Consider the following 42,231-nt stretch of genomic DNA (forward strand, 5'->3'; position numbering starts at 1 on the left):
TGATTCAATTTGTTAAAGAGCGTTTGGTTAAGAGCGTTTCGTCTCAACCGAGGCGCGCATTCTACGCTTTCCTCATTTGCTGTCAAGCGTTTATTTTGAAGTTTTTCAGAAGCCGCTTTTTGCAAAACACCTTCTACCTCAACAACTTACCGCTTGCCTCGTGGCGTTCAACGCTGCGAGGAGGCGAATAATACGCGGTTTGATTTCAGAGTCAACACCTTGATCTGAAAAACTTTCGATCACCATCCGACGGCACGTCGGCAACTATTCGCCACGGTTGCCGCTCTGTAGAGAAACACGCAAGCGGAGCGGCTTTGCCATGAGCGATGCACAGAATGAGAAGACCCCGGGGCTATCGGCGGACGAAGAGCAGGAAGTCAGCCACAACCAGCCGCCGCGGGCGGCTGTCTTGCACGAGATCATCCGCTACCAGGGCGACCAGGAACTGGAGCGCACCCTCGCCGCCTTGTGGTGGTCCGCGCTGGCGGCCGGTCTGACCATGGGCCTGTCGTTGATGGCCATGGGGCTGTTCTATGCCCGCCTGCCCGAAGGCGACAGCGCCCAGGTAGTCGCCAGCCTGGGCTACAGCGCAGGCTTCCTGGCGGTGATCCTCGCCCGCCAGCAACTGTTCACCGAGAACACCCTGACCGCCGTGCTCCCGGTGATGACCGCGCCCACCCTGAGCAATCTCGGCCGGCTGCTGCGCCTGTGGAGCGTCGTCCTGCTCGGCAACCTGGCCGGCACGCTGCTGGTGGCCTGGGTGATGCTCGAACTGCCGATCTTCGACAGCAAGACCGACATCGCCTTCCTTGAGGTGGGCCGCAAGGTGATGACCAACGACATCAGCCAGATGTTCGCCAAGGGCATCGTCTCCGGGTGGATGATCGCCACCATGGTCTGGATGATCCCGTCCATGGAGCACGCCAAGATCTGGATCATCCTGGTGATCACCTACCTGATGGCCCTCGGCGACTTCACCCACATTGTCGTGGGCTCGGTGGAAGTGTCGTACCTGGTCTGGGCCGGCGATGAAACCTGGCAAGCGTTCTGGCTCGACTTCGCATTGCCCACCCTGGCGGGCAACATCATCGGCGGCAGCTTCATCTTCGCCCTGATCAGCCACGCCCAGGTACGCAGCGACAGCGGCAAGCCTCCCTCGAAGCTATTGAAGGACGACAAACAGACCAAGGACTAGCGCGCCGCAACCGCCCGTTCGGCTCCCCTGCCCCGCTGCGGCAATGGCCGTGGCCGCCACCAGTTCTGCCCGGGGTGCGGCGAGTCGAGGCTGACCCGCTCGCCCATCTGCGGCGTGCTCAGTTGCACCTGGGCGGTATTGGCCAGGGCCAGGATACGCTCGAAGGGCTCCTGCCAACCGTGGATGGACAGGTCGAAGGTGCCGTTATGAATCGGCAACAGCCAGCGACCTCGCAAGTCCAGGTGCGCCTGCAGGGTCTGTTCCGGCTGCATGTGCACATTGGGCCAGGCAACGTTATAGGCGCCAGTCTCCATCAGGGTCAGATCGAACGGCCCATACTGCTCGCCGACTTCACGGAAACCGTCGAAATAGCCGCTATCGCCACTGAAGAACAGCCGCAGCCCTTCGTCGATCATCACCCAGGACGCCCAGAGTCTGCGGTTGCTGTCGAACAGCCCGCGCCCGGAAAAATGCTGGGCAGGCGTGGCGACGAAGCGCACCCCTTCGACTTCGGTTTCCTGCCACCAGTCCAGTTGTCGCACCTTGGCCGGCGGCACGCCCCACTCGATGAGCAGGTCCCCCACGCCCAACGGTGCTAGGAAATGCTCGGTGCGCGGTGCCAGTTGGCGGATGGCCTGCTCATCCAGATGGTCGTAATGGTCGTGGGAGAGAATCACCGCAGTCAGTGGCGGCAGGTCGCTCAGCGCCAGCGGCGGCGCATGGAAGCGTAACGGCCCGGCCCATTGCACCGGCGAGGCGCGCTCGGCGAACACCGGGTCGGTAATGAAGAAGCGCCCGCGCAACTTGAGCAGCACGGTGGAATGGCCGAGGCGCCACAGGCTGTGATCCGGTGCGTCAGCCACCTGCTGGCGGGTCATCGGCTGGAGGGTCAGCGCCGCATCCGGTCGTGTTTGCGGTGGCTTGCGCAGCAACAGGTACTTGACGCCGATGCGCAGCTTCTTGAGCACGCCATCCTTGGGCAGTTCGACCTGGTTGAGAAAGCGTCCGTCACGCTGCGGTGCCGGCTCGCCAGCGGGGATAGCCATGGGGACCATGAGCAGCAGCACTCCGCAAAAGAGGAAAGCCTTCATATTACTCCACAGGGTCGGATCAACCGTGAAATGGCTTGCAAGGTCATTTTTCGCCGATGAAGGATTGTTCAACAATATTCACATTACTTATGCGATAAACGGCGCTCCACAGAAGAACGATAACCATGATCGACAACCGCAGCGGCAAGGGGCTCTCTTTCGTCAGGCGCATCTACCTGCCGCGCATCATCGGCCTGGGGATCGGCCTGTTCGCCGTGATGGCCGCCATCGCCCCGCTGAACCCACCGACCTGGGCCTGGGCCTTGCTGTTGCTCAATGGCCTGGTCTGGCCACATGTGGCCTACCTGTGGGCCCTGCGCTCGGCCACTCCCTACCAGGCCGAGCAGCGCAACATCCTGCTGGATTCGCTGATGGGCGGTTTCTGGACCGCGGCTATCCACTTCAACCCGCTACCCAGCGTCACCATCCTGTCGATGATGACCATGAACAACGTCGCCGCCGGTGGCAAACGCGTGCTGCTACGCGGCCTGTTTGCGCAGCTGTGCGGCATGCTCCTGGCCACCGCGCTGCTCGGCACCGGCCTGCAGACACAGGCCACGCAGTTGCAGGTCCTCGCCTGCCTGCCGATGCTGACCCTCTACCCCCTGGCCCTGGGCTGGGTGTGCTATCAGCTGGCGATCAAGCTGACCGAACACAAGCGCCGCCTCAGCGCCCTGAGCCGTACCGACAGCCTGACCGGCCTGCTCAACCATGGCTCGTGGAAAGACCTGCTGCTGCTCAAGTTCCAGATCTGCCAGCAGCAAAGGCTGCCGGCGGTCATCGCGCTGATCGACATCGACCACTTCAAGACCATCAACGATACCTACGGCCATGTGGTCGGCGACTGCGTGCTGCGCCAACTCAGCCAGGAGCTCAAGCGCAGCTTGCGCGAAGACGACCTGGCCGGGCGCTATGGCGGCGACGAGTTCTGCGTAATCCTCCCCGGCACCCACGAAGCCCAGGCCTGCCAGGCCATGGAGCGCCTGCGCGAACACGTGGCCGCCTACCGCAACCCGCACTTGCCGGGCTTGCGCATCAGCCTGAGCATCGGCCTGGCCGACTTCCGTCCGGGCCTCGCCTCACCGGAGCACTGGCTGGAACAGGCCGACAAGGCCCTGTATGCCGCCAAGCACCAGGGGCGCGACCAGGTCAATTTCGCTCGCGGCGAGGCCGCCACGCTCAGGCTGGCCTATCCTGACTGAACCTTCGCCCAGGCCTCGGGCGCAAGACAGCAGTTGAAGGAGTCGCCCGTACATGGACAGGAACGTCGACCTTTCATCCTCCAGACCCACCTCGCGCCTGCAGGTGCGCCGCCTGGTGGGCGGTTTCTGCGCGCTGTTCGGGCTCGCCTGCGTGTTCACCCTGGTGGCATTGTTCAACATCGCCACCACGCTGGACCGCCAGGCGCTGCAGCAAAGCACCTTCCAGGCCTCTCAGGCACTGGAACAACGGCTGGTTGCCTCGCGCCAGTTCCTCTCCAGCTACGCAGTCTGGGACGCCGCCTACGCACATCTGGTAGGCAAGGTCGACTGGCAGTGGGCATATGACGAAAAGAACGTCGGTGAGTCGCTGTACAGCGCCAGCGGCTACGAAGGTGTGTTCGTGGTCGAGGATGAGCGCACCACCTACGCCCTGTTCAAGGGCAAACCCACCGACTCGCCGGCTAGCGCCCATATCGACAGCCCCCTGGCGGCAATCATCGACGCGGCGCGCAGGGCAGCACCGGCCCGCGAGCAGGTAACCCACTTCGTACGCTTCAACGGCTGGCCCGCAGTGCTCAGCGCCGCGGCAGTACGCCCGGACAAGGAAGTGACCGAGGCTGATGTAAAACAGGCGCCGGTGATGGTGTTCGTCGACCAGCTGACCGAAACCAAGCTCGCAGTTCTGGGCAAAGGCGCGGGTTTGACCGGCATGCGCCTGGAGAAAAGCACCGTCGCTGAGGCCGGACAACCGCATATCGCCCTCGGCGAAACCGGTTATCACCTGGTATGGAACACGCCGTTGCCGGGCCGTCAACTGCTCCATGCCTTCCTGCCGCCGCTGTTGGCGGTATTCCTGATGCTTGGCCTGGTGCTGCTCTACCTGTTCCGCCACGCCCTGCGCAGTTCCCGGGCAATAGATGAAAGCCTGCTGCGATTGCAGCAGAGCAACCGCGCCCTGGAGGCCAGCGAGCAGCGCTTTCGCGCAGTGGCCGAAGCCGCCTCCGACTGGATCTGGGAAACCGACCGCCATCACCGCCTGACCTACCTGTCGCAGCGCTTCGTCAGCGTCACCGGCTACCGCATCGAGGACTGGCTAGGCCAGCCGCTCAACCAGTTGCTGGCCTGCGACACCACGCCCCTGCTGCCCTGGCTCGACAACGAGGCCGACAGCGACACGCAGCAACTGGCCAACCTGCGTTGCAACTACGATGACGCCACCGGGCAGAACCGTTACTGCCGTGTGTCGGCGCGCTCGATCATCTATGAAGGCAAGCTCGCCGGGTTTCGCGGCACCGCCAGCGACATCACCGACGAGGTTGCCGCCCATGCCCGCATCCAGCACCTGTCGATGCACGACGCCCTGACGGGCCTGGCAAATCGCAACAAACTCTCGCGCCATCTCGAACAAGCCCTGCTGCGCGGCAGCGACTCGCCGCCGCTGACGCTGTTGCTGCTCGACCTGGACAGCTTCAAGCCGATCAACGACTCCCTCGGCCACCCCGCCGGCGATGCGGTGTTGCAGGAAGTGGCCAGCCGCCTGCGCGATACTACCCGCGACGATGACCTGGTTGCCCGCCTGGGTGGCGATGAGTTCGTCCTGGCCCTGCATGGCCTGGACAACCGCAGCGAGATCGACCGCTTCTGCGCACGCCTGCTCGACCTGCTGCAACAACCCATCGGTTTCGAGGAGCACCAGTTGCACATCGGCGCCAGCATCGGCATCGCCCAGACCCGGGCACAGGGCTACGATGCCGGCGAACTGATCCGTTGCGCCGACATTGCCCTGTACCAGGCCAAGGCCGACGGCAAGAACACCTGGCGCTACTTCTCGCCGGAAATGAACCAGCAGATCCAGTACCGCCGCCAGCTGGAAAACGACCTGCGCCGGGCGATCAAGCAGCACGAGTTCGTGCTGCACTACCAGCCACGCTACCGCCTGGACGATCTGCGCATTGTTTCGGTGGAAGCTCTTTTGCGCTGGGAGCATCCCCAGGAAGGGCTTATCGGGCCAGACACCTTCATTCCCTTGGCCGAACAGAGCGACCTGATCGTCCCGCTGGGCCGCTGGGTGCTCGAAGAAGCCTGCCGCAATGCCCGTGACTGGCCCGAAGAGCTGCTGGTCTCGGTCAACCTGTCGCCCGCGCAGTTCTCCCGTAGCGATGTGGTCGCCGATGTGCGCCAGGTGTTGTTGGACACCGGATTCCCCGCCCAGCGCCTGGAGCTGGAAATCACCGAGAACGTGATGCTCAACGACATCGAAGGCGCCCTGGGCACCATGCTCGCGCTCAAGGAACTGGGCGTGCGCCTGAACATGGACGACTTCGGCACCGGCTACTCGTCACTGGGCTACCTGCGCACCTACCCCTTCGACAGCATCAAGATAGACAAGCGCTTCATCGCCGGATTGAGCAGCCAGAGCGGCAACGACCGGGCCGTGGTCCAGGCGATCATCAACCTCGGCAAGGCCATGGGGCTGACCGTGACCGCCGAGGGCGTGGAGACCGAGCAGCAATTGAAGGCGCTGGACAAGGAGCAGTGCCATGAGGTGCAGGGCTACTACTTGAGCAGGCCGGTGGACCGGGCCGCGTTCGAGGCGCTGCTGGCTAACCGGGAAGTTCGCCAGGATGCGTCCTGAATGCACTGCCCAGGCTCAACGCAGGTTGCGCTCAGCGACAATCTCGGGCAAATCGGTACGGTTGAGGTAGATGCGCAACGGCTCGCCGATATTTAACCTGTCATCCACATGCTGTTCCAGCAGCAACGCCAGGCGCTCTCGGCACAGCGCCATGCGTGCATCGGCCTCGGGCCGCCAGACGAACTCGCTGCAGGGCGTGATGCTGTCGTCGGCCACGTCCATGCCGAACGCGTCCTCTGAAAACCGCACGATATGGGTGCCGCGTTTGCCGTGAAAGCCGACGAAGCCCTTGAGCTGGTCGGCGGCGATGCAGATGTCCTGGGATGTGATGGCCATGGCGTAACCTCGCAAAGAATTCGGAAGTGACGCACGCAGAGGGGGCGGTCGCCTCTGGCGGGCAACGCGCAAGTGCCAGCCTAACCCAAGTGCCAGACCGTTCGCCAAGGTTTTTCACCCATCGCGCCAAGGCCCGCTAGACTGGATTTTCGAGCCCCTTCGTCGTTATCGGATCCGCCCCTCATGACCCAGGCCGTCACCGCCGACATCGCCATCATTGGTCGCATCAACGCCGTGCCGGCCATCCTCCAGGTCATCTGCGAGACCACGGGCCTGCGCTTTGCCGCCGTGGCCCGGGTGACCGAAAGCAGCTGGACGGCCTGCGCGGTGCTCGACACCCTGGGATTCGGCCTCGAAGTAGGCGGCGAACTCGAGGTCGCCTCCACGCTGTGCCACGAAATCCGCAGTACACGCCAGACCATCATCATCGACAAGGCCAGCGAGGATGAGCAGTACTGCCGCCACCACGCCCCGCACCAGTATCGCTTCGAAAGCTACATTTCAGTTCCGGTGCTACGTACCGACGGCAGCTTCTTCGGTACCATCTGTGCCCTGGACGCCCAGCCAACGCAACTCAAAGGCACGGCAATCCAGCCAATGATGGAATCGTTCGCCCGCCTGCTGGCCATCCAGATCGAAAGCGAGGAAAGCGCCCAGCGCACTGAGCGTGCCCTGCACAAAGAGCGCGCCATGGCCGAGGTCCGTGAGCAGTTCATTGCGGTACTCGGACACGACCTGCGCAACCCGCTGTTCGCCATCACTGCCGGTGCCGAATTGCTCAGCCAACGGCTGGTGGACGACAAACAACGTGCTATCGCCCTGCATATCCGTACCTGCGGCCGGCGAGCCACCGAACTCGTGCGCGATATGCTGGACTTTGCCCGCGGCCGCCTCGGTGCGGGGATCCCTTTGAACTTGCAGCCTTGCCACGATCTGCCCGAAGCCCTCGGCCATGTGGCCTCCGAACTGCAGCGTGTGCACCCGCGACGGCGCATCATCCTTGACATTGGCCAAGTTGGAGGACTGTTGTGTGACCGCGAACGGATCACGCAACTGTTGTCCAACCTGATAGCCAATGCCCTGCTTCATGGCGATCCACAGGGCCCGGTCACCGTGCGTGCGACCCTCAGCGATAATACGTTCGACCTTAGCGTGCACAACCAGGGCACGCCGATAGACCCACAAACCCTACCCCTGCTGTTCGAGCCCTTCACCCGACCGATCTCCGGCGCGCCCCAGGCAGGCCTGGGGCTGGGCCTGTACATCGCCAAGCAGATCGCCCTGGCCCACGGCGGTCACATGGAGGTGACGTCCAGTGCCGAGGCGGGCACGCTGTTCAGTGTTCACCTGCCGGCGGATCGACCTGCGACTCCAGCAGCACCGAGAGCCAGTTCATGAACGCCTGGACCCGGCGCGGCACATGGCGCTGCCGCGCATACAACAGCGAAACCGGCATGGCCCGCGCCTGCCAGGGCTCGAGCAGCGACACCAGTTCACCGTCACGCAGATGCTCGTCGACGCCTACCGCCGGCACCTGAATCAGACCGAGCCCAGCAAGACAGGCAGCGGAATAGGCCTCTGCATTGTTCACCGTGACCACGCCGGCCATGGCCTGGAAGCGCAGTTCGCCGCCCTGCTCGTATTCGAATCCGGCACTGCGCGCGCCGAGGTTGCGCACGTAGTGGACCAATCTATGATCGGCCAGGTCCTCCAGGCTGCGGGGTAGGCCATGCCGCTCTAGATAGGCGGGGCTGGCGCAGTTGCGCATGCTCAGCCGCCCAACCGGGCGCGCTACCACATCCAGGTCGCTGAGCATGCCGATGCGCATCACGCAGTCAAAACCTTCGCGCAGCAGGTCGACCTGGCGGTCGGTGCAACTGATCTCCACGTCCAGGCGCGGGAAACGCTCGAGAAACCGCGGCAGCGCCGGCACGATGACCCGTCGCGCCATCATGGTAGGCAGGTCGATCCGCAGACGCCCGGCCAGCTCGGCGTCGTCGGCGCTGAACAGGCTTTCAATCTCATCCATGCCCGACAACAGGTCCTTGCTGCGCTCGTACAGCAAGGCGCCGTCCTGGGTCGTGCGCACCCGGCGCGTGGTGCGGTTGAGCAGGCGCGTGCCGAGCAGGTTTTCCAGCGCCCGCACCTGTTCGGAGACAGTCGAGCGCGGCAGCCCCAGGCTTTCGCCGGCCAGGGTGAAACTGCTCAGTTCGCTGACCCTGACAAAGGTACGCAGCAGATCCAGCTTGTTCATACCCATCCTCATTGTCCGATTTATACGAACAGTATTTCCGGAATCCGTGGATTTAACAGCCTATCCACGATCAATAACCTGTCCGCAACAGCCAGCCATAACGAGGTATCCGACATGACTCGCAAGATCGCACTGATCACCGGCGCCAGCCGCGGCCTGGGCAAGAACACCGCCGAACACCTGGCCGCCCGTGGCATCGACATCATCGGCACCTACCACAGCAAGGCCGACGAAGCCCGCGCCGTGGCGGCCACGCTGGAGCAGGCCGGCGTGCGCGCCGCCATGCTGCCACTGGACGTCAGCGACAGCGTCAGCTTCGCAGGTTTCGTCGAACGCCTGGGCGACACCCTCGAACAGCAGTTCGGCCGCCGTCAGCTGGACTTCCTGGTGAACAACGCCGGCATCGGCCTGAACGTGCCATTCAGCGAGACCAGCGAGGCGCAGTTCGACCAGTTGCTGAACATCCAGCTCAAAGGCCCGTTCTTCCTTACCCAGCGCCTGCTGCCGCTGCTGGCCGACGGCGGGCGCATCGTCAACATCTCCACCGGCCTGACCCGCTTCGCCCTGCCCGGCTATGCCGCCTATGCGGCCATGAAGGGCGCCATGGAAGTACTGACCCGCTACCAGGCCAAGGAACTGGGCGCGCGCGGCATCCGGGTGAACATTCTCGCGCCGGGCGCCATCGAGACCGATTTCGGCGGGGGCGTGGTGCGTGACAATCAGCAGGTCAATGACTACATCGCTGGCAACACCGCGCTGGGCCGGGTCGGCCTGCCCGACGATATCGGCGCGGCCATCGCCCTGTTGCTGGAAGATGGCAATGGCTGGATCAGCGGGCAGCGGCTGGAGGTGTCGGGGGGCATGTTCCTCTGAGGCGCACGCTGCGCAATGCGCTCAAGCTCTGTTCAAGGCCTGGTGCAGCGCGGCGACGGCAGGGAGTGACAAAGCCTCATGGGTGATGCACAAGCCGATCCGGCGCCGCAGTGCCAGGCCGCTGCCGGGCCGCCAGTAGACCCCGGGACAGCGCTCGGCCAGGGACTGCGGCAACCATGCCGCGCCCAGCCCGGCGGCGACCATGGCCAGCGCCAGTTGCAACGAACCGGCCTGGCCAACCTGCTCGCCTTCGCCGTACAACCCCATCAGGCGCTGGTGCGAAGGATGCTGCGGACAGGTGATCCAGCGCCCGTCCGGCTGGCTGCCGGTCGCCATCACCAGCACAAAGGCCTCCTCCCACAACGGCAGGAACAGTTCGTCCTCGCAGCGCTGGGCCTCATCGGCCAGCCGCGCATCCCCGTCGCAGCCTTCGAGCAAGGTCAATTGCAGGCCCGCCACCGCCTGGTTGGCCAGGCGCACGCAAGCCTCGACCTGGGCCGGCGCGATGTCCGCCTCGATGCCCAGGGCCAAAGGCATCCGCTTCTGCCCCTGGCGAAAGCGCAGGCGCAGCGCATCGGCCTCGGCCACCATGCGACAGGCCTGGGGATACAGCTCACGCGCCTGCTCGCTGACTTCGACCCCACGGGCCTGACGCAGGAACAGCTCGGCGCCCAGGTCATCCTCCAGCTGGCGGATAGTCACCGACAAGGTCGGCTGCGCCACGCACAGGCGCTGGGCGGCTACAGTGATGTTGCGCGCTTCGAATACCGCGATAAAAGCCTTGAGATGCCGGATATCCATAGATAGAACCGATGCCAGCCAGAGAAATAAGCCGTTTTTCATGGCCGAAAGGGTTATCTAGAATCCTGGCCATCGAAAGTGATTATGCCTGGGAGGCAACCATGAACAAACCCCTGATCATTATCACAGGCGCCAGCTCTGGCATCGGCGCCGCCACCGCCCAACGCTTTTCCGCCGCGGGCCATCCGCTGTTGCTGATCGCCCGCCGCCTGGATCGCCTGGAGGCGCTGGCGTTGCCCGACTGCCTGTGCCGCGCCGTGGATATCCGCGACCGCGCGGCGCTGGTGGCCGCCGTGGCCGAGGCCGAAGCCGTGTACGGGCCGGCCGATGCCCTGGTGAACAATGCCGGGGTGATGCTGCTGGGGCAGATGCACGAACAGGACCCGGAACAATGGGAGCGCATGTTCGACATAAACGTCAAAGGCCTGCTCAACGGCGTGCACGCGCTGGTCGGCGGGATGGTCGAGCGGCGCCATGGCACCCTGATCAATGTCAGCTCGGTGGCCGGACGCAAGACCTTCCCCAACCATGTGGCCTACGTAGGCAGCAAGTTCGCCGTGCACGGGTTGTCGGAGAACCTGCGCGAGGAGTTGGCGCCGCACAATGTGCGGGTGGTGACCATCGCGCCGGGCGCAGTGGAGACCGAGCTGCTCGGGCATACCACCGACGAGGGCATCAAGCGCGACTACGAAGCGTGGAAGGCCAATGACATGGGCGGCGTGGTGCTGTCGGCGGAGGATGTCGCCGGGGCGATCATCTGGGCCTACCAGCAGCCGCAGCAAGTGTGCATTCGCGAGATCGTGCTGGCGGCGACTGCCCAGCAGCCTTGAGGCTGAGTACCGGGGGCGCCATGCGCCCCGTTCGCCGGCGAGCCGGCTCCCACACCGACCGCACCGGGTTCAAGTCATGCGCAATCCAGTGGGCGCTGGCCTGCGCCTTCAAGGCGCTTCATGCACCTGCACGCTCGCAGTCATGCCGGCGCTCAGGGTCACGCCCTCGGGCACCTGGTCCAGGCGGATGCGCACGGGAATGCGCTGCGCCAGCCGCACCCAGTTGAACGTTGGCTCCACCTCGGGCAGCAACTGCCCATCCGGCGTCGAGTTGCGGTCGGTGATCCCTCGGCTGATGCTTTCCACCTGCCCTTGCATCGCATCGCCGGCACCCATGAGCCAGACCTTGACCGGGTCACCGACGCGAATCCGCGGCAGCTTGGTTTCTTCGAAATACGCCTGGATATAGAAAGTGGCATCGTCCACCAGCGCCATCACCGATTGCCCGGTGTTGACGAAATTGCCCTCGGCCAGGCGTAGATTGGTGATATGCCCGCCGCGCGGGGCTCGGACTTCGCTGCGGGCCAGGTTGATCTTTGCCACTTGTAACTGGGCCTCGGCCTCGTGCAGTTCGCCGCGGGCGACAGCGGCGTTGATCTGGGCGTTCTCACGCAACTCGGCACTGATCGCCTCAGGGCCCAGGGCTGTGCGCCGGGCGGCCTCGCGCTCGCGCAGGCGCAACTGCTGGGTACGCGTCTCGACCACGGCGGTGGCCTGCTCGAAGGCGGCCTGGAAGCGTTCGCGGTCGATGCTCATCAGCAGCTCGCCGGCCTTCACCTGCTGGTTGTCATGCACCTTCAACGCGCTGACCCAGCCAGACACGTCTGGGGCGATCACTACCACGTCGGCACGCACCCGGGCATCCCGGGTCCAGGGCGTGAGCATGTAGTACTGCCACAATTGATAGCCGGCAAAAACAGCGACGATCACCACACACAAGGTGACCAGGGTACGTACGACTGTACGCATGGACTTACTCCTTACAAAGGGCCTGACAGGCGCACCACCCCATACAGCACACAGACGAACAGCGCCGCGTCGAACAACGCCTCGTGCCAGATCCAGCGCCCCAGGGGGGTGGCCTGCACGACGAAGCGCAACAGCCCGGTGAGCACCAGCGCCAGCAACACATAGATCAAAAACGGGCTGAGCAGCACGCCGCCCACTGCCCACTCACGCAACTCCATGGGCTTCCTCCTGCCAGCGGCACCACTTGCCCCAGCTCTTGCGCAATTGCAGCACCGCGCCGATGGCCAGGCGCAGCGGGTCACTGGGCGGCCGGCGGCGCAGGGCCTCGATGAACTCTTCACTGGCGGCGTCCAGGCGCTGGCCCCGCCCCGGCGCCGGGCCGCTGGCGAGTACCGCCTGCAACTGCTGCAGGTACTGGCGCTCGGCATTGCCCAGCGGTGCCTTGGCCACGGCCAGGCACATGCGCAGGTGCACCAGTTCGTCACCGATATCCAGACCGTGCAGGCCATCGTCCCAGCGCTTGCGCTCGGCTTCGGGCAGCTCACTGGCATGCCGCGCCAGTTGCATCAGGCGGTCGGCCATGCGCCCACCGAACCAGCTGTCGGCGCCGCGCAGGTCGCGCCGGGTCAGGCGCACCAGGTCGCCTTGCGTGGCCGCGCGCAGGCGCCGGCCAAGCCAGGCCGGGTGGCGCAGCACCAGCAAGCGGAACGCCATTACCGCGGCGCCCACGCCCAGCAGCATGGCCTGGGCGCTGTTGAGCATGGTCGCCACATCGAAATGCATGGCATTGAGCGGCGCCACCAAAACGATGAAGTGCAGGCAATAGGAAGTGGCAGTCGCCCCGGTACGCGGATGGGCCATGCCCAGTGCGCCGAAGAACAGCGGCACGCCCATGCCCAGGCAGAGCATGGCGAAGCTGCTCCATTGCGGCAGCAGGATCTGCCCCACCAGGAACGCCACCGGGATGGCCAGGAGGATACCGCGCAGGAAACTCAGGCCGATCTGCGCGCCGTTCTCGCGGCTGGCGAACAGGCTGCAGACCACACAGGTGAGCACCAGGCCGCCTGGCGCCGATGGCCAGGCCGTGGCCAGCCAGAAACTGCTCATGGCCAGGAAGGCCAGGGCGCTGCGCGAACCGAACAGCAGGGCAAGGGACAGGTCGCGATGAGTTGCCAGGCTCTGTGTCGCCTTTCTTGGCGCCCGCCCCTGCTCGACGTCGTCGAGGGCCTGGGTGCAAGCCATCGTGTAGTCCAGCAGCAAGCTCAGGCGCGCCAGGCAGTAATGCTCGGCGGGGCTGATCCGCTCGTCGTGGGCGGCGTCCCAGACACGCTGGCGCAACAGCAGCAAGCTGGGCTGGTCGGGGCTGGCCAGGTGAGCGCGCACCTCTTCCAGCCATGGCGCCAGATGCCTGGCTTCGCCCTCTTCAAGCTGGCGCCACTGTCTGCGCACCGAGCGTGAGATGCGCAAAAGCACCATCAGTGACTGGCTCAGGCCGCTGATCGCCCGGGCGCGTTGGCGGCCGCGGCTGCCTTCGAACCAGGCGTGTTCGCGCTGGGCATCAATGGCGACGATGCGCCCGAGGCTGTCTAGCAGGCCGCTGCGTGCCTCGTCTTCGCCCCCAAGCATGGCGCTGGCCGCCTGCAGGCCGTTGTGCCAAGCCTGGCGAGCCTGGCCGGCCAGTTGCTGCTCCACGCGCATTGGCCAGAGCAGCGCGCTGGTTAGGGTGGCGCAGACGATGCCCAGGCAGATCTCGGTGCAGCGCGCCACGGCCTGGTCGAATACCTGCAGCGGATGGTCGATCGCCGGGAGGGCGATGATCGCCACGGTGTAGCCGGCCAGCACGAACGCGTAGGCCCAGGCGCTGCGCAGTTGGGTCGAGGCAGCGGTGCACAGGGCCAGCCACAAGGCCAGGGTCAGCAGGAACAGCCACGGGGTCTGGGCAAACAGGCCGATGAACACCACCGACATGCAGGTGCCGACCAGGGTGCCGGCCAACCGCGCCAAGCCCTTCTGCACCACCATCCCCGACAACGGCTGGGCGACGATGAAGGCGGTCATCAGCGCCCACGCCGGTTGCTCCAGGCCCCAGCGCATCGCCAGCCACAACGCCAGGCCGCCACCGAGCAAGGTCTTGATGGCGAACTTGAGGGCGAGGCTGCTGGGGGCAAACAGGGCCTGGAAGGTGATGGGCACGAAACGGACCTTGGGCGCGCAGGGGATAATAGGAAGAAAGATAGACAACGAAAGAGAGGATAAAGCGCAAACGATTAATTAGCTAGCTAATCATCTAGATGGACAGATTTTCGCAGGCAAAAAAATGGGCGACCGAAGTCGCCCTAAATGCCTTGCGTGCTCGTGTATCGGGAAGGATCAGCGCTGGTTGCGCTTTTTCGAGTCCTTCCAGATGAAAATGCCCAGACCGGCGAAGAAGGCCAACATCAACCCGACTGTTACCACCCCGGCGATAACCACGTTGTCGAAGAACATGTCGGCTCCTCCCTTGATGTGCCGTCATCCGATGGGTGCAAGGTAACCAATGCGAGGAGGGGGAAAATTGACCGGAGTCAATGGCGCCCGGAGCCGGGCGCGGAAGGCGGGTGCAGGGTTGACCTGCATCAAGTTTCAGCGCTTCTTCGGTTTGCCCTTGGGCTTTTTCTTCTTGGCCTGGCTCAGCGGCATGGCCTGCTCGAAGGCCTGGCGCATGTCGTCCAGGCGCTTGTCATTGAGGTCGTGAATGCGTTTGGCGCGTTCGGCGCCGAAATCGATCAGGTTGTCTTGGCTCATGGCGGGCTCGACGGACAGCAGAGGCCTCAATAATGAAGGCTTGCCAGGGCGCTGACTAGTCAGACTTCGATATCCACCAGCAACCCCTGGCGCGTGCGCTCGCCCATCGGCGCCACCGGCACGGTGTTGTCGGCGTTGAGTTCCTCGCCCGGCAGCGCCTCGTAACGATCACCTTCAGCCTGCTTGCGCCTTTTTTGCTGGCGGCGTTGCTCGTCACGCAGCAGCAAGGCCTGCTCTTCGGGATCACGATGATTCTTCAGGTCGATCGTGCCATCGCTGGAGGTCGGCTGCGTGGGCACCACCGGCGCAATGGTCGGCGGCGGCTTGACCGGGTCGTGTTGCGAGGTCACGGGGGCGGCACTGAGCGGGATGATAGGCGGCAGCATGGGAGGTCTCCTGTAGCCTTGTTGTCGGCTGGTGGTACGCCGCCTTGAATGCCTGCGGTCGAAGGTGTGCGGCGTGTCACAACGCCGCATTGCGCTGGAGTATAGCGCGGGCCTACTCGGCGTCTTCGTCCGGGTCGTCGGGTGGAGGGCTCGCCTCGCTCCATGGCCGCTTGTAAACCTGCTGCCAGACCGCATCCATATGTTCGCGCACACCTGGCGGGGCATTCTTCAACGATGCGCTGTCTTCGCGCTCGCCGCCGAACGGGTCCTCACCGGGCGGGCTGATCAGCGACTGACCGGTGATGGTGTAGATCGCCTGGCCTTCACGCATCTCGATGGCGATGTCGTGGGGGTCGATACCGCCACCGCAGAAGGCATGGCTGGCCACTGTCACTTCGGCGACACCGTCCTTGTTCAGGTCGCCGACATCACTGACATCGGTATAGAAGTCGACGTCCAGGTCCAGGCCGGCGCAGGTGGTCTCCTGCTCGATCTGCCAGCGCGGCTTGAAGACATCGGCACTGGCGGCACGGCCATACAGGGTGGCCTTGAGCACCACCTTGTCGACTTCCTCCTCGGTATCGGGGTCGGTGGCCTGGCCGTCGACCCGGCTCAGCACCAGCAGGCCCTCGCCCTCGCGGTCATGGAAGTGCACGCTCTTGATCGGCGTCTGCACACCGAGCACTTCCAGTTGTTCGACCGGGATTGGCGGCAGGATCTCGAAGCTTTTCTGTTCGCAGGCGGCCAGCAGCGCCAGGCTGCCCAGGCCCAAGGTGACGTTCAACCAGCGGTGCTTGGCAAACATGTTGGCGCATGGCCCTCGTGACGGGTGTTCGTCGATGAACACGCTAGACTCACTGAGATTCTTTGGTCTGGCGCAGCCGATCCGGTAACATGGCCAGCTTTTTCATCGCGGGAGTTTTGGCAGTATGGCGCAGCAGTATCAACCGGGGCAACGCTGGATCAGCGACAGCGAGGCCGAGCTCGGTCTTGGGACCATCCTGGCGCAGGATGGCCGCCTGTTGACCGTGCTCTACCCGGCCACGGGCGACACCCGCCAGTACTCGCTACGCAATGCGCCGCTGACCCGCGTGCGTTTCTCGCCAGGCGACCTGATCACCCATTTCGAAGGCTGGAAGCTCACCGTGCAGGAGGTCGAGGACATCGACGGCCTGATGGTCTATCACGGCATCGACCCGCAGAACCAGCCGCGCACACTGCCCGAGACGCAGCTGTCCAACTTCATTCAGTTCCGCCTGGCCAGCGACCGCCTGTTCGCCGGGCAGATCGACCCGCTGTCGTGGTTCTCCCTGCGCTACAACACCCTGCAGCACACCAGCAAGCAGATGCTCTCCACGCTGTGGGGCCTGGGTGGCGTGCGCGCCCAACCTATCGCCCACCAGTTGCACATCGCCCGTGAAGTGGCCGACCGCATCGCTCCCCGCGTACTGCTGGCAGACGAAGTGGGCCTGGGCAAGACCATCGAGGCCGGCCTGGTCATCCACCGCCAGCTGCTGTCCGGTCGCGCCAGTCGCGTACTGATCCTGGTACCGGAAAACCTCCAGCACCAGTGGCTGGTGGAAATGCGCCGGCGCTTCAACCTGCAGGTTGCGCTGTTCGACGCCGAGCGCTTCATCGAAAGCGACGCCAGCAACCCGTTCGAGGATGCCCAGCTGGCGCTGGTGGCGCTGGAGTGGCTGGTCGAGGACGAAAAGGCCCAGGACGCGCTGTTCGCCGCCGGCTGGGACCTGATGGTGGTCGATGAGGCCCACCACCTGGTCTGGCACGAAGAGCAGGCCAGCCCCGAATACTCGCTGGTCGAGCAGCTGGCCCAGGTGATTCCCGGCGTGCTGCTGCTCACCGCCACGCCTGAACAGCTCGGCCAGGACAGCCACTTCGCCCGCCTGCGCCTGCTCGACCCCAACCGCTTCCACGACCTGGCCGCCTTCCGCGCCGAAAGCGAGCACTATCGCCCGGTGGCCGAAGCCGTACAGGAGCTGCTCGACGAAGGCCGTCTGTCGCCGAACGCTCACGCCACCATTCAGGGCTTCCTCGGCGCCGAAGGCGAAGCACTGCTGGCCGCAGTCAGCGATGGCGACAGCCAGGCCAGCGCGCGCCTGATCCGCGAACTGCTCGACCGCCACGGTACCGGCCGCGTGCTGTTCCGCAACACCCGTGCGGCGATCCAGGGCTTCCCCGAGCGCCAACTGCACCCCTACCCGCTGGCCAACCCCGAGGCCTACGCCGACCTGCCTTCGGGCGAGCGCGCCGAGCTGTACCCGGAAGTGGCCTTCCAGGCCCAGGGCGAAGCCGGCGACGACGAGCGCTGGTGGCGTTTCGACCCTCGGGTCGACTGGCTGATCGACACCCTGAAGATGCTCAAGCGCACCAAGGTCCTGGTGATCTGCGCCCACGCCGAGACCGCCATGGACCTGGAAGACGCCCTGCGCGTGCGCTCCGGCATCCCGGCCTCGGTGTTCCATGAAGGCATGAGCATCCTCGAGCGCGACCGCGCCGCCGCCTACTTCGCCGACGAAGAGTTCGGCGCCCAGGTGCTGGTGTGTTCCGAGATCGGCAGCGAAGGCCGCAACTTCCAGTTCGCCCATCACCTGGTGATGTTCGACCTGCCGGCCCACCCGGACCTGCTCGAGCAACGCATCGGCCGCCTCGACCGGATCGGCCAGAAGCACACGATCCAACTGCACATCCCGTACCTGCAGGACAGCCCGCAAGAGCGCCTGTTCCAGTGGTACCACGAAGGCCTCAACGCCTTCCTCAACACCTGCCCGACCGGCAACGCCCTGCAACATCAGTTCGGCCCGCGCCTGCTGCAACAGCTGGCCGGTGGCGACGACAAAGGCTGGACCCAGCTGGTCGGCGAGGCCCGCGCCGAACGCGAGCGCCTGGAGGCCGAGCTGCACACCGGTCGTGACCGCCTGCTGGAGCTCAACTCCGGTGGCGCAGGCGAAGGCCAGGCGCTGGTCGAGGCAATCCTTGAGCAGGACGACCAGTTCGCCCTGCCGATCTACATGGAAACCCTGTTCGACGCCTTCGGTATCGACAGCGAGGACCACTCGGAAAACGCCCTGATCCTCAAGCCAAGCGAGAAGATGCTCGACGCCAGCTTCCCGCTGGGTGACGACGAAGGCGTGACCATCACTTACGACCGCGGCCAGGCGCTGTCGCGCGAGGACATGCAGTTCCTCACCTGGGAGCACCCGATGGTCCAGGGTGGCATGGACCTGGTGTTGTCCGGCTCGATGGGCAACACCGCCGTGGCGCTGATCAAGAACAAGGCGCTCAAGCCCGGTACCGTGCTGCTCGAACTGCTCTATGTCAGCGAAGTGGTGGCACCGCGCAGCCTGCAGCTGGGGCGCTACCTGCCGCCGGCCGCGCTGCGCTGCCTGCTCGACACCAACGGCAACGACCTGGGTCCGCGGGTGGCCTTCGAAACCCTCAACGACCAGCTTGAAAGCGTGCCCAAGGCCAGCGCCAACAAGTTCATCCAGGCCCAGCGCGACGTGCTGGCCAAACGCATCGCCGCGGGCGAGGCCAAGGTCCTGCCAACCCACGACGAGCGCGTGGCCCAGGCCCGCCAACGCCTCGCCGCCGAAGCCGACGAGGAGCTGGCGCGCCTGACTGCGTTGAAGGCCGTCAACCCGAGCGTGCGCGACAGCGAGATCGACGCCCTGCGCAAGCAGCGAGAAGAGGGCCTGGCGGCGCTGGAAAAAGCGGCACTGCGCCTCGAGGCAATCCGGGTGCTCGTCGCCGGTTGATCCCATGGCGGTCATCGCGGGGCAAGCCCGCTCCCACAATTCCGGCCCGGAATTGCAGGGAGCAGGCTTGCCCCGCTCTCGTTACGGCCTGCAAACCATTCATTTAGACCATCTGGCTATTGCCTCCATATCCAAATGGTAGAAATCAAATTGCCATTAATCAGGAAGGCTTAGGTACCCGTTCCTATACTCCAGCAGGAACAGTCTCCATCCGTGCTTTTTGGGGACGAGTGAAGACTCGACGAAGAGGCCTGCAATGGAGTGGCTGGGACTGCAATTGTTCGCCGAGCTGCCGGCGACCGGACAGATCATCCTCGACTGCCGACACAACCCCTTCCTGGTGCTGCTTGCCTTCATCGTGGCCAGCGCCGCCTGTTTCGCCACCCTGGACATGAGCGAACGCCAGAGCCAATGCGAAGACCGCTTCGCCCGCCGCCAATGGCGTGTGCTCGGTGCCTGCTGCCTGGCCGGGGGCATCTGGGCCATGCATTTCATCAGCATGCTGGCCTTCCAGGCGCCCCTGGAAATCCACTTCGACGCCCCGCTGACCGGCCTGTCACTGCTGGTGGCGCTGCTGGCTGCCTGGCTGGCGATGAACAGCCTCAACCGCAGCCAGATGCGCCTGCGCCACTACCTGCAGACCGCGCTGTTCATCGGCCTGGGCATCAGTGTCATGCACTACACCGGCATGGCCGCCCTGCAGACCAGCGCCCAGCAGTACTACCAGACCGGCCTGCTCCTCGCCTCTATCGGCATCGCCGTGCTCACCAGCCTGGTGGCGCTGCTGATGGCGCGCTATTTCAACAAGGGCAGCGGCACCTTGCACCTGCTGCTCAAGTACGGCGCCAGCCTGTTGATGGCCGCAGGTATCGTCCTGACCCATTTCACTGGCATGGCGGCGATGACCCTGGTGATCCCCAGCGAGACCGCGCTGCGCCTGCCTTCGGCCGACAACAGCCTGCAACTGGCGCTGACCATCGCCGTCATCACGCTGCTGATCAGCGCTGGCAGCATCAGCGCGGCGTTGGCCGACAAGAAGCTGCAGAGCAAGGAGCACGACCTGCGCCGGGTCAACGTACTGCTCAGCCAGCTCGACCAGGCCCGTGCCTCGCTGCAGCAGGCCGCCCACTACGATGCCCTGACCAACCTGGTCAACCGTCGCGGCTTCAACCAGGTATTCGCCGAGCGCCTGGCCGAGCAGGCCGCCAATGAGGGCATGCTCGCGGTGATGTTCCTCGACATCGACCACTTCAAGCGGATCAACGACAGCCTCGGGCATGCCGCTGGCGACGAGCTTCTCAAGGTCATCGCCGACCATATCAAGGCGGCCACCCGCGGCCAGGACCTGGTGGCCCGCTTCGGTGGCGACGAGTTCTGCATCGTCACCAGCCTCAACAGCCGCGACGAGGCGCGGCACCTGGCACAGCGCATCATGCAGCGCATGAAGGAGCCGATCGACCTGGCGGGCCGGCGCATGGTGATGACCACCAGCATCGGCATCAGCATCTTCCCCGACGACGGCCAGAGCACCGAGGAACTGCTGAAGAACGCCGACCTGGCGCTGTACCAGTCCAAAGGCTGCGGGCGCAACAGCCTGAACTTCTTCAACAACGGCCTGAAGACTCGCGCCACCCTCGAGCTGCAACTGGAAGAAGAACTGCGCGTGGCGTTGTTCGAAGAGCGCGGCCTGTGCGTGCACTACCAGCCGATCTTCGACCTGCGCAGCGGCCAGGTGGCCAAGCTCGAGGCCCTGGTGCGCTGGCAACACCCACAACATGGCCTGCTCAGCCCCGACCGTTTCATCTGTATTGCCGAAGCCAACGGCCTGATCGCCGAACTGGACCTGTGGGTACTGCGCCGGGCCTGTGAGGACCTGGCCCAGCTCAACCGCCATGGCTATGGCGATCTCAAGGTCACGGTGAACTGCTCGGCCCTCACCCTGGGCCGCGAGGAGCTCGCCACCGAGGTGGAAATGGCCTTGTTCCAGGCCGGCCTCGCGCCCCGCCAGCTGGAGCTGGAGGTCACCGAAAACGCCCTGATGGGCGACATCCACCACACCATCAGCCTGCTCAAGCACATCCGTGCCCAGGGCGTGGCGCTGTCGATCGATGATTTCGGCACCGGCTATTCATCGCTGGCGTACCTCAAGCGCCTGCCGCTGGACGTGCTGAAGATCGACCGCTCGTTCATCCAGGACGTGCCCGGCAGCCAGAAAGACCGCGAGATCGTCCAGGCGATCATCATCATGGCCCATACCCTGCACCTGAAAGTGGTCACCGAAGGCGTCGAGACTGTCGAGCAGCACGAATTCCTCGCCAGCCACGGCTGCGACTACCTGCAAGGCTACCTGCTCAGCCGCCCGGTGCCGCTGGCCGAGCTGCGGCCGATCCTCGAACGGCTAGACCGCCAGCCGGGCGAGCTCAGTCCTTGCTGCGATACAGCGCTACCAGGGTCGCCGGATCTTTTTGCAGATAACCCTGGCTACCGTGCAGGCGCATCAGTTGCGCGGCGAGGCCACTGAGCGGCGTCGCCGAGCCCTGCTCGCGGGAGAATTTCACTGCGGTGTCGAGATCCTTGAGCAAGGTGCGCACGTGCCACTTGACCGGCTCGAAGCGGCTTTCGGCCATTTGCGGGGCGAGGATCTGCAAGGGTTTCGAGTCGGCAAACCCGCCGGCCAGCGCCTCGGCGATCAGCCGTGCATCGACCCCTGACTGTTCAGCCAACGCCACCACTTCGGCGATCACTAACGCATTGCAAGCCACGATCATCTGGTTGCACGCCTTGGTCACCTGGCCGGCTCCCACCGCGCCCATGTGCGTCACCCGTTGGCCCAGGGTTTGCAGCACCGGGCGCGCTCGCTGCAGGTCGCTCGCCTCGCCCCCGACCATGATTGCCAGGGTGCCTGCCTCGGCCCCCGGCGTGCCGCCGGACACTGGAGCATCAAGCCAGGCCATGCCGCACAAAGCCGCCAGTTCCGCCGCCATCTCCCGAGTGGCGGTCGGCTCGAGGCTGGAGAAGTCCACCAGCAGTTGGCCACTGCGCCCGCCCCGGGCGATGCCCTGCTCACCGAACACCACCTCGCGCACCACCGCCGTGTCGGCGAGGCACAGCAGCACCATGTCCGCCGCCTGGCACAGCTCGGCAGGGCTGCCGGCCAGCTGGGCGCCGGCGGCAACCAGCTCGGCGCATTTATCCGGGCTGCGGTTCCACACGGTCAGCGGATAGCCCGCGGCCAGCAGCCGACGGCACATCGGCAGGCCCATCAGACCGATCCCGGCAAACCCCAACGAAGGCAACGCAGTACTCATGAGCAACTCCAGATTAAAGAAGCGTGACAAACGGACGATGCAATGCGGGTGAGAAAGGAAAAACCTTAGTCCGACTAAGGAAACCCCCTATCGCACAAGAAAAAGACGCACTGATAAAGTCGCGAAATTTCTCCGTGATGGCTAGATGACATGCATCACCGGGAAGCCAACCACTCCAGGCAAATGGCGCACTATGACCTCTACGAACACTTCTGCCAATGCGGCTCCCGAGCCCTCCCTCAGCACCCACTCGCTGACCGCCGGCGGTGCTCGAGACCTGCCCGCGGCGCGCAGCATGCCGGCGCAACAGTACCTGTACTTCACCGAGCAGGACATCCAGCGCATCCTCGACAACCTCGACGGCCTGCGCGACCTGGTGTTCCCGCCCAATCTGCATGTCGAGGACGAGGACCAGCTGCGCCTGGAGCAGCAGTTCCCGTCGGTGTGCCTGATCGGCCTGGGTCGTTGCGGCTCGAACATCGCCCTGGATGTGGCGGAGCTGGTGTACAACGCGCGCACCTTCTTCCTCAATGAGTACAACAACGAAGACCGTTTCAAGGGCGACGCGGGCTACAGCCCGGCACGCTGGATCCGCCAAAACCTGCGCCTGGTGCAGAACAAGGCCGCCAAACCAGTGTTCCTGGTAGAGCCGCTGGTGATGCTGGGCGACCTGGACAAGGACATCGCCGGGCGCATTCGCTTCTCGCGCAAGGGCGAGCGCGGCGGTTTTTTGCGCGACTACAGCAAGATGAAAATCATGGACCTGTCCGAGGTGCATGCCGGCGGCGCCGGCAACGCGCCGATCCTCGGCCAGTACCTGGCCAAGATCATCCTCAACAAGGACACCCAGCGTTTCTCCAGCGCCGACTGGAAGCTGATCCACTCGTACCTGATCGACTCCTGCGGCATCAAGGCCAACCAGTCGCGCCTGTACTTCTACATCTTCAGCGCCGGCGGCGGTACCGGCTCGGGCATGGCCTCGGAATTCGGCCTGGCCCAGCAGTATTCGTATATGAACAAGACCTTCGATACCAAGCCGGCCGACGAGAACGACGGCAAGAGCGGGCATTCGTTTGTGTTCGAGCCGATCTTCACCAGCGGTATCTGCGTGCTGCCCAATGCCTCCGATCACCGCAGCGAAATGTCCGAGGCGCTCCATATCAACGCCGGGCGCCTGCTGTGCAAATACCTGTCGGAGGAATGGGACTTCTCGTACAACTTCGACAATGAAGACAGCAGCGAGGCCAGCGTCATGGGCCGCATCCGCCCGTGGAACGCGATGATGCTGATCTCCAACGACATCATGCGCTACGCCGAGGAGAGCGACGACGGCACGATCCAGAACATCGACGTCAACGCCATGGAGAAGCACGCCAACCAGTACATCTCCCAGCAGATCTTCAACATCCTCACGGCGCAGGCGGTGACCACCGACTACGACCAGAACTACTTCCGCCGCGCCGGCATCGATATCGGCGAGACCATCCGCCTGGACGCCAACGACCTGTTCATGAGCCTGGCCGGCCCCGTGGCGATCGCCTATGCCGAGTCGGTGGTGCCGGAAGTGCCGCCGGCAGGGTCGGACAAGTTCAAGGTGTTCGAGCGTGAACAGCCGCGCCTGGACATCGACGACCTGTTCTTCCGCTCCATCGACCTGCCGCACTTCAACAAGCAGACCCAGGCCATCGAAGGCATCAGCCTGCTGCCGATCGAGTCGCGCCGCTACCGCGCCGCGCTGGAGCAATACCAGGCCTCGGGCTACGACGCCGCGGCGCTGCACGACCTGCACTTCTTCAAGAACTGTTCGTCGGTGGTGTCGATCGTCTCACTGCCCAAGGACTATAAGCTGTCGTACATGGACCTGAACCGGCTCAAGACCCACCTCAACAGCCTGTTCCCCAACACCACGCTCAAGCGCTATGCGCTGGTGATCGGCGCCTCGGCCAACCTGTCGCTGACCACCCTGATCGCCAAGAGCCCGTGCCTGTCGGACGATTTCCTCACGCTGATCGTGGCGTTCATCAAGCGTTGCTTCGCGCGCAACCCGTACCGCTTCGACGACACCATGGACAATGCGATCCTCGACTTCATCACCAGCGAGCACTTCGATGAGGACAGCATCGACGACCTGCTCAACGAGTTCGAGAACCCGGCGAAGATCCTCGACACCAACTGGTACGCGATCAAGCCGATGTACGAGAAGAAGTACCGCGAACTGATCAACGACAAGAGCCGCTTCGTCTCGATCAATGATATCCGCCTGTCGCGCGAGTGCGTGAAGAAGGCGGTGAAGTACCTGCGCGAGATCTTCCGCCACCGCATCGGCAAGACCCGGGTGATTTCGCTGAACAGCCATACCGGGCGTGTGGACTACTGATTCAGTTGGGGCCGCAAAGCGGCCCTATTTACGCATCCCGTAAACTGTTACCGCCCCGCCGAACTACCCCGCCACTGTTACCAACTTCCACCTTACGTGAGCGTCAACGCGCACCATTGCGGAGCGTTTGCGCGTTTTCACGCACTAAAAAAGCCCGCGCTTATTCCGCTTTCTTCGTCTGGATCACGATGAACGGCGAAACCACCACCGCCCAGATCTCTGGATCGCGGGTTTGCAGGTCGAGCGCCTGCTCGGCGGAGACCGGCCCGACAGTGCCATCATTGCGCCACTTGGCGAAGATCTCGCCGTGATTCTCGGCCATCGCCTCGGCAACAGCGATCAGGTCGAGGCTGGGGTCGACCCAAATCAGGTCACCCTTGGCCCAGAAACGCTCCAGGGCTTTCCACTCGATGACGGCGGTCTCGCCGAGCAGTTTGGCATAGAGGGTGCTTACTTGATCAGTCATGGGTTTACCTGCGCAAAGATCGGCCAACAAAAAGGCCGGCATTTTTGCAGAAAAACCCGGTTTCAAATACGTAATTTGGTCGATCAGGCCCGAACTTGTGGGGGCGGGCCGGGAATACAGGCAAAGTGATGGCGCTTTTCTGTATCTTTATGTCGATCAAGCGACACCCCTTGAGACAGACGCTTTTCGCCCGCTTTTCAAGCGCTCGGACAGCGCTCTACACTGTACCGGTACAGTTCCGGGACATGTTCCGGGGGAAGGTGGGCTTACGGCATTGGCGTAGCCAGGCCGCAAATCCCGCCCGGTCTGTAGCCCTGGCCTCAGGACTATAAGAATTACAACAGAATGAGTGGAGCACTATGATCAAGATTTCCAAGCTGTTTGCCGCGATGGTTCTGGCCGGAGTCGCCAGCCATTCGTTTGCCGCCGACACCATCAAGATCGGCATCGCCGGTCCCAAGACCGGGCCGGTGACCCAGTACGGCGACATGCAGTTCGTTGGCGCCAAACAGGCAATCAAGGACATCAACGCCAAGGGCGGCGTCGATGGCAAGATGCTCGAAGCCAAGGAATACGACGACGCGTGCGACCCTAAACAGGCCGTGGCCGTCGCCAACAAAGTGGTCAACGATGGCGTCAAGTACGTGATCGGCCACCTGTGCTCCAGCTCCACCCAGCCTGCGTCCGACATCTACGAAGACGAAGGCGTGATCATGATCACCCCAGCCGCCACCTCCCCGGAAATCACCGCCCGTGGCTACAAGCTGATCTTCCGCACCATCGGCCTGGACAGCGCCCAGGGCCCGGCCGCCGGCAACTACATCGCCGACCACGTCAAGCCGAAGGTCGTTGCGGTGCTGCACGACAAGCAGCAGTACGGCGAAGGCATCGCCACCGCGGTCAAGACCACCCTGGAAGGCAAAGGCACCAAGGTCGCCGTCTTCGAAGGCCTGAACGCCGGTGACAAGGACTTCTCCTCGATCATCCAGAAACTCAAGCAGAACAACGTCGACTTCGTCTACTACGGCGGCTACCACCCGGAGCTGGGCCTGATCCTGCGCCAGGCACAAGAGAAAGGCCTGAAAGCCAAGTTCATGGGCCCGGAAGGCGTGGGTAACGACTCCATCTCGCAGATCGCCCAGGGCGCTTCCGAAGGCCTGCTGGTGACCCTGCCCAAGTCGTTCGACGCAGCACCTGAGAACAAGGCCATCGTCGACGCCATCAAGGCCGACGGCAAGGACCCAAGCGGTCCGTTCGTGTTCCCGGCCTACTCGGCTGTCGAACTGATCGCCCAGGGCATCAAGGCTGCCGGCTCCGAAGACACCGACAAGGTGGCCGCCGCCATTCACAAAGGCACCTTCAAGACCCCGACCGGCGACCTGTCGTATGACGACAAGGGCGACCTGAAAGACTTCAAGTTCGTGGTCTACGAATGGCACTTCGGCAAGCCGAAGACCGAAGTCTCCCCTCAGTAACTGCGTGACTAATAGCTGACCGAGAAGCCCACTGTGCGAGCAGTGGGCTTTGTTTTACGAGGTTCATGAGCCTGATTCCCGTGATCCGGGAGCCGGTTCACCTGAAAATCTTAAAACCGTCACCCGCGGTTTCCTGGCCGTGCCCGCAAAAAGATCACGTGGCGAAGACCACGAGAACAAGGGGCCGGGGTCATCCCCCGCCAGAGAAATGCAAATCAGGTTTTTAGGAGCGCTGTAATGCCTGAGATCTACCATTTCCTACAACAACTGGTTAACGGATTGACCATCGGCAGTACCTACGCGCTGATCGCCATCGGTTACACGATGGTGTACGGCATCATCGGCATGATCAACTTCGCCCACGGCGAGGTGTACATGATCGGTTCCTACGTGGCCTTCATCGCCCTCGCCGGGCTGGCCATGATGGGCATCCACTCGTTGCCGATCCTGATGACCGTGGCCTTCGTCGCCACGATCTTCGTCACCAGTGCCTACGGCTACAGCATCGAACGGGTCGCCTACCGGCCGCTGCGCAACAGCAACCGGCTGATCCCGCTGATCTCCGCCATCGGCATGTCGATCTTCCTGCAGAACACCGTCCTGCTGTCACAGGACTCGAAAGACAAGTCCATCCCCAACCTGATCCCCGGTAGCTTCTCGTTCGGCCCGGGGGGCGCTGAGGAAGTGCTGGTCTCGTACATGCAGATCCTGGTGTTCGTGGTGACCCTCGTCGCCATGACCTGCCTCACCCTGTTCATCTCCCGTTCCCGCCTGGGGCGCGCCTGCCGCGCCTGCGCCGAGGACATCAAGATGGCCAACCTGCTGGGCATCAACACCAACAACATCATCGCCCTGACCTTCGTCATCGGTGCCGCGCTGGCGGCGGTGGCGGCCGTGCTGCTGAGCATGCAGTACGGAGTGATCAACCCCAACGCCGGTTTTCTGGTGGGTCTGAAGGCCTTCACCGCGGCGGTACTGGGCGGCATCGGCAGCATCCCGGGCGCCATGCTCGGCGGGCTGGTGCTGGGCGTGGCCGAAGCGTTCGGCGCCGACATCTTCGGCGACCAGTACAAGGACGTGGTGGCATTCGGTCTTTTGGTTCTTGTCCTGCTGTTCCGGCCGACCGGCATCCTGGGCCGCCCGGAGGTTGAAAAAGTATGAACAGAAATCTCAAACAGGCGTTCTTCAGCGCCTTGCTGGTCTGGGCCGTGGCCTTCCCGGTGCTGGGCCTGAAACTCAGCATCGATGGCATCAGCCTGGTGGTGCATAGCCAGGGTTCGTTCACCATCGGCATCATCGCCGCGTGCTCGGTGCTGATGTTCCTGCGGGTCTTGTTCGACAAGCAGTGGAGCGCGGTGATGGGCCGCCGCTCGGAGCGCAAGCTGGTACCGCCTTCAGTGAGCAACTTCCTGACCCTCCCGAAAACCCAGCGCTGGGTGATCATGGGCCTGATCGTCGCCGCCCTGATCTGGCCGTTCTTCGGCTCCCGCGGCGCGGTCGACATCGCCACGCTGATCCTGATCTACGTGTTGCTGGGCCTGGGCCTGAACATCGTGGTCGGCCTTGCGGGCCTGCTCGACCTGGGTTACGTAGGTTTCTACGCCGTCGGCGCCTATAGCTACGCGATGCTCTCGCACTACCTGGGCTGGAGCTTCTGGGTGTGCCTGCCGATCGCCGGCCTGATGGCCGCGACCTTCGGCTTCCTGCTCGGCTTCCCGGTGCTGCGCCTGCGCGGTGACTACCTGGCGATCGTGACCCTGGGCTTCGGCGAGATCATCCGCCTGTTCCTGCGAAACCTCACCGACTGGACCGGCGGCCCCAACGGCATCAGCAACATCCCCAAGCCGGAGTTCTTCGGCCTGACCTTCGAGCGCCGCGCCGCCGAGGGGATGCAGACCTTCCACGAGTTCTTCGGGCTGGAATACAACTCGATCAACAAGGTCATCTTCCTCTACCTGGTCGCCCTGCTGCTGGCCCTGCTGGCGCTGTTCGTGATCAACCGCCTGCTGCGCATGCCGATCGGCCGTGCCTGGGAAGCGCTGCGTGAAGACGAGATCGCCTGCCGCGCGCTGGGCCTGAACCCAACCGTGATCAAGCTCTCGGCGTTCACCCTGGGTGCCTGCTTCGCCGGTTTCGCCGGCAGCTTCTTCGCCGCCCGCCAGGGCCTGGTGACACCGGAGTCGTTCACCTTCATCGAGTCGGCGATCATCCTCGCCATCGTCGTGCTGGGGGGCATGGGTTCGCAGTTGGGCGTGATTCTCGCGGCCATCGTGATGATCCTGCTGCCGGAGATGATGCGTGAGTTCAGCGAATACCGGATGCTGATGTTCGGTGCGCTGATGGTGTTGATGATGATCTGGCGTCCGCAGGGCCTGCTGCCCATGCAACGTCCGCACATGGAGCTGCCTCGATGAGCCGCGAAATTCTGCAAGTCAGCGGCCTGAGCATGCGCTTCGGCGGCTTGTTGGCGGTCAACGGCGTGGCCCTGACCGTCAAGGAAAAACAGGTGGTGGCACTGATCGGCCCGAACGGCGCCGGCAAGACCACCGTGTTCAACTGCCTGACCGGCTTCTACAAGCCCAGCGGCGGCACCATCCTGCTCGACGGCCAGCCGATCCAGGGCCTGGCCGGCCATCAGATCGCCCGCAAGGGCGTGGTGCGAACCTTCCAGAACGTGCGCCTGTTCAAGGAAATGACCGCGCTGGAAAACCTGCTGATCGCCCAGCACCGCCACCTCAACACCAACTTCTTCGCCGGCCTGTTCAAGACCCCGAGCTTCCGCCGCAGCGAGAAGGAGGCCATGGAGCGCGCCCAGTACTGGCTGGAGAAGGTCAACCTGACCGAGTTCGCCAACCGTACCGCCGGCACCCTGGCCTACGGCCAGCAACGGCGCCTGGAAATCGCCCGCTGCATGATGACCCAACCGCGGATCATCATGCTCGACGAACCGGCCGCCGGCTTGAACCCCAAGGAGACCGAGGACCTCAAGGCCCTCATCGCCTACCTGCGCGAATCGCACAACGTGACCGTGCTGCTGATCGAGCACGACATGAAGCTGGTGATGAGCATTTCCGACCACATCGTGGTGATCAACCAGGGCACGCCCCTGGCCGACGGCACGCCGGAAGAGATTCGCGGCAACCCTGATGTGATCAAGGCCTACCTGGGGGAGGCGTAAATGCTGAAGTTCGAGAACGTTTCCACCTTCTACGGCAAGATCCAGGCGCTGCACAGCGTCAACGTCGAGATCAACCAGGGCGAGATCGTCACCCTGATCGGCGCCAACGGCGCCGGCAAGTCGACCTTGCTGATGACCCTGTGCGGCTCGCCCCAGGCGAGCAGCGGCAGCATCAAGTACCTGGGCGAGGAACTGGTCGGCCAACCGTCGTCGCACATCATGCGCAAGAGCATCGCGGTAGTGCCGGAAGGTCGCCGCGTGTTCGCCCGCCTGACCGTCGAGGAAAACCTGGCCATGGGCGGCTTCTTCACCAACAAGGGCGACTACCAGGAGCAGTTGGACAAGGTCCTGCAACTGTTCCCGCGTCTGAAGGAGCGTTACATCCAGCGTGGCGGCACCATGTCCGGTGGCGAGCAGCAGATGCTGGCCATCGGCCGGGCGCTGATGAGCAAGCCCAAGCTGCTGTTGCTGGACGAACCATCGCTGGGCCTCGCGCCGATCATCATCCAGCAGATCTTCGACATCATCGAACAGCTGCGCCGCGATGGCGTGACCGTGTTCCTGGTGGAGCAGAACGCCAACCAGGCGCTGAAGATCGCCGACCGCGCCTATGTGCTGGAGAACGGCAAGGTGGTGATGCAGGGTACCGGTGAAGCGTTGCTGACCGACCCGAAGGTACGCGATGCGTACCTCGGGGGTTGAATGATCAAAGGGCCTTCGGGCCCTTTTTTCTTGCGCCGCGATGAGGCCGTGCCTCTTGTAGAGGCCCGGCAGGCTCGGTAACGTGACCGGCACTTTTTGCCCGAACACCGGAGCCCGCCTGATGCGCCTCACCCCTTCCCTGCTGCTCACCGCCCTGCTGCCGCTGTTCGCAGGCTGCCAGATGCTGGCCGAAAAACCGGTCGACCCGAACCTGGGCACCACCCGTCTGCAAGGCGAACTGAGCGCGGCCGGCGGCCATCTGCTGTTCAAACCCTGCAACGAGAGCCGCCGCTTCATCGTCAACGACGCTGCCAGCACCGGCATCCTGCAAGAGGCCGCCACCCTGGCCGACGACGCCGGTGACAAGCTGTTTGCCGATGTCCGCGCGCGCATGGCCGGCAGCAAGCAGGCAGGCAGCGACGGCCAGCTCGACGTGACCCGCCTGTACCGCCTCGACACCTCCGAGTACCGCGGCTGCGAAGACCCCAACTTCAAGCAGTTGACCCTGCGCGCCGGTGGCCATGAGCCGGACTGGGACATCAAGGCCAGCGGCAAGGGCATGGTGCTCAACCGCATCGGCCAGGAGCCGTTGCCATTGCCTTACCTGGAAGAAGCGCTGCCCGGCGGCGGCCTGAGCCTGTCCAGCGAGGCCAACGGCCAGCGTGTCGAACTGTGGGTCGCGCCACAGCGCTGCGTCGACGGCGCCACCGGCGCCATCCGCCACCTCAAGGCCGAGCTGCGCATCGACGGCAAGACCCTGCAGGGCTGCGCCTACTACGGCGGCGCCCGCGACCTCTGATCACCGGGTGCTTTTATCCTGCCAGTCGGGGCGGCTAACAGCTTATACTTGGCGGTTTGTGTAAAGCCGCCGGCCGCCCATGGCCGGGATACTGGACCCTGCCATGCTACGAATCACCGAACTGAAGCTGCCCCTGGACCACTCCGACGACGAGCTGCGCGCCGCCATCGTCCAGCGCCTGGGCATCAGCGATGAGCAACTGCTCGGCTTCACCCTGTTCAAGCGCAGCTACGATGCGCGCAAGAAGAACAGCGAGCTGCTGTTCATCTACACCATCGACCTTGAAACCAGCAACGAAGACGAGCTGCTGCGCCGCTTCGAAGGCGACGCCAAGATCGGCGTGGCCCCGGACGTCAGCTACAAGTTCGTCGGCCAGGCCCCGGCCGAGCTGCCTGCGCGCCCGATCGTGGTCGGCTTCGGCCCCTGCGGCATCTTCGCCGGGCTGCTGCTGGCGCAGATGGGCTTCAAGCCGATCGTGCTCGAGCGCGGTAAAGAGGTGCGCCAGCGTACCAAGGACACCTGGGGCCTGTGGCGCAAGAGCGTGCTCAACCCCGAATCCAACGTACAGTTCGGCGAAGGCGGCGCCGGGACTTTCTCCGACGGCAAGCTGTACAGCCAGATCAAGGACCCGAACCACCACGGGCGCAAGGTGCTGGAAGAGTTCGTCAAAGCCGGCGCGCCCGACGAGATCCTCTACATCAACAAGCCGCACATCGGTACCTTCCGCCTGACCAGCATGGTCGAGAAGATGCGCGAGGAAATCATCACCCTGGGCGGTGAGGTACGCTTCGAGCAGAAGGTCACCGACCTGCTGGTGGACGGCGAGCAGCTCAGCGGCGTGGTACTGCAGAGCGGTGAACAGTTGCACTCGCGGCATGTGGTGCTGGCCCTGGGGCACAGCGCCCGCGATACCTTCCGCATGCTCCACGCCAAGGGCGTGTTCATGGAGGCCAAGCCGTTCTCGGTCGGTTTCCGTATCGAGCACCCGCAGTCGCTGATCGACAAGGCGCGCCTGGGCAAGTACGCCGGCCACCCGAAACTCGGCGCCGCCGACTACAAGCTGGTGCACCACGCCAAGAACGGTCGTTCGGTCTACAGCTTCTGCATGTGCCCGGGCGGCACCGTGGTCGCCGCCACCAGCGAGCCTGGCCGTGTGGTGACCAATGGCATGAGCCAGTACTCGCGCAATGAGCGTAACGCCAACTCCGGCATCGTCGTCGGTATCGACCCCGAGCGCGACTACCCGGGTGGCCCGCTGGCCGGTATCGAGCTGCAGGAGCGCCTGGAAGCCCATGCCTACGTGATGGGCGGCAGCAACTACCAGGCACCGGCGCAGTTGGTCGGTGACTTCGTCGCCGGGCGCCCGTCCACCGCGCTGGGCAGCGTCGAGCCGTCGTACAAACCGGGCGTGACCCTGGGCGACCTGGCACCGAGCCTGCCGGACTTCGCCATCGAGGCGATACGTGAAGCGCTGCCGGCCTTCGACCGCCAGATCAAGGGCTACAACCTGCACGACGCGGTGCTGACCGGCATCGAAACCCGCACCTCGTCGCCACTGCGCATCACCCGTGACGCCAGCTTCCAGAGCCTCAACCTCAAGGGCCTGTTCCCGGCAGGTGAAGGCGCAGGCTACGCCGGCGGCATCCTGTCCGCTGGTGTCGACGGAATTCGCATCGCCGAAGCGGTGGCACGGGATATCCTCGGGCTGAACGACTAACCCGATCGCCTTTCGCAGACAAAAAGAAACCCCGACACGGCCAAGCCGGTCGGGGTTTTCTTTTCAAGCGTGCTGTCAGTGAGTGACGCGGCTGGTGCCGTCGACAGTCATGATGCGAACACGCTCGCCCACACGGAAGATCTCGTTCTGCTGCACTTGCTGCACGTAGGCGCGCATGCTGCCGTCGTCTTCACGCACGGTGATCTCGACGCCTTGGGTACGGGTCAGGCCTTCTTCGGCGGCGGAGCCAGCCAAGCCACCGGCCACGGCACCGATCACCGCCGCGACGATGCTGCCACGGCCACCACCGACGGCACTGCCGGCGACACCACCGACAATGGCGCCAGCGCCGCCACCGATTGGCGTCTTGGTGCCTTCGATCTTCACCGGACGCAGGGATTCGATGGTGCCCATGCGCACGGTCTGCACGCGGCGGGCCTCATCACGGGAGTAGCTGTCGCCGGTCAGCGACGATTGGCAGCCGCCCAACAGCAGCGACACGGTGGTGAAGCTGGCCAGCAGCAAAGCGGATTTACGCATGGGGACAATCTCCATAAGACAGGTGTCCATTAGACTCCGCGCCTTGACAAGTGTCACGGCGCAAACGTTATAAAATTGTTCTCATTCAGCTCAGGTACAGCCGTTGCTGGCTGATTTGCGGGCCTACAGGTGAGACCAAGGATAGCCATGGATTACTTCATCGTCGTCATCGTGACGGTCGCCGGGCTGTATTTTCACGGGTGGCTGTATGTGCGCATGCGCCGCTGGATGGACCGGGACCTGGCGCTGTCGCTGGCCGGGGAGGATCCGGCGAAGCAGGACTTCATGCTCAAGTTGCTGGAGCGGGCGCGGGTGGAGAAGGTGCGGCGCAAGGAGTTGGCGGCGTGGCTGGAACGGGAGGCGGCGGGGTATCGTTGATGATGGGGCCGCGTTGCGGCCCCATTCTTGTCAGGGCGCCAGGCGCTCGCGCGCCCACTGGCCATTGACCAGGCGGTAGTTCAGGCGGTCATGCAAGCGGCTCGCTCGCCCCTGCCAGAACTCGATGCGCTCGGGTAGCAAGCGGTAACCGCCCCAATGCTCCGGGCAATGCGGCTGGCTGTCGGAAAAGCGCGCCTCGGTGGCCCTGACCAGGCCTTCCAGCTCCTGGCGATCGGCAATCACCCGGCTCTGCGGCGACGCCCAGGCCCCCAGCCGGCTGCCCAGCGGGCGCACCTGGTAATAGTCGTCCGACTCCTTGGCCGTGACCTTCTCCACCCGCCCCTCGATCCGCACCTGGCGCTCCAGCGCCGGCCAGAAGAAGGTCATCGCCGCATAAGGGTTGGCCGCAATGTGCTGGCCCTTGGCACTTTCATAGTTGGTGAAAAAGGTAAAACCGCGTGCGTCCAGCGCCTTGAGCAGCAACACCCGGCAATGCGGACGCCCCTCGGCATCAACGGTGGCCAGGGTCATGGCGTTGGCTTCCACCGGTAGCTGCTCGGTCTTCACCGCATCGGCGAACCAGTGGTGGAACAGCGCGAACGGCTCCCCGGGAGCCTGGGCTTCGGCCAGGCCATCACGGGTGTAGTCGCGGCGCATATCGGCCAGGGATTGGGTCATGCTGCGTTTCCTTGACGATCAGTTGGTCTTCGCAGGGCTGTTGGCGGCGACTTTCTTGTCGGTGGCGACCTTCTTCGCGGCTGGCTTGGCCACAGCGGCTTTCTTCTTGGCGGTGGTGCTGGCCTTGACCGGCGCCTTGGCTTTGGCGGCAGGTTTCTTCGCAGCCGGCTTGGCGGCGGCCTTGGCGACAGGCTTGGCGGCCGGGGCCTTGGCGTCCTGGGTGGCAACCATCGCCGCCGGAGCCGGCGCCGGGGCGGCCTGCTGGTACTTGGCGAGCAATGCGACCATGGTGTTCTGCGGGGTCAGCAGCAGTTCGACACGGCGGTTCAAGGCACGGCCTTCGGCGCTGTCGTTGGCGGCACGCGGCATCACCGCGCCCATGCCCTTGAGCATCAGGCGGTCGCGCTGCAGGCCGCTTAGACGGAAGATCGCCGACACCGAAGCGGCGCGCTCGAGACTGAGCTTCTGGTTGGCGGCCGTGGCGCCGCTGGTGTCGGCGTGGCCGAGGATCAGCACAGCGGTCTTGGTATCGGTCTCGATGACCTTGGCGACCTGGGTGATCGGGCCAAGGGTCGCGGGCAGCAGCATGTTCGGGCGATCAGGGTTGTAGGAGCTGTCGACGGGGATGGTCACCGCCAGCAAATCCTCGCGGCGCTCCAGCTCGAACTTGCTGCCCTTGATCGCTTCGCGGACCTTCGGCTCGTACTGGTCGAGCCAGGCCTGCGTAGCCTTGTGGTCGATCTTCGGCACCGCCGCGACCGTGTCCTTTTTCTCATCGCTGCCGAACGGCCACCACCAACGGCTGCCGCTTTCGGACTTGGCGTCGGCCTTGGCCACGTTCTCGACGACGGCCTCCTTCACTTCCTTGTCAGCGACCTTGTCCGAACCAAATGGCCACCAGTTCAGGCCACCGTCCTTTGCGGCGTCCGGGGAGTGGCTGGCGCAACCGGTCATGGCCAGGCACAGGGCGAGTGCTAAGGTTTTATGTGAAGACATCAGCGATACACCATGAAATAGAAAGAAATTTTGCCCATACGCTTCAGGCGTTGGCATTGAGGATAGTCAAAGGGAACTGGCAATACCCGCGTTACCCGATCAAAGGCAACTGCCAAGCACCCGCACCAGTTTCTGCGCGCGGGGATCCATCAGCACGTAGGGGCCGAGGGTATTGGTGACGAAGCCGAAGGCCACGTCATGTTCGGGGTCGGCAAAACCGACCGAGCCACCGGCGCCGGGGTGACCGAAGGCACGTGCGCCAAGGCCGAAGGTGGCGTTGGCCACCTCCGGCTGGTCGAGCATGCAACCCAGGCCGAAACGGGTCTGGGTGAGCAGCGTGCGGTCCTGGCCCAGGCTGTGCTCGCGGGTCAGTTCGTCAAGCAGTTCGGATTCGAGCAGGCTGCCGTCGAGCAGGCCGGCATAGAAGCCCGCCAGGCTGCGGGCATTGCCATGGCCATTGGCCGCCGGCTGCTGCATGCGCCGCCATTCGGGCTTGTTGGTGCTGGTGAGGATCGCTGGCGGGTTGGTGAAGGCCCGGGTGGACAAGGCCTCGGGCTCGCGCATCGTCACCTGCAGCAGGCGCTGGGCGGCGGCATCGCCAGGGTTGCCCTTGCCGCGGGCGATATGCGCCACGCGGTGGAACTCTTCATCCGCCAGGCCAACGTGGAAGTCCAGGCCCAGCGGCTTGGCGGTGCGGGCGACGATGGAGTCGCCCGGACCACGACCATCGGCGCGGCGGATCAATTCGCCAATCAGCCAGCCGTAGGTGATCGCCGCGTACCCGTGCTCGCTGCCGGGCGTCCACCAGGGCGTTTCAGCGGCGAGGGCATCGACCATGGCCTGCCAGTCATACAGGGCTTCGGCCGGCAGCAGCTCGCGGATGGCCGGCAGGCCGGCGCGGTGGCTGAGCAGCTGCCGCAGGGTGACTTGCTCCTTGCCGGCTTGGGCGAATTCCGGCCAGTAGCGCGCCACCGGCGCGTCGAGGGCGAGCTTGCCCTCGCCCACCAGTTGCAGGGCGGTGACGGCGGTAAAGGTCTTGGTGCAGGAGAACAGGTTGGCGATGGTGTCGCTGTGCCAGGCCTCGCGGCCATCCTTGTCGGCACTGCCGGCCCACAGGTCGACCACGGTTTCTCCGCCGACCTGGATGCACAACGCGGCACCACGTTCCTGGGGATCCTCGAACAACGCGGCGAAAGCATCGCGCACCGCCTCGAACTTCAGCTCATAGTGACCCTGGATCTGCACCCGACTACCTCTCTTTACTGCCTGGCTTGCAAAGGGGTGCATTGTTTCAGTAGTTGGGCGATTTGCCTACTGAAGATGGCTGGGTGGTTATCCGGAACTACGGCTTGTCCAACGCTGTGCGCAAATGCCCAAGGACTTGCAGGTTGCTGCGGCGTACCGCCTCGATGAACCCCGCATAAGGCACATCGGTGACAGCGACCAGGCCAAGATGACCGTTCTCGCCATCGAGCAGGCGCCCGCTGGCGGGTTGATCGAGATACTGGAACCAGTGCGCGCCGACGATCATCGGCTGATTCATGGCGGCCTTGAGGAAGTTGGCATACGCCGGGCCACGGTCTTCCTCGCGGGCCACTTCCAGCGGGCCTGGCCAGAACGGACCACGGTCGCGCGAGCCGAACTGGAACTCCGAGACCAGCACCGGCTTGTCGAGCTCGGCCAGGCGGGCGAAGTCGTAGCCGTCGTCAGGCTTCAAGGTATAGAAGTTGAAGCTCAGCACATCACAGAACTCGGCGCAGGCCTTCACCGCCTCGGGGGTGCTGACCGCGTAGCGGCCACCGAGCAGCAGATGGTTGGGCGCATGCCATTTCAGCGCGTCGGAAATGGTCTTGAAATAGGTTTCGGCAAACACCTGCTGGAAGTACTGGTAGTCGCGCTCGATTTCCGGATGCTCCGGGTTGGGCAACGGCGCCTCGAAACCCGGGTCTTCCATCAGCTCCCAGGCGGTCAGCTCAATACCCCAGGCCTTCGACAGCCCCTGCTGGTTGCGGTACTTGTCGCGCAGTTGCTTGAGGAAAGCGCGCTTGGCCGGCACATCGGTGGTCAGGCGCAAGGTGCCATAGGCCAGGCCATACCGTGCCTTGGGGTCGTCCCCCGGCGCGGCCCAGGCCAGCTCGTTGTCGGCGAAGTAACCGATCAGCCAAGGATCGTCACGGTGATCCCGGGCAGCAATGGCCACGGCACGCTCGGTGGCCATGGCGAAACGCGGGTCGAACGGGTCGGGCATGCGCCCCCACCAGTCCATGCCGGTGCTGATGCTGGCGTAGTCACCGACGATCGACAGCGGCAGGGTGTACGGCAGGCGCTTGGCTTGCCCGAGCGACGCATCGCTCCAGTTGCCAAGGGTATTGAAGCCCCAGGCCTGCAGGCGATCCAGGGTATGGGTCTGCCAGCGCTGGGCGTCCAGCACCGCCACCGGGCACGCCACCTCTCCCTGCGGGCAAGGCTTGCCGTAGGTGCGCTGAAGATTGGCCGCGTAGAAGTCGAACCAGCGCCCCTGCTTGAAACCACGGCCTTGGGACGACGCATTGCCGTCATCGTTGTTGCCTTCGCCATAGAAGGCACTCAGGGTGTCGCCTTCTCCCGGCAAGGCTTTGAACATGCCCTCACGGCCGGCGACATAGGTGCGCCCGCCATCGGCGTCGACGGCATTGACGCCGAGCGAATAGAACGGATGCCCTTCCGGCGTCACCAGGTACCAGCGACCGTCGCGTTTCTCGGTGCGGAAGAAGCCCTTGGCTTCGAACGCAGGACCCTCCAGCAGGCCGCCATAGGTATCCAGCTTGAGCTTGTCGCGCTCGGCCAGCCAGCCCTTGAGCTGTGCCTGTTCACGGCTGTCGGCAGCCTTGAGCTGCTCGTCGTTGACGATTCTTTCCGGCCAGCGACCACGGGTCGATTGCCCATAGACATCGATCAGTTGGTCGTAGGCAGCCTTGAACGCCTGGTCGTCATCCTGCACGCCGACCTTCTCGATCAACAGGCTCTGCGCAACCTTGGGGCCGGGGATGCTCAAGCTGACCGAGGTGACTTGGGCCAGGTCGGCTGCTCCTTCGCTGCTTGCCAGCAGCAGGCGCTGGCCTTCGTAGGTCCAGGGCATCGGCGGCCCGGCGCGCATGCCCTGGCTCAGTGGTGAACGGGCCTTGAGCGGTATCATCACGGTCTGCGCAGGCCCGGCCGGCAGGTCGATGCGGCTGGTGAGCGTGCGTCCGTCGCTGCTTTGCACCACCACATCAACGGTCAGCGCCCAGTCCATGCCGCTCTGCAGGCGCAGGGTCAGCGCCTGGCCGGCAGACCAGTCCCACGCCCCGCTCTGCGGCGCGAGGCGCAGTGTCGGCTGCGCCACCGGGTTGAACACCACGCGCCGCAACACCTCGCCTTCGGCTGTCTGCTCCGCGTTGTACTGCGGCAGGCTGGTGTCCTGGGTGATGACATTCACCACCGAGGCCGGGCGCACGAAGCTGAACAGGGTCTGCTGCCCGGCCAGCAAAGGCGCACTGAACAACACGGAGAACACGACAGGCAAGGCGCGGCGGATCATGGGGCGGTGGCTCTCCTTCGGAGCCCGTCATGGGCTCGCAATCGAGTAATGGACAACGGGTTGTGAGTGTTGCTCCGGCAGTCAGCCGATTTCCCGTCGGAAAGGTGGCAGCGCATTGAGAATAGCCTTGCCATAGCGTTGCGTGACCAGACGGCGGTCAAGCAAGGTGATCACGCCACGGTCCTGCTCGGTACGCAGCAGCCGGCCACAGGCCTGGATCAGGCGCAGCGAGGCGTCGGGCACGGCGATTTCCATGAACGGATTGCCGCCACGGGCTTCGATCCATTCGGCCAGCGCGGCCTCGACCGGATCGTCCGGCACCGCGAAGGGGATCTTGGCGATCACCACATGCTCGCAATAGGCGCCCGGCAGGTCGACACCCTCGGCGAAGCTGGCCAGGCCGAACAGCACGCTGTGTTGGCCGTCGTCGACCCGCGCCTTGTGCTTGTTCAGGGTTTCCTGCTTGGACAGGTTGCCCTGGATCAGCACCAGCTTGCGCCAGTCGCGGTCCAGGCCGTCGAACACGTCCTGCATCTGTTTGCGCGAGGAGAACAGCACCAGCGCGCCGCGGGCGTCCTCGACGATGGCTGGCAGCTCGCGAATGATCGCCGCGGTGTGCGCCGTGGCGTCGCGCGGATCGGCACCCAGGTCGGGCACCCGCAGCAGCCCGGCGTCACCATGCACGAACGGGCTGGGCACCACGCACTGAACCGCGTCGCGTGGCAGGCCCGAACGCATGCGGAAGCGGTCGAACTTGCCCAGCGCAGTGAGCGTCGCCGAGGTCACCAGGGCGCCATAGGCGACGTTCCACAGGCTCTTGCGCAGCATCTCGGCAGCGAGGATGGGGCTGGCGTTGACCTCGATGTCGAACAGCGCGCCGCTTTCGGCCAGGGTCAGCCAACGAGCCATGGGCGGGTTGTCTTCGGGGTCTTCAGCGGTAAAGGCGGTCCACAGCTCCCAGTTGCCCTGGGCACGGGTCACCAGGCTGCCGAACAGTGGGTACCACTCCTCGGCCTGGTGGCTGGCGATACCGATGTTGTTCTCGCCGTCCATGCCTTCCTTGAGCAGGTCGGCCAGGCGGGTGAACAGGTCGTTGAGGCGGGCGAAACCTTTCTTGAGCTCGATGCCTACTTCACGGATCTGCTCCGGTACCACGCCGCCCTCGAAGCGATAGCGCGGGCGGTCGCGGCCTTCCATGTCCTCGCCGGTGCGGAAATCCGCCACCTGCTCGCAGAGGGTGAACATGAACTGCTGCTGGGTACGCACCTCGCGGGCCAGCTCCGGCACCTGCTCGATGTACTTGCCGAGGTCGCCCGGCAGTGGATGCTGGGCCAGCAGTTTGGTCAGGTTCTTGGCGGTCTGCTCCAGCCAGTCGGCGGTGGAGCGCAGCCGCGAATAATGGGCGAAATGGCCGATGGCCTTGTCCGGCAGGTGGTGGCCTTCGTCGAACACGTACATTGTGTCGCGCGGGTCGGGCAGCACGGCGCCACCGCCAAGTGCCAGGTCGGCCAGGACCATGTCGTGGTTGGTGACGATCACGTCGACCTTGCCCATACCTTCACGGGCCTTGTAGAACACGCACTGCTGGAAGTTGGGACAGTGCCGGCCGGTGCATTGGCTGTGATCGGTGGTCAGCCGTGCCCAGTCCTGGTCCTCGATGGCCTCCGACCAGCTGTCGCGATCGCCGTCCCAGCGGTTGCCGGCGAGCTTCTCGATCATGCTGTTGAACAGCTTCTGGCTGCGCTCGTCGACCTCGATGCGAAAGCCCTCCTCCTCGAACAGCTGGGCGGTGGCCGACTGGGCGTGGCCTTCCTGCAACAGGACGTCGAGCTTGGACAGGCACAGGTAACGGCCACGGCCCTTGGCCAGGGCGAAGCTGAAGTTCAGCCCGCTGTTGCGCATCAGGTCGGGCAGGTCCTTGAAGACGATCTGCTCCTGCAGCGCCACAGTCGCGGTGGCGATCACCAGGCGCTTGCCGGCGGCCTTGGCGGCGGGGATCGCGGCCAGGCTGTAGGCGACGGTCTTGCCGGTACCGGTACCGGCCTCGACGGCAACCACCGCGGGCTCGCCGGCACGGCGGCCTTCATCGTCGCTGGCGATATCGCCGAGGACCTTGGCCACTTCGGCGATCATCAGGCGCTGGCCGTAACGCGGCTTGAGGCTTTTGGCTTCGAGGAAACGCGAGTAGGCGCCCTGGATGGTGGCTTTGAGTTCGTTGCTGATCATGGTCTGCAGGCGCCCGGAGGGCTGGATATATTTTCAGTGTTTCGCATGGGCCGGCTATCATACCCCGCTATTGCCCTTTGTGCCGCATGGAGATCCGGATGCTTGCCTTTGCCCTGCCCTACACCTTGCATGTCCTGGCCGCCCTCGTCTGGGTCGGCGGGATGTTCTTCGCCTGGCTGGTGCTGCGGCCGGCCACGGTTGCAGCGCTGGAGGGGCCTGCGCGGCTGCGATTGTGGGTGGAGGTTTTCCAGCGGTTCTTCAGATGGGTCTGGCTGGCGGTGGCGGTGCTGGCTGTCAGCGGGGTCGGCATGATCCACCTGCGGTTTGCCGGGTTCGAGACCGCGCCTCGTTATGTGCAGGTGATGATTGGCGGGGGGATTGTCATGTTTGCGTTGTTCATGCGGGTTCAGGGGTTGTTGTTGCCTGAGCTGCGTGCGGCGGTGGAGGCTGGGGATTGGGCTTCGGGGGCTGGGGTGTTGGGGCGGATTCGGCGGTTGGTTGGGGTTAATTTGTTGATTGGGGTGTTAGTGGTGGGGGTGGCAAGTTCGCGGGTTTTGGTTTGAGGGGTTTGGGTTTGGCTTGAGAGATTTTTTTGGTAGTTGTAAGCACATTCGTAGACGATATCGACATTTAGTCACCCTTTCGCCTTTACGGCGACCTACTTTTGTCTTGACAAAAGTAGGCAAAACCGTTCGGCTCC

General features: G+C 64.3%; 38 protein-coding genes. 19 read left to right on the forward strand and 19 right to left on the reverse strand.

Features of this window, described 5'->3' with window-relative positions; all coding sequences use genetic code 11:
- Both OH705_RS25725 and OH705_RS25730 read left to right on the forward strand, forming a co-directional pair.
- A partial coding sequence (locus OH705_RS25725) for a hypothetical protein (RefSeq protein ID WP_267303281.1) occupies nucleotides 1-191 on the forward strand: 191 nt, incomplete at its 5' end.
- Nucleotides 192-319: 128 nt separating this feature from the next.
- Complete coding sequence (locus OH705_RS25730; RefSeq protein WP_110605710.1) at nucleotides 320-1,195, forward strand: formate/nitrite transporter family protein; 876 nt, start codon at nucleotides 320-322, stop codon at nucleotides 1,193-1,195.
- On the opposite strand, the gene OH705_RS25735 is transcribed toward OH705_RS25730, so the two are convergent.
- Nucleotides 1,192-2,286 carry an MBL fold metallo-hydrolase gene (locus OH705_RS25735; RefSeq protein WP_267303282.1) on the reverse strand — a complete coding sequence of 365 codons (1,095 nt, stop codon included), beginning with the start codon at nucleotides 2,284-2,286 and terminating at the stop codon, nucleotides 1,192-1,194. The two genes, OH705_RS25730 and OH705_RS25735, sit on opposite strands and share 4 nt — an antisense overlap.
- A gap of 125 nt (nucleotides 2,287-2,411) precedes the next feature.
- On the opposite strand from OH705_RS25735, the gene OH705_RS25740 reads away from it, so the two are divergent.
- Entirely contained in the window at nucleotides 2,412-3,488 is a 1,077-nt protein-coding gene (locus OH705_RS25740; RefSeq protein WP_267303283.1) for a diguanylate cyclase, read from the forward strand.
- A 52-nt stretch (nucleotides 3,489-3,540) separates the two neighbouring features.
- The gene (locus tag OH705_RS25745) at nucleotides 3,541-6,123 is read left to right on the forward strand and encodes an EAL domain-containing protein (protein ID WP_263160327.1); all 2,583 of its coding nucleotides are present in this window, start codon (nucleotides 3,541-3,543) and stop codon (nucleotides 6,121-6,123) included.
- A gap of 15 nt (nucleotides 6,124-6,138) precedes the next feature.
- Here the strand turns inward: OH705_RS25745 and OH705_RS25750 are convergent, their stop codons facing one another.
- Complete coding sequence (locus OH705_RS25750) at nucleotides 6,139-6,459, reverse strand: DUF2025 family protein (protein WP_023629578.1); 321 nt, start codon at nucleotides 6,457-6,459, stop codon at nucleotides 6,139-6,141.
- A gap of 183 nt (nucleotides 6,460-6,642) precedes the next feature.
- Between OH705_RS25750 and OH705_RS25755 the strand changes: the two genes are divergently transcribed.
- Nucleotides 6,643-7,857 carry a GAF domain-containing sensor histidine kinase gene (locus OH705_RS25755; RefSeq protein ID WP_023629579.1) on the forward strand — a complete coding sequence of 405 codons (1,215 nt, stop codon included), beginning with the start codon at nucleotides 6,643-6,645 and terminating at the stop codon, nucleotides 7,855-7,857.
- On the opposite strand, the gene OH705_RS25760 is transcribed toward OH705_RS25755, so the two are convergent.
- The gene (locus tag OH705_RS25760) at nucleotides 7,796-8,713 is read right to left on the reverse strand and encodes a LysR family transcriptional regulator (RefSeq protein ID WP_038706639.1); all 918 of its coding nucleotides are present in this window, start codon (nucleotides 8,711-8,713) and stop codon (nucleotides 7,796-7,798) included. The genes OH705_RS25755 and OH705_RS25760 overlap by 62 nt on opposite strands.
- Nucleotides 8,714-8,827: 114 nt before the next feature.
- Between OH705_RS25760 and OH705_RS25765 the strand changes: the two genes are divergently transcribed.
- Complete coding sequence (locus OH705_RS25765) at nucleotides 8,828-9,586, forward strand: SDR family NAD(P)-dependent oxidoreductase (RefSeq protein WP_038706640.1); 759 nt, start codon at nucleotides 8,828-8,830, stop codon at nucleotides 9,584-9,586.
- 21 nt (nucleotides 9,587-9,607) lie between these two features.
- Here the strand turns inward: OH705_RS25765 and OH705_RS25770 are convergent, their stop codons facing one another.
- The gene (locus OH705_RS25770) at nucleotides 9,608-10,387 is read right to left on the reverse strand and encodes a LysR family transcriptional regulator (protein ID WP_267303284.1); all 780 of its coding nucleotides are present in this window, start codon (nucleotides 10,385-10,387) and stop codon (nucleotides 9,608-9,610) included.
- A gap of 101 nt (nucleotides 10,388-10,488) precedes the next feature.
- Here OH705_RS25770 and OH705_RS25775 point away from each other — a divergent pair, with 101 nt between their 5' ends.
- The gene (locus OH705_RS25775) at nucleotides 10,489-11,217 is read left to right on the forward strand and encodes an SDR family oxidoreductase (protein ID WP_267303285.1); all 729 of its coding nucleotides are present in this window, start codon (nucleotides 10,489-10,491) and stop codon (nucleotides 11,215-11,217) included.
- A 108-nt stretch (nucleotides 11,218-11,325) separates the two neighbouring features.
- Here the strand turns inward: OH705_RS25775 and OH705_RS25780 are convergent, their stop codons facing one another.
- From OH705_RS25780 to OH705_RS25805, 7 genes are all read right to left on the reverse strand, one after another.
- Nucleotides 11,326-12,186 carry an efflux RND transporter periplasmic adaptor subunit gene (locus OH705_RS25780; protein WP_267303286.1) on the reverse strand — a complete coding sequence of 287 codons (861 nt, stop codon included), beginning with the start codon at nucleotides 12,184-12,186 and terminating at the stop codon, nucleotides 11,326-11,328.
- 11 nt (nucleotides 12,187-12,197) lie between these two features.
- Nucleotides 12,198-12,404 (reverse strand): DUF1656 domain-containing protein, encoded by a 207-nt coding sequence (locus OH705_RS25785; RefSeq protein ID WP_023632903.1) that lies wholly within the window; start codon nucleotides 12,402-12,404, stop codon nucleotides 12,198-12,200.
- Nucleotides 12,391-14,379, reverse strand: a complete 1,989-nt coding sequence (locus OH705_RS25790) for an FUSC family protein (protein WP_267303287.1) — start codon at nucleotides 14,377-14,379, stop codon at nucleotides 12,391-12,393. The genes OH705_RS25785 and OH705_RS25790 overlap by 14 nt, the downstream gene beginning before the upstream one ends.
- A gap of 177 nt (nucleotides 14,380-14,556) precedes the next feature.
- Entirely contained in the window at nucleotides 14,557-14,673 is a 117-nt protein-coding gene (gene ccoM, locus OH705_RS29150) for a cytochrome c oxidase subunit CcoM (protein WP_023629476.1), read from the reverse strand.
- A gap of 135 nt (nucleotides 14,674-14,808) precedes the next feature.
- Nucleotides 14,809-14,970, reverse strand: a complete 162-nt coding sequence (locus OH705_RS25795) for a hypothetical protein (protein ID WP_094012556.1) — start codon at nucleotides 14,968-14,970, stop codon at nucleotides 14,809-14,811.
- Between the two features lie 59 nt (nucleotides 14,971-15,029).
- Nucleotides 15,030-15,356, reverse strand: a complete 327-nt coding sequence (locus tag OH705_RS25800; protein ID WP_023629474.1) for a hypothetical protein — start codon at nucleotides 15,354-15,356, stop codon at nucleotides 15,030-15,032.
- Nucleotides 15,357-15,468: 112 nt separating this feature from the next.
- Nucleotides 15,469-16,161 carry a M949_RS01915 family surface polysaccharide biosynthesis protein gene (locus tag OH705_RS25805; RefSeq protein WP_023629473.1) on the reverse strand — a complete coding sequence of 231 codons (693 nt, stop codon included), beginning with the start codon at nucleotides 16,159-16,161 and terminating at the stop codon, nucleotides 15,469-15,471.
- A 124-nt stretch (nucleotides 16,162-16,285) separates the two neighbouring features.
- Here OH705_RS25805 and rapA point away from each other — a divergent pair, with 124 nt between their 5' ends.
- Together rapA and OH705_RS25815 are read left to right on the forward strand one after the other, a co-directional pair.
- On the forward strand, nucleotides 16,286-19,132 hold the full coding sequence (gene rapA, locus OH705_RS25810) for an RNA polymerase-associated protein RapA (protein ID WP_094012557.1): 2,847 nt from the start codon (nucleotides 16,286-16,288) through the stop codon (nucleotides 19,130-19,132).
- 256 nt (nucleotides 19,133-19,388) lie between these two features.
- Nucleotides 19,389-21,653 (forward strand): putative bifunctional diguanylate cyclase/phosphodiesterase, encoded by a 2,265-nt coding sequence (locus OH705_RS25815; protein WP_267303288.1) that lies wholly within the window; start codon nucleotides 19,389-19,391, stop codon nucleotides 21,651-21,653.
- Here OH705_RS25815 and OH705_RS25820 read toward each other — a convergent pair.
- Nucleotides 21,553-22,440 (reverse strand): NAD(P)-dependent oxidoreductase, encoded by an 888-nt coding sequence (locus tag OH705_RS25820; RefSeq protein ID WP_267303289.1) that lies wholly within the window; start codon nucleotides 22,438-22,440, stop codon nucleotides 21,553-21,555. The two genes, OH705_RS25815 and OH705_RS25820, sit on opposite strands and share 101 nt — an antisense overlap.
- Nucleotides 22,441-22,735: 295 nt before the next feature.
- Here OH705_RS25820 and OH705_RS25825 point away from each other — a divergent pair, with 295 nt between their 5' ends.
- The gene (locus OH705_RS25825) at nucleotides 22,736-24,817 is read left to right on the forward strand and encodes a hypothetical protein (RefSeq protein WP_376786927.1); all 2,082 of its coding nucleotides are present in this window, start codon (nucleotides 22,736-22,738) and stop codon (nucleotides 24,815-24,817) included.
- 160 nt (nucleotides 24,818-24,977) lie between these two features.
- Here OH705_RS25825 and OH705_RS25830 read toward each other — a convergent pair whose 3' ends face one another.
- On the reverse strand, nucleotides 24,978-25,283 hold the full coding sequence (locus tag OH705_RS25830) for a DUF2288 domain-containing protein (RefSeq protein WP_267303291.1): 306 nt from the start codon (nucleotides 25,281-25,283) through the stop codon (nucleotides 24,978-24,980).
- Nucleotides 25,284-25,642: 359 nt separating this feature from the next.
- On the opposite strand from OH705_RS25830, the gene OH705_RS25835 reads away from it, so the two are divergent.
- The 7 genes from OH705_RS25835 to OH705_RS25865 all read left to right on the forward strand — a co-directional run bounded on the left by OH705_RS25835 (nucleotide 25,643) and on the right by OH705_RS25865 (nucleotide 33,154).
- A complete protein-coding gene (locus tag OH705_RS25835) occupies nucleotides 25,643-26,758 on the forward strand; it encodes a branched-chain amino acid ABC transporter substrate-binding protein (protein ID WP_038706647.1) in 1,116 nt (371 codons plus the stop codon).
- 237 nt (nucleotides 26,759-26,995) lie between these two features.
- Complete coding sequence (gene livH / locus OH705_RS25840) at nucleotides 26,996-27,919, forward strand: high-affinity branched-chain amino acid ABC transporter permease LivH (protein ID WP_028692119.1); 924 nt, start codon at nucleotides 26,996-26,998, stop codon at nucleotides 27,917-27,919.
- A complete protein-coding gene (locus OH705_RS25845; RefSeq protein WP_094012560.1) occupies nucleotides 27,916-29,172 on the forward strand; it encodes a high-affinity branched-chain amino acid ABC transporter permease LivM in 1,257 nt (418 codons plus the stop codon). Before livH ends, OH705_RS25845 begins: the two co-directional genes overlap by 4 nt.
- Nucleotides 29,169-29,936 (forward strand): high-affinity branched-chain amino acid ABC transporter ATP-binding protein LivG, encoded by a 768-nt coding sequence (gene livG, locus OH705_RS25850; RefSeq protein WP_023631159.1) that lies wholly within the window; start codon nucleotides 29,169-29,171, stop codon nucleotides 29,934-29,936. The genes OH705_RS25845 and livG overlap by 4 nt, the downstream gene beginning before the upstream one ends.
- Nucleotides 29,937-30,638 (forward strand): ABC transporter ATP-binding protein, encoded by a 702-nt coding sequence (locus OH705_RS25855; RefSeq protein ID WP_023631160.1) that lies wholly within the window; start codon nucleotides 29,937-29,939, stop codon nucleotides 30,636-30,638. It abuts the gene before it with no gap.
- A gap of 121 nt (nucleotides 30,639-30,759) precedes the next feature.
- Nucleotides 30,760-31,437 carry a COG3650 family protein gene (locus OH705_RS25860; protein WP_094012561.1) on the forward strand — a complete coding sequence of 226 codons (678 nt, stop codon included), beginning with the start codon at nucleotides 30,760-30,762 and terminating at the stop codon, nucleotides 31,435-31,437.
- Nucleotides 31,438-31,540: 103 nt separating this feature from the next.
- A complete protein-coding gene (locus OH705_RS25865; protein WP_267303292.1) occupies nucleotides 31,541-33,154 on the forward strand; it encodes an NAD(P)/FAD-dependent oxidoreductase in 1,614 nt (537 codons plus the stop codon).
- Between the two features lie 75 nt (nucleotides 33,155-33,229).
- On the opposite strand, the gene OH705_RS25870 is transcribed toward OH705_RS25865, so the two are convergent.
- A complete protein-coding gene (locus OH705_RS25870; protein WP_023632818.1) occupies nucleotides 33,230-33,694 on the reverse strand; it encodes a glycine zipper 2TM domain-containing protein in 465 nt (154 codons plus the stop codon).
- A gap of 147 nt (nucleotides 33,695-33,841) precedes the next feature.
- Here OH705_RS25870 and OH705_RS25875 point away from each other — a divergent pair, with 147 nt between their 5' ends.
- Complete coding sequence (locus tag OH705_RS25875; RefSeq protein WP_267303293.1) at nucleotides 33,842-34,072, forward strand: hypothetical protein; 231 nt, start codon at nucleotides 33,842-33,844, stop codon at nucleotides 34,070-34,072.
- A 30-nt stretch (nucleotides 34,073-34,102) separates the two neighbouring features.
- Here the strand turns inward: OH705_RS25875 and pdxH are convergent, their stop codons facing one another.
- The 5 genes from pdxH to dinG all read right to left on the reverse strand — a co-directional run bounded on the left by pdxH (nucleotide 34,103) and on the right by dinG (nucleotide 41,531).
- Entirely contained in the window at nucleotides 34,103-34,750 is a 648-nt protein-coding gene (gene pdxH / locus OH705_RS25880; protein ID WP_023632819.1) for a pyridoxamine 5'-phosphate oxidase, read from the reverse strand.
- 18 nt (nucleotides 34,751-34,768) lie between these two features.
- Nucleotides 34,769-35,746 (reverse strand): OmpA family protein, encoded by a 978-nt coding sequence (locus OH705_RS25885; RefSeq protein WP_038706649.1) that lies wholly within the window; start codon nucleotides 35,744-35,746, stop codon nucleotides 34,769-34,771.
- Nucleotides 35,747-35,845: 99 nt separating this feature from the next.
- Complete coding sequence (locus OH705_RS25890) at nucleotides 35,846-36,991, reverse strand: EstA family serine hydrolase (protein ID WP_038706650.1); 1,146 nt, start codon at nucleotides 36,989-36,991, stop codon at nucleotides 35,846-35,848.
- Nucleotides 36,992-37,088: 97 nt separating this feature from the next.
- Nucleotides 37,089-39,305 (reverse strand): beta-galactosidase, encoded by a 2,217-nt coding sequence (locus OH705_RS25895; protein WP_267303294.1) that lies wholly within the window; start codon nucleotides 39,303-39,305, stop codon nucleotides 37,089-37,091.
- Between the two features lie 81 nt (nucleotides 39,306-39,386).
- On the reverse strand, nucleotides 39,387-41,531 hold the full coding sequence (gene dinG, locus OH705_RS25900; RefSeq protein ID WP_217868630.1) for an ATP-dependent DNA helicase DinG: 2,145 nt from the start codon (nucleotides 41,529-41,531) through the stop codon (nucleotides 39,387-39,389).
- Between the two features lie 98 nt (nucleotides 41,532-41,629).
- Here dinG and OH705_RS25905 point away from each other — a divergent pair, with 98 nt between their 5' ends.
- Nucleotides 41,630-42,094: a CopD family protein gene (locus OH705_RS25905; RefSeq protein ID WP_046854476.1), complete on the forward strand. Its 465-nt coding sequence runs from the start codon at nucleotides 41,630-41,632 to the stop codon at nucleotides 42,092-42,094.
- Nucleotides 42,095-42,231 lie beyond the last annotated feature (137 nt).

The organism is Pseudomonas sp. BJa3 (genome assembly GCF_026343815.1).
GTDB classification, from domain to species: domain Bacteria; phylum Pseudomonadota; class Gammaproteobacteria; order Pseudomonadales; family Pseudomonadaceae; genus Aquipseudomonas; species Aquipseudomonas soli.

Bases quoted from the DNA above. Each gene is read 5' to 3' on its own strand.
- OH705_RS25730 (WP_110605710.1), top strand. From the start codon at position 320: ATGAGCGATGCACAGAATGAGAAGACCCCGGGGCTATCGGCGGACGAA.
- OH705_RS25735 (WP_267303282.1), bottom strand. From the start codon at position 2,286: ATGAAGGCTTTCCTCTTTTGCGGAGTGCTGCTGCTCATGGTCCCCATG.
- OH705_RS25740 (WP_267303283.1), top strand. From the start codon at position 2,412: ATGATCGACAACCGCAGCGGCAAGGGGCTCTCTTTCGTCAGGCGCATC.
- OH705_RS25745 (WP_263160327.1), top strand. From the start codon at position 3,541: ATGGACAGGAACGTCGACCTTTCATCCTCCAGACCCACCTCGCGCCTG.
- OH705_RS25750 (WP_023629578.1), bottom strand. From the start codon at position 6,459: ATGGCCATCACATCCCAGGACATCTGCATCGCCGCCGACCAGCTCAAG.
- OH705_RS25755 (WP_023629579.1), top strand. From the start codon at position 6,643: ATGACCCAGGCCGTCACCGCCGACATCGCCATCATTGGTCGCATCAAC.
- OH705_RS25760 (WP_038706639.1), bottom strand. From the start codon at position 8,713: ATGAACAAGCTGGATCTGCTGCGTACCTTTGTCAGGGTCAGCGAACTG.
- OH705_RS25765 (WP_038706640.1), top strand. From the start codon at position 8,828: ATGACTCGCAAGATCGCACTGATCACCGGCGCCAGCCGCGGCCTGGGC.
- OH705_RS25770 (WP_267303284.1), bottom strand. From the start codon at position 10,387: ATGGATATCCGGCATCTCAAGGCTTTTATCGCGGTATTCGAAGCGCGC.
- OH705_RS25775 (WP_267303285.1), top strand. From the start codon at position 10,489: ATGAACAAACCCCTGATCATTATCACAGGCGCCAGCTCTGGCATCGGC.
- OH705_RS25780 (WP_267303286.1), bottom strand. From the start codon at position 12,186: ATGCGTACAGTCGTACGTACCCTGGTCACCTTGTGTGTGGTGATCGTC.
- OH705_RS25785 (WP_023632903.1), bottom strand. From the start codon at position 12,404: ATGGAGTTGCGTGAGTGGGCAGTGGGCGGCGTGCTGCTCAGCCCGTTT.
- ccoM (WP_023629476.1), bottom strand. From the start codon at position 14,673: ATGTTCTTCGACAACGTGGTTATCGCCGGGGTGGTAACAGTCGGGTTG.
- OH705_RS25795 (WP_094012556.1), bottom strand. From the start codon at position 14,970: ATGAGCCAAGACAACCTGATCGATTTCGGCGCCGAACGCGCCAAACGC.
- OH705_RS25800 (WP_023629474.1), bottom strand. From the start codon at position 15,356: ATGCTGCCGCCTATCATCCCGCTCAGTGCCGCCCCCGTGACCTCGCAA.
- OH705_RS25805 (WP_023629473.1), bottom strand. From the start codon at position 16,161: ATGTTTGCCAAGCACCGCTGGTTGAACGTCACCTTGGGCCTGGGCAGC.
- rapA (WP_094012557.1), top strand. From the start codon at position 16,286: ATGGCGCAGCAGTATCAACCGGGGCAACGCTGGATCAGCGACAGCGAG.
- OH705_RS25815 (WP_267303288.1), top strand. From the start codon at position 19,389: ATGGAGTGGCTGGGACTGCAATTGTTCGCCGAGCTGCCGGCGACCGGA.
- OH705_RS25820 (WP_267303289.1), bottom strand. From the start codon at position 22,440: ATGAGTACTGCGTTGCCTTCGTTGGGGTTTGCCGGGATCGGTCTGATG.
- OH705_RS25825 (WP_376786927.1), top strand. From the start codon at position 22,736: ATGCCGGCGCAACAGTACCTGTACTTCACCGAGCAGGACATCCAGCGC.
- OH705_RS25830 (WP_267303291.1), bottom strand. From the start codon at position 25,283: ATGACTGATCAAGTAAGCACCCTCTATGCCAAACTGCTCGGCGAGACC.
- OH705_RS25835 (WP_038706647.1), top strand. From the start codon at position 25,643: ATGATCAAGATTTCCAAGCTGTTTGCCGCGATGGTTCTGGCCGGAGTC.
- livH (WP_028692119.1), top strand. From the start codon at position 26,996: ATGCCTGAGATCTACCATTTCCTACAACAACTGGTTAACGGATTGACC.
- OH705_RS25845 (WP_094012560.1), top strand. From the start codon at position 27,916: ATGAACAGAAATCTCAAACAGGCGTTCTTCAGCGCCTTGCTGGTCTGG.
- livG (WP_023631159.1), top strand. From the start codon at position 29,169: ATGAGCCGCGAAATTCTGCAAGTCAGCGGCCTGAGCATGCGCTTCGGC.
- OH705_RS25855 (WP_023631160.1), top strand. From the start codon at position 29,937: ATGCTGAAGTTCGAGAACGTTTCCACCTTCTACGGCAAGATCCAGGCG.
- OH705_RS25860 (WP_094012561.1), top strand. From the start codon at position 30,760: ATGCGCCTCACCCCTTCCCTGCTGCTCACCGCCCTGCTGCCGCTGTTC.
- OH705_RS25865 (WP_267303292.1), top strand. From the start codon at position 31,541: ATGCTACGAATCACCGAACTGAAGCTGCCCCTGGACCACTCCGACGAC.
- OH705_RS25870 (WP_023632818.1), bottom strand. From the start codon at position 33,694: ATGCGTAAATCCGCTTTGCTGCTGGCCAGCTTCACCACCGTGTCGCTG.
- OH705_RS25875 (WP_267303293.1), top strand. From the start codon at position 33,842: ATGGATTACTTCATCGTCGTCATCGTGACGGTCGCCGGGCTGTATTTT.
- pdxH (WP_023632819.1), bottom strand. From the start codon at position 34,750: ATGACCCAATCCCTGGCCGATATGCGCCGCGACTACACCCGTGATGGC.
- OH705_RS25885 (WP_038706649.1), bottom strand. From the start codon at position 35,746: ATGTCTTCACATAAAACCTTAGCACTCGCCCTGTGCCTGGCCATGACC.
- OH705_RS25895 (WP_267303294.1), bottom strand. From the start codon at position 39,305: ATGATCCGCCGCGCCTTGCCTGTCGTGTTCTCCGTGTTGTTCAGTGCG.
- dinG (WP_217868630.1), bottom strand. From the start codon at position 41,531: ATGATCAGCAACGAACTCAAAGCCACCATCCAGGGCGCCTACTCGCGT.
- OH705_RS25905 (WP_046854476.1), top strand. From the start codon at position 41,630: ATGCTTGCCTTTGCCCTGCCCTACACCTTGCATGTCCTGGCCGCCCTC.